A 57,671-nucleotide genomic window follows, 5' to 3' on the forward strand; every position below is an offset into this window, starting at 1 on the left:
TCCCCGGCGTCGACATCACCGTCACCCCACCCGCAAGCGCCAACGAGCACTCACCCTGCCGCAACGCCTGCACCGCCAGATGCAACGCCACCAACGACGACGAACACGCCGTATCCACCGTCACCGCGGGCCCCTCAAGCCCGAACACATACGACAACCGACCCGACACCACACTCGCGGCGTTGCCCGTGGCGAGGTGGCCCTCGGCGGTGTCGGCGGCGTTCACCAGGAGCGCGCCGTAGTCGGCGCCGTTGGTGCCGACGAAGACACCGGTGGCGCTGCCGCGCAGCGCGGACGGCGCGATACCGGCGCGCTCGAACGCCTCCCACGAGGTCTCCAGCAGAAGCCGCTGCTGCGGATCCATCGCCAGGGCCTCACGCGGCGAGATCCCGAACAGGCCGGGGTCGAAGTCCCCCGCGCCATCAAGGAACCCACCCTCCGTCGCATGACTGGTGCCTGAGCCGTCACCCGTGAACAGGGCGTCGAGGTCCCAGCCACGATCGGCCGGGAAGGCCCCCACCGCGTCACCGCCCGACGCCACCAGATCCCACAGATCCTCCGGCGAACGCACCCCACCCGGATAACGGCACGCCATGCCCACGATCACAATCGGATCGTCGGTGGTCAACGCCGTGGTGGGCGCGGTGTGTTCGGGTGTCTGGTCGGTTCCGGCGAGCGTGGTCGTGAGGTGTTCGACGAGGATGTCGGCGTTGGGGTAGTCGAAAACAAGGGTCGCGGGCAGGCGGAGCCCGGTCTCCTCGGTCAGCCGGTTCCGCAGCTCGACGGCCGTGAGCGAGTCGAAGCCGAGGTCGCGGAACGCGCGGCCCGCCTCGACCGCCTCGGGTCCGGCGAAGCCGAGCACCGCCGCGGCCTCGGTGCGGACCAGGGTGTCGAGGCGGTGGATCAGCTCGGTGCGGGGCAGGTTCCAGCGGTCGGCGTCGATGGCGGTCCCGGGACCGGCGGGACCCGTGGCCAGGGCGTCGGCCGCCTCGGGGAGGTCGCCGATCAGCGGGCGTGGCCTGGCGGCGGCGAAGGCGGGGGCGAAGACGGACCAGTCGACGTCGGCGATCGTGAGGCAGGCGCGTTCCTCGGCGACGGCCCGCTTGAGGGCCTCGATGGCGAGGGCGGGCGGGAGGGCGCGCAGGCCCCTGCGCAGGAGCTCGGCCTCGGCGCCGGTCTCGGCGGCCATTCCGGCGTCGGCCCAGGGGCCCCAGGCGAGTGAGGTGGCGGCGAGGCCGCGGGCGCGGCGTTGCTCGGCGAGGCCGTCGAGGTAGGCGTTGGCGGCGGCGTAGGCGGCGAGCTCGCCGCTGCCCCAGACGCCTGAGATGGAGGAGAAGAGGACGAACGCGTCCAACTCCCGTTCGCCGAGCAGCTCGTCGAGGTGGGCGGCGCCGGTGGCCTTGGCGGCCATGACGCGGGCGAGGAACGCCGGGTCGGTGGCGTCGAGGAACGCGGCGTCGCCGATGCCCGCGGTGTGGACGACGGCGGTGATGTCGGGGTGGGCGTCGAGGACGGCGGCGAGCGCGGCGCGGTCGGTGACGTCGCAGTCGATGGGGGTGATGCGCGGGTCGGGGTCCGCGGCGGTGCCGCGGCGGCTGAGGGCGATGACCCGTTCGGCGCCGGAGTCGAGGAGCCAGGAGGTGACGGCGGTGCCGAGGGCCCCGGCGCCGCCGGTGACGAGCACGGTGCCGCGTGGGGTCCAGCCCTCGCCGGGGCGGGTGCGGGGCGCGTGGGCGAGCCTGCGGGCGTGGATGCCGGAGGGGCGGATGGCGATCTGGTCCTCGGTTCCGCCGAGGACGGCGGCGAGGGCCGCGAGGGCGCGGTCGTCCGGGTCGGCGGGCAGGTCGATCAACCCGCCGTAGACATCGGGGAGTTCAAGGCCGATGACGCGTCCGTAGCCCCAGACGGCGGTCTGGTCGGGGGCGCGCAGCGGGTCGGAGCGGCCGATGGAGACGGCGCCCGAGGTGACCAGCCAGAGGGGGGCGCCGGGGTGGGCGCGGACGAGGTCGAGGGTGGCGGTGAGGCCGCGGGTCAGCCCCGGGTGGTCGGGGTCGTCTTCGGTGTCGAGGGCGAGGAGGGAGAGGATGCCGCTCAGGTCGTCGGGGGTGGGGAGCGGGTCGAGGCCATCGGTGACGATGGTGTGGACGCCTCGGGCGGTGAGGGCGTCGACGAAGGGTTGACAGGGCCGGTCGGCGACGACGATCCAGGTGCCCGAGGGGGCGCCCGTGGTGGTGATCGGCTTCCATTCAACGTGGTAGCGCCAGGAGTCGACGGTCGAGCGGGCGCGGGTGCGCTGGTGCCAGGTGGCGAGGGCGGGCAGCGCGGGGGTGAGGTCGTCGAGCTGCCCGTGGTCGAGGGTGTCGGCGAGCGGGGTGAGGTCGCCCCGGGTGACGGCCTGCCAGAACGCGGCGTCCTCGGTGTTGCCCGTGGCGGGGTCGGTGGGGGTGACGGTGCTGGGCGTTGGCCAGTAGCGGTCGCGTTGGAAGGGGTAGGTGGGCAGGTCGACGGTGCGGGCGCCCGTTCCGGAGAAGAGGGCCGACCAGTCGGGGTGGATGCCTCGGACCTGGAGGGTGGCGAGGGCGGCGTGGAGCGTTTCGGCCTCGGGGCGGTTCTTCCGCAGGGCGGGCGTGCCGTCGACCAGCGCGGACAGGACGCCGTCGGGGCCGATCTCGAGGAACGAGGTGGCGCCCCGGTCGCGCAGCGACGTGACGGCGTCGTGGAAGCGCACCGCGTCGCGGACATGGCGCACCCAGTACTCGGCGTCGACGGCCTCCGGCTGGCCCGCGACAGGGAGTTGGGCCGGGTGATAGGTCAACGTCCCGGCGACCGCGCGGAATTCTTCCAGCATCGGGTCCATCAGGTGCGAGTGGAACGCATGGCTCACCCGCAGCCGCTTGTACTTCCACCGCTCGGCGACGGCGAGCACGGCCTGCTCATCGCCCGAAAGGACCACGGAGTCGGGGCCGTTGACCGCCGCCAGGTCCACCCCCTCGACCAGCAGCGGCAGCACCTCGGACTCGGGCGCCTGCACCGCCACCATCGCACCGCCCTCGGGCAGCGCGCCCATCAGACGACCACGCGCCGCCACCAACGTGCACGCGTCATCCAACGACAGCACCCCGGCAACGTGCGCCGCGGCGATCTCGCCGATCGAGTGACCGGCAAGGAAGTCCGGCGTGATGCCCCAGGACTCGACGAGCCGGAACAGCGCGACCTCGACCGCGAACAGCGCGGCCTGGGCGTACTCGGTGCGGTTCAGGGCCTCGGCGTCCTCGCCGAACACCACGTCGCGCACCGGCAGTTCGAAGCGCTCGCACACCGCGTCGAACGCCTCCGCGTACACCGGGAACGCCTCGTACAACTCCCGGCCCATGCCGAGCCGTTGACTGCCCTGCCCGGTGAAGAGGAAGGCGAGCTTGCCCGTTGTGGGGGCGCCGGTGATGACGCGGGTGGTGGAGCGGCCGTCGGCGAGGGCGCGCAGGCCGTCCTCGGCGCTCTCGGTGTCGTCGGCGAGGACGACGGCGCGGTGGTCGAGTGCGGCGCGGGTGGTGGCCAACGAGTAGGCGACATCCGCCAGTTGGGCGGCGGGGTCGAGGCGGTCGAGCAGGTGGGCGGCCTGGGCGCGCAGGGCGTCGGCGGTGCGGGCGGAGAGGGTGAGGGGAAGGGTGCGGGGGGCGCCGCCGGTGGTGGGGGCGGGGGCGTTCTGCTCGGCGGGTGCGGCCTCGATGATGGTGTGGGCGTTGGTGCCGCTCATGCCGAAGGAGGAGATGGCGGCGCGGCGCGGGGCGCCGGTCTCGGGCCAGGGCCTGGGGTCGGTCAGGAGGTTGACGTTGCCGTCGGTCCAGTCGACGTGGGGGGTGGGGGCGTCGACGTGGAGGGTGCGGGGCAGGGTGCCGTGGCGCATGGCCATGACCATCTTGATGATGCCCGCGACGCCGGACGCGGACTGGGTGTGGCCCATGTTGGACTTGATCGAGCCGAGCCAGAGGGGGCGGGTGCGGGTGCGGCCGTAGGCGGCGAGGAGGGCCTGCGCCTCGATGGGGTCGCCGAGGCGCGTTCCCGTGCCATGGGCCTCGATGGCGTCGATGTCGGAGGGTGCGAGCCCGGCGTTGGCCAACGCGGCGCGGATGACGCGCTGTTGGGCCGGGCCATTGGGGGCGGTCAGGCCGCTGCTGGCGCCGTCCTGGTTGACGGCGGAGCCGCGGACGACGGCGAGGACGCGGTGGCCGTTGGCCTGGGCGTCGGAGAGGCGTTCGAGCACGAGGACGCCGACACCCTCGCCCCAGCCCGTGCCGTCGGCCGCCGCGGCGAAGGGCTTGCAGCGGCCGTCGGGGGCCAGGCCGCGCTGGCGGGAGAACTCGAGGAACGCGCCGGGGCTGGCCATGACGGTGGCGCCACCGGCCAGCGCCATCGCGCACTCGCCGTTGCGGAGTGCCTGGGTGGCGAGGTGGAGGGCGACGAGGGAGGAGGAGCAGGCGGTGTCGACGGTGGCCGCGGGGCCTTCGAGGCCGAAGGTGTAGGAGATGCGGCCCGAGATGACGCTGGCGGCGTTGCCGGTGGCGAGGTGTCCGTCGAGTTCGTCGGCGGAGGCGATGACCAGGGCGGGGTAGTCCTGGTTGTTGGTGCCGACGAAGACGCCGGTCTGGGTGCCGCGCAGGGTGGTGGGGTCGATGCCCGCGCGTTCGAACGCCTCCCACGAGGTCTCGAGCAGGAGCCGCTGCTGCGGGTCCATGGCCAGGGCCTCGCGTGGGGAGATGCCGAAGAATCCGGCGTCGAAGTCGGCGACGGAGCGGAGGAATCCGCCCTCGCGGGTGTAGGTGGTGCCGGATCTGCCGGGCTCGGGGGCGTAGAGGGTGTCGAGGTCCCAGCCGCGGTCGGTGGGGAAGTCGCCGATGGCGTCGCGGCCTTCGGCGACGAGGTTCCACAGGTCCTCGGGTGTGGCGACGCCGCCGGGGTAGCGGCAGGCCATGCCGACGACGGCGATGGGCTCGGGGTCCGCGTTCTCCAGCTCGCTGACGCGCTGGCGCGCCTGGCGCAGCTCGACGGTCATCCACTTGAGGTGGTCGAGCAGCTTCTCCTCGTTCATGACCGCCTCGCCGTTTCCGCTCGTGCCTTGGTCAGCGTCACTGTGTCTTTCCGAACTCTTCGTGGATGATGTCGAAGATCTCGTCCGCCGTGGCGTCCGCGATGCTCCGGTCCGTGCCGGTCTGTCCGGTCCACCGGTTGATGAGGGACCGCAACTGGGCGACGGTCTCGGCGCGTTCGTCCTCGGTGGCCGCCGCCATCGCCGCCGCGAGCCGGTCGATGTCCGTGCCGTCGCCCGTTCCGCTGTCCTGGGTGGTCTCCGGGGTCAGCTCGGTCGTCAGGTGGCGGGCGAGGGCCGTGGGGCTGGGGTGGTCGAAGACGAGGGTGGTCGGCAGGCGCAGCCCCGTGGCGGCGCCGAGCCGGTTGCGCAGCTCGACGGCGGTGAGGGAGTCGAAGCCCAATTCCATGAATCCGCGGGCGGGTTCGACGCGGTCGGCGGTGTCGTGGCCGAGGGCGGCGGCGGCCTGGCCGCGGACGAGGTCGAGCAGGGTCTGGACGCGGTCCGCCTCGGTGAGCGCGGCGAGGCGGGCGCGCAGGTCGTCCGCGTCGGCGGCGGGCTCGGCCGTGGCCGGGGTGGGCGGGGCGACGTCGTCGAGGAGGGGCCTGGGCCTGGCCGCGGTGTAGGCGGGGGCGAACAGGTCCCAGTCGACGTCGGCCACGGTGACGGTGGTGTCGCCGCGGTCGAGGGCGCGTCCGAGTGCGGTGACGGCCAGGTGGGGGTCGAGGGCGGGCAGGCCGCGGCGGCGCAGCTCGTGGGCTCCGGCGTCGGCCATGCCGCCTTCGGCCCAGGGTCCCCAGGCGACGGAGGTGGCGGTGAGGCCGCGGGCGCGGCGTTGCTCGGCGAGCGCGTCGAGGTAGGCGTTGGCGGCGGCGTAGGCGCCCTGGCCGCCGCTGCCCCACACGCCCGCGATGGAGGAGAAGAGGACGAACGCGTCCAACTCCCGTTCGCCCAGCGTCTCGTCGAGGTGGGCGGCGCCGAGGACCTTGGCGGCGATGATGCCGGTGACCTCGTCGAGCGGGGTGTCGCCGAGGGGGGATGCCTGGCCCGCGCCCGCCGCGTGGACGACGGCGGTCAGCTCTGGCAGCCCTTCGACGAGGGTGGCGACGGCGTCGCGGTCGGCGATGTCGCACGCGGTGACGGTGGCGCGGGGGCCGAGGTCGTCGGCCAGGGCGCGGGCGCCGGGGGCGTCGATGCCGCGGCGGGAGGTGAGGACGACGCGGTCGGCCCCGGTGTCGAGGAGCCAGCGGGCGACGCGGGAGCCGAGGGCGCCGGTGCCTCCGGTGACCAGGACGGTGCCGCGCGGGGTCCAGTGGCCGCGGGGCTCGTCGCCGGGGGCGTGGGTCAGGCGGCGGGCGAACGTGCCGCCCGCCCGGATGGCCACCTCGTCCTCGCGTCCGGCGAGGGCGGCGACGAGGCGTTCCCAGGCGCGCCGGTCGGGGGTGGCGGGGAGGTCGGCGAGGCCGCCGAAGCGGGTGGGGGCCTCGAGTCCGACGACGCGGCCGAAGCCCCAGGTGAGGGCCTGGTCGGGGCGGATGGCGCGGTCGGCGGGCCCTGTGGTGACGGCGCCCGAGGTGACGAGCCAGAGCGGGGCGTCGACTCCGGCGTCGCCGAGGGCCTGGGCGAGGGTGACGTTCTCGGCGAAGCCGACGCTGCCCGCGGGGTGGGCGGTGGCGTCGAGGGCCAGGAGGGAGAGGACGCCGGTGAGGGCGGTGATGCCCTCGGCCTCCTTGCCGAGGCGCAGGGCGAGGGCCTCGCGGTCGGTGCCGCCGGGTTCGACGGTGACGGCGTCGGCGCCGCTGCCCGTGAGGGCCTCGGCGGCCGCCTCGTCGGCGTCGCCCTCGCCGATGACGAGCCAGGTCCCGGCGAGCGCGGGGGCGGTGGTGTCGCCGAGGGGCTTCCATGTGACGTGGTAGCGCCAGGAGTCGGCGGTGGTGTGCTCGTCGCGCCTGCGGTGCCACGTGGACAGGGCGGGCAGGACGGTGGCCAGGGGCGCGTCGGGGGCGATGTCAAGGGTGGCGGCGAGGGAGGCGAGGTCGCCGCGTTCCACCGTCTCCCAGAAGCCGGTGTCCTCGGGGCGCGCTCCTGCCATGGCCGTGGGTGCGGCGGGGGTCAGCCAGAAGCGTTCGCGCTGGAAGGCGTAGGTGGGCAGGGGGGCGGTGCGGCCCGGGGTGAGGGGGCGCCAGTCAACGGGGACGCCGTTGATGTGCAGCGCCGCGAGGCCGGTGAGCAGGGTCTCGACCTCGGGCCTGTCGCGGCGCTGGAGCGGCAGGAACCCTCCGGTGGCCGACAGGGCGGCGTCGGGGCCGATCTCGGCGAAGGTGGTGACGCCTGCCTCGGTCAACTCCTCGACCGTGTCGTGGAATCGGACCGTGTCGCGGACGTGCCGGACCCAGTGGTCGGCGTCCACGGTCTCGGGCTGCCCGGCGACCGGGATGCGCGCCGGGTGGTAGGTCAACGTCTCGGCGACCGCGCGGAACGCCTCCAGCATCGGGTCCATCAGGTGGGAGTGGAACGCGTGGCTGACGGTGAGCCGCTTGTGCTTCCACAGCGGGGCGAGGGTGAGGACGGCGTCCTCGTCGCCGGAGAGGACGACGGCGTCGGGGCCGTTGACCGCCGCCAGGTCAATCCCTTCGATCAGCAGCGGCAGCACCTCGGACTCGGGGGCCTGGACCGCGACCATGGCGCCGCCGGGTGGCAGGGTCTGCATGAGGCGGCCCCGGGCGGCGACCAGGGTGCAGGCGTCCTCGAGGGACATCACCCCGGCGACATGGGCGGCGGCGATCTCACCGATGGAGTGTCCGGCGACGGAGTCCGGGTGGACGCCCAGGGATTCGAGCAGCCGGAAGAGCGCGACCTCGAAGGCGAACAGTCCCGCCTGGGCGTAGACCGTGGTGGTGAGGGCGTCGGGGTCGTCGGCGATGACCTCGGCGAGCGGCCGGTCGAGCGCGGTGTCCAGGTGGGCGCAGCAGGCGTCGAACGCCTCCGCGAACACCGGGAACACCTCGTACAACTCGCGGCCCATGCCCGGTCGTTGGCTGCCCTGCCCGGTGAAGAGGAACGCGGTGCGGCCCTCGCGGTCGGCGGTGCCGGTGAGCACGCCGGCGCGGGTGCGGCCTGTGGCGATCGCTTCGAGGCCGCGCAGGAGTTCGTCGCGGTCGGTGGCGATGACGGCGGCGCGGTGGTCGTGGGTGGCGCGCGTGGCGGCGGCGGAGTGGGCGATGTCGTTGAGGTCCCATCCGTCGGTGGCCGCGAGGTGGGCGCGCAGGCGGGCGGCCTGGGCGCGGAGGGCGGCGGCGCCGTGGCCCGAGACCAGCAGCGGAACGGCGGGGAGCGGCGTCGCCTCGGGTGAGGGTGCCAACTCCTGGGCGTCGGGGGCCTGTTCGATGACGGTGTGGGCGTTGGTGCCGCTGACGCCGAAGGCGGAGACGGCGGCGCGGCGCGGTCCTTCGGTGGTCCAGGGGCGGGCCTCGGTCAGCAGCTTGACGGCTCCGGCGGACCAGTCCACGTGGGTGGTGGGCTCGTCGGCGTGGAGGGTCATGGGCAGGGTCGCGTGGCGCATGGCCATGACCATCTTGATGATCCCGGCGACGCCCGCGGCGGCCTGGGTGTGGCCGATGTTGGACTTGATCGACCCCAGCCACAGCGGCCGTCGGTCGTCGCGGTCCTGGCCGTAGGTGGCGAGGAGGGCCTGGGCCTCGATGGGGTCGCCCAGGGTCGTCCCGGTGCCATGGGCCTCGACGGCGTCGATGTCGGCGGTGGTCAGCCCGGCGTCGGCCAACGCGGCGCGGATGACGCGCTGTTGGGCCGGGCCGTTGGGGGCGGTGAGGCCGTTGGACGCGCCGTCCTGGTTGACGGCCGAGCCGCGGACGATCGCCAGGACGCGGTGGCCGTCGCGCCGGGCGTCGGAGAGGCGTTGGATGAGGAGGATGCCCACGCCCTCGCCCCACCCCGTGCCGTCCGCGTGGTCGGAGAACGACTTGCAGCGGCCGTCCTCGGCCAGGCCGCGCTGGCGGGAGAACTCGGTGAACACGGCCGGGCTTGCCATGACGCTCACGCCGCCGACCAGGGCCAGGGAGCACTCGCCGCGGGCGAGGGACTGGGCGGCGTAGTGGAGGGCGACCAGGGAGGAGGAGCAGGCGGTGTCGACGGTGACGGCGGGGCCTTCGAGGCCGAGGGTGTAGGAGACGCGGCCCGAGGCGACGGCGGTGGCGCTGCCGGTGAGGAAGTAGCCCTCGGTGCCGTCGGGGGCGTCGGCGGGTGCGACGCCGTAGCCGGAGGGGGAGGCGCCGACGAAGACGCCGGTCTGGCTGCCGCGCAGGGTGGTGGGGTCGATCCCGGCGCTCTCCAGGGCCTCCCATGAGGCTTCGAGCAGGAGCCGCTGCTGGGGGTCCATGGCGAGGGCCTCGCGGGGGTTGATCCCGAAGAACGCGGCGTCGAACTCGGCGGCGTCGTGCAGGAATCCGCCCTCGGCGGTCACCGAGGAGCCCGCGGCGTCGGCGCCCGCGTCGTAGAGGGTGGCCAGGTCCCAGCCGCGGTCGGCGGGGAAGCCGGTGATGGCGTCGGTGCCGTCGGCGGTGAGCCGCCACAGGTCCTCGGGGGAACGGACGCCGCCGGGGAAGCGGCAGCTCATGCCGACGATGACGATCGGGTCGTCGGCTTCAGCGGTCCTGGCCGTGGGTCCGGCCGTGGCGGCCCGGGTGGTCGACTCGGGCTCGTCGCCGAGGAGTTGACTGCCGAGCAGGGTGGCGAGGGCCTGGGCCGTCGGGTGGTCGAAGACCAGGGTGGTCGGCAGGGTCAGCCCGGTGGCGGCCTGGAGCCGCTGCCGCAGCTCGACGGCGGTGAGGGAGTCGAAGCCCAGCTCGCGCAGCGGGCGGGTGGCGGTGACGGCCTGGGTGGAGCGGTGGCCGAGAACGGCGGCCGCCTCGGTGCGGACGAGATCGAGCAGCCGTCGGGCGCGCTCCGTGGGGGCCAACGGCGCGAGGGCGTGCGCCAGTTCGGGTGCGGCGCCGTCCATGGTGCCGTCGGCGGCGGAGAGTTCGCGGACCTCGGGGAGGTCGGCGATCAGCGGGCGGGGCCGCGCGGCGGCGAACGACGGGGCGAAGCGCGCCCAGTCGACGTCGGCGACGGTCAGGCAGGTGTGGTCCTCGTCCAGGGCGCGGCGCAGCGCGGCGACGGCGGTGTCGGACGCGAGGGCGGGCAGGCCGCGGCGGCGCAGCAGGTCCTCGGCCTCGTCGGTGGCCGCCATCCCGGCCTCGGCCCAGGGTCCCCAGGCGATCGAGGTGGCGGTGAGGCCGCGGGCGCGGCGGCTCTCGGCGAGGCCGTCGAGGTAGGCGTTGGCGGCGGCGTAGGCGCTCTGCCCGCCGCTGCCCCACACGCCCGCGATGGAGGAGAACAGGACGAACGCGTCCAACTCCCGTTCGCCCAGCGCCTCGTCGAGGTGGGCGGCGCCGAGGACCTTGGCGGCCATGGTCCCGGCCAGGGCCGCCGTGTCGCTCTCCGCGAGCGGCCTGGTGTCGGCGGCGCCCGCGGCGTGGACGACGGCGGTCAGGTCGGGCAGCCCCTCGACGAGCGAGGTGACGGCGGCGCGGTCGGCGACGTCGCAGCGGGCGACGGTGACCCGGGTGCCGAGCTCGGCGGAGAGGGCGTCGGCGTCGCCGCCGGAGCGGCTGGCCAGCACCAGGTGCCCGGCCCCGGCCTCGGCGAGCCAGCGGGCGACCCGCTTGCCCAGGGCTCCGGTGCCTCCGGTGACCAGAACGGTGCCGTGCGGGGTCCACGGGCGGGTGACGCGGGTGAGCGGCTGGTGCGCCAGCCTGCGCATGAACACCCCGGAGGCGCGGATGGCGAGCTGGTCCTCGCCCGTGGCACCGAGCGCGGTGGCGAGGCGGGCCGCGGCCCGCTCGTCGGGCCGCTCGGGCAGGTCGATCAACCCACCCCAGCGGTCGGGGAGTTCGAGGCCGATGACGCGGCCGAGGCCCCAGACCGCCGTGGCGTCGGGGGCGGTGACGCGGTCGGCGCGCCCGGTGGCGACGGCGCCGCTGGTGGCGATCCACACGGGGGCGGTGATCCCCGCGCCGCCCAGGGCGCGCAGGGCGGCGGCGGTGGCCAGGGTCGCGTGGCGCGGGTCGTGGTGCCGCCCGAGCGCCAGCAGCGACAGCACGCCGGTGATCGCCGGCCCTTCGGTCAGCTCGCCGATGCGGTCGGCGGTGACGGCGCGGGCGCCGGGCAGCGTCTCGAGCGCCGACGTCGCCCACGGGTGCGGGGTGGTGGGGACGACGACGAGCCAGGTGCCGTGGAGGGCGGCGGCGTTGCCGTTGAACGGCTTCCATTCGACGCGGTAGCGCCACGCCTCGTGGGCGGCCTCATGGCGTTGCCGCTCGCGCCAGGCGTTGACGGCGGTCAACGCGGTGTCGTCGAGGGCGAGTTCGCCGTTGTCGACGGCGTTCCAGAAGCGGGAGTCGTCGTCGGTGGCGGTGCCGGTGCGCTCGGGCCAGTAGCGGGTGCGCTGGAACGGGTAGGTGGGCAGCTCGACGCGCCGGGCGCCCGGGGTGAGCGAGGCCCAGTCAACGGGGGTGCCGGTGACATGGAGCCGCGCGAGGGCGGTGAGCAGCGCCTCGGGCTCGGGCCTGTCCTTCCGCAGCGCGGGGACGCCCTCGACCAGGGCGGAGAGAACGCCGTCGGGGCCGATCTCGAGGAAGGTGCCCACGCCGTCGGAGCGCAGCGACTCGACCGCGTCGTGGAAGCGGACGGCGTCGCGAACATGCCGCACCCAGTACTCGGCGTCGACGGTCTCCGGCTGGCCCGCGATGGGGAGTTGGGCCGGGTGAGAGGTCAACGTCTCGGCGACCGTGCGGAATTCGTCCAGCATCGGGTCCATCAGGTGCGAGTGGAACGCGTGGCTGACCGCGAGGCGCTTGTGCTTCCAGCGCTGGGCCAGGGCCAGCACGGCGTCCTCGTCGCCCGAAAGGACAACGGAGTCGGGGCCGTTGACCGCCGCCACCTCCACACCCTCGGCCAGCAGCGGAAGCACCTCCGCCTCCGGGGCCCGGACGGCGACCATCGCGCCGCCCTCGGGCAGCGCGCCCATCAGGCGGCCGCGCGCCGCGACCAACGTGCACGCGTCATCCAGCGACAGCACACCCGCGACATGGGCGGCGGCGATCTCGCCGATCGAGTGACCCGCGAGGAACTCCGGCCTGACGCCCCAGGATTCGACCAGCCGGAAGAGAGCGATCTCGACCGCGAACAGGGCCACCTGCGTGTACTCGGTCCGGTTGAGCAGGTCCGCGTCCTCGCCGAACACCACATCGCGCACCGGGAGTTCGAAGCGCTCGCACACCGCGTCGAACGCCTCCGCGTACACCGGGAACGCCCCGTACAACTCCCGGCCCATCCCGAGCCGTTGACTCCCCTGGCCCGAGAACAGGAACGCGAGGCGGCCGTCCGCGGCCTCCCCGGTGAGGGGCCCGCCGCGGCCCTCGGCGAGGGCGGCCAGGGCCTCCCTGGCGTCTTCGGTGTCGCGGGCGAGGACGACCGCCCGGTGGCTGAGGGCGGAGCGGGTGGTGGCGAGGGAGTGGGCGAGGTCGCCCAGGTCGGCGTCGAGGGCGTGCAGGAGCCCGGCGGCCTGGGCGGCGAGCGCCCTGGGGCTCGCCGCGGACAGCGGGAGCGGGATGACCGGCGGCGGCGCGGGCCGTTCGACCGGCGCGGGCCCGGCCGGGTACGCGGGGGCCTCGCCGAGGATGACATGGGCGTTGGTGCCGCTCATGCCGAACGACGACACGCCCGCCCGGCGCGGCCCCTCCGAGGCCCACGCGCGGGACTCGGACAGCAGCTCGACCGCGCCGTGCGACCAGTCGACGTGCGGGGTGGGCTCGTCGGCGTGCAGGGTCTTCGGGAGGACGCCATGGCGCATGGCCATGACCATCTTGATGATCCCGGCGACGCCGGCGGCGGCCTGGGTGTGGCCGATGTTGGACTTGATCGACCCCAGCCACAGCGGACGCCCTTCGGAGCGGTCGCGGCCATAGGTGGCGAGCAGCGCCTGCGCCTCGATGGGGTCGCCGAGGCGGGTCCCTGTGCCATGGGCCTCGACGGCGTCGACATCGGCGGGGGCAAGCCCGGCGCTGGCCAACGCGGCGCGGATGACGCGCTGTTGGGAGGGGCCGTTGGGGGCGGTGAGGCCGTTGGACGCGCCGTCCTGGTTGACGGCCGAGCCGTGGACCACGGCCAGGACGGGGTGGCCGTTGCGGCGGGCGTCGGAGAGGCGTTCGACGACGAGCAGGCCGACGCCCTCACCCCACCCCGTGCCGTCCGCGTCGGCGCCGAACGCCTTGCAGCGGCCGTCCTCGGCCAGGCCGCGCTGCCGGGAGAACTCGATGAACGCGGCCGGGCTGGTCATCACGGTGACGCCACCGGCGAGCGCCATCGAGCACTCGCCCTGGCGCAGCGCCTGGGCGGCCAGGTGGAGGGCGACGAGCGAGGACGAGCAGGCGGTGTCGACGGTGACGGCCGGGCCTTCGAGGGCGAACGTGTAGGCCAGGCGGCCCGAGATGACGCTCGCGGCCGTGCCGGTGCCCGCGTAGCCCTCGGTGCTCTCCTTGGCGTTCATCAGCACGGCGCCGTAGTCCTGGCCGTTGGAGCCGATGAACACGCCGGTGCCGCTGCCGCGCAGGGCGGCCGGGTCGATCCCGGCGCGTTCGAAGACCTCCCATGTGGTCTCCAGGAGGAGCCGCTGCTGCGGGTCGAGCGCCAGGGCCTCGCGCGGGGAGATCCCGAAGAAGTCGGCGTCGAAGTCGCCGACCGCGTCGAGGAACGCGCCCGCCCGGGTGGCGATCGTGCCCTCGCGGCCGCCCTCGGCGTCGAAGGTGACATTCCAGCCGCGGTCCTCGGGCAGCGGGCCGACGGCGTCGGCGCCGGAGGCGAGCAGCTCCCACAGGTCCTCGGGGCTGCTGACGCCGCCGGGGAAGCGGCAGCTCATGGCGACGATGGCGATCGGCTCGTCGGTGAACGCGCCGGGGCCCGAGGGCGTGGCGACGGCGGTCTCGCCGACCAGCTCGGCGTCGAGATAGGCGGCGAGCGCGCCGGGCGTCGGGTGGTCGAACACCAGCGTGGTCGGCAGGCGCAGGTCGGTGGCCCCGGCGAGGGCGTTGCGCAGCTCGACGGCGGTCAGCGAGTCGAAGCCGAGGTCGCTGAAGACGCGGTCGGGGGCGATGGCGTCCGAGCCGTCGTGGCCGAGGACGAGCGCGACCTGGGCGCGGACGAGGTCGAGGAGAGCGCGTTCCCGTTCCGCGGCGTTCATGGTGGCGAAGCGCCGGGCGGCGGCGTCGGCGGGTGCGATGGCCGCGGCGGCCTCGGGCACGGCGTCGAACAGCCGGACGGGGCGGGCGGCGGCGAACTCCGCGGCGAACCGTTCCCACTCGATGTCCACGACGGCGACCGCCGTGTCGTCCAGGTCAAGGGCCCGTCGCAGCGCGGTCATCGCCAGCTCGGGCGGCATCGCGCGGACGCCGCCGCGGCGCAGCTTGGCGCCCACGGCGTCGGCCATGCCGCCCTGGGCCCAGGGCCCGAACGCCACGGAGGTGGCGGGCAGTCCGGCCTCGCGGCGGAGCTGGGCGAGGGCGTCGAGGTAGGCGTTGGCTGCGGCGTAGTTGCCCTGGCCCGAGCTGCCGAAGACGCCTGCGGTGGAGGAGAACAGGACGAACGCGGCGAGGTCGCGGTCCTCGGTGAGCTGATGGAGGTTCAGCGCGGAGCGGACCTTGGCGCGGAAGACGGTCTCGAAGCGCTCGGGGGTGAGCGCCTCGACCACGCCGTCGTCGAGGACGCCCGCGGTGTGGAACACGGCGGTCAGGTCGGGCAGTTCGCCGAGCAGGGCGGCGAGCGCCTCGCGGTCGGCGACGTCGCACGCGGCGACGGTGACCCGGGCGCCCGACGCACGCAGCGCGTCGGCGAGTTCGGGCGCGCCGGGCGCGTGCTCGCCCCTGCGGCTGGTCAGCACCAGGTGCTCGGCCCCCGCGCCCGCGAGCCAGCGGGCCACATGGCCGCCGAGCGCCCCGGTGCCGCCCGTGATGAGGACGGTGCCGGTGGGGGTCCAACGCTCCCCCGGTTCCGTGGACTTGGCGCGGACCATGCGGCGGGCCCACGTTCCGCCGGGGCGGATCGCGAGCTGGTCCTCGCCGTCGGCGCGGCTGAGCGCGGCGGCCAGGCGGTCGATCTCGGGCTCGCCGATCTCGGCGGGCAGGTCGATCAAGCCGCCCCAGCGGTCCGGCTGTTCGAGGGCGGCGACGCGGCCGAGGCCCCAGACGGCGGCCTGGGCGGGGTCGGCGTTCTCCGCGCTGGCGGCCTCGCGGGTCACGCACCACAGGGGGGCGTCGCCGGTGTCGCGCAGGGCGGCGGCGGTCGCGGCCAGGCCCGCGGTGATGCCGCTGCTCGACTGGGTGGTGTCAAGGGCGAGCAGGGAGAGGACGCCGGTGAGGTCGCCGCCGGGGACGGCGGGGGCGTCGGGGTCGGTGGTCAGGTCGGCGCCGCGGGCGCGCAGGCCCTCGATGATCGCGTCGGCCAGCTCGGTGTGGTGCTCGGGGCGGAGGACGAGCCAGCGGCCCGTGAGGGCCGGGGCGGGCGTCTCGGCGAGCGGCGTCCAGTCGATGCGGTAACGCCACGCGTCGGTCGCGGACGTGTGCCGCCTGCGCTCGCGCCAGTCGTGGAGGGCGGGCAGCACGGGCTCGAGGAGGTCGGCGAGGTCGCCGCTCTCGGCGGCCTCCCAGAACGCGGCGTCGTCGCCGACCGGGGCCAACTCGGGCCAGTACCGCTGGCGTTGGAAGGCATAGGTGGGCAGGTCAACGCGTCGGGCGCCCGTTCCGGCGTAGAACGACTCCCAGTCCACCTCGATGCCGTGGACATGGAGGGTCGCGAGGGCGGTGAGCAGCGCGTCGGCGTCGGTGCGGCTCTTGCGGAGGGTGGGGATGCCGTCGGTCAGGGCGGAGAGCACGCCGTCGGGGCCGATCTCCAAGAACGTGTCCACGCCCTCGGCCCGCAGCGACTCGACCGCGTCATGGAAACGGACCGCGTCGCGGACATGCCGCACCCAGTACGCGGCGTCAACGGCCTCCGGCTGGCCAGCGATGGGCAGGTGGGCCGGGTGGTATGTCAACGACTCGGCCACCGACCGGAATTCCTCCAGCATCGGATCCATCAGGTGCGAGTGGAACGCGTGGCTCACCGTGAGCCGCTTGTGCTTCCACCGCCCGGCGACGGCGAGCACGGCGTCCTCGTCACCCGAAAGCACCACGGAGTCCGGGCCGTTGACCGCCGCCACGTCCACCCCCTCGACCAGCAGCGGCAGCACCTCGGACTCGGGCGCCTGCACCGCCACCATCGCACCGCCCTCGGGCAGCGCACCCATCAGACGACCACGCGCCGCCACCAACGTGCACGCGTCATCCAGCGACAGCACCCCGGCAACGTGCGCGGCCGCGATCTCACCGATCGAATGACCGGCCAGGAACTCCGGCCTGACGCCCCACGACTCGACCAGGCGATGGAGAGCCACCTCCACCGCGAACAACGCCACCTGCGTGAACTCCGTCCGGTTCAGCGCCTCCGCGTCATCCCCGAACACCACATCCCGCAACGGCCGTTCAAGAAGCCCGTCCAGCCGCGCACACACCGCGTCGAACGCGTCAGCGAACACCGGGAACACATCGTAGAGCTCACGCCCCATCCCGAGCCGCTGACTCCCCTGCCCCGAGAACACCAACGCCAGACGCCGCGTGGTCCTTGCCTCGCCGACGATGGCGCCGCCGTTGAGGACGGTGGTCAGGCCGTGGCGCAGGGCGGTCGCGTCGGCGGCGAGCACCACCGCGCGGTGGTCGAGGGCGGCGCGGGTGGTGGCCGCGGAGTACGCCAGGTCGAGCGGGGTGTGGCCCGACTCGGCCAGCCGTGCCGCCTGGGCGCGCAGGGCGTCGCGGCTCCGCGCGGAGATGGGGAGCGGAAGCAGCGGCAGGGTGAACTCGGCCGGTGCGCCGGTGAGTTCGGGCATCGGCTCGTCGGGCGCCTGCTCGATGATGGCGTGGGCGTTGGTGCCGCTCATGCCGAACGACGAGACGCCCGCGCGGCGCGGCCCTTCCGTGTCCCACTCCCTGGTCTCGGTCAGCAGCTCGACGGCGCCGGTCGACCAGTCGACGTGCGGGGACGGCTCGTCGACATGCAGGGTGGGGGGCAGGACGCCATGGCGGACGGCCATGACCATCTTGATGACCCCGGCGACGCCAGCGGCGGCCTGGGTGTGGCCGATGTTGGACTTCACCGAGCCCAGCCACAGCGGACGCCCTTCGGAGCGGTCCTGGCCATAGGTGGCGAGCAGCGCCTGGGCCTCGATGGGGTCGCCCAGGGTCGTTCCCGTGCCATGGGCCTCGACGGCGCCGACGTCGGCGGGCGTGAGACCGGCGCTGTCGAGTGCGGCGCGGATGACGCGCTGCTGGGAGGGGCCGTTGGGCGCGGTGAGGCCGTTGGACGCGCCGTCGGAGTTGACGGCGGAGCCGCTGAGGACGGCGAGGACGGGGTGGCCGTTGCGGCGGGCGTCGGAGAGGCGTTCGACGACGAGCAGGCCGACGCCCTCGCCCCACGCGGTGCCGTCCGCCTCGGCGGCGAACGCCTTGCAGCGGCCGTCGGCGGCCAGGCCGCCCTGCTTGCTGAACTCGACGAACGCGACGGGGCTCGACATCACCGTGACGCCGCCCGCCAGGGCGAGGGAGCACTCGCCCTGGCGCAGCGCCTGGGCGGCCCAGTGGAGGGCGACGAGCGAGGACGAGCAGGCGGTGTCGACGGTGACGGCGGGGCCTTCGAGGCCGAAGGTGTAGGCGAGGCGGCCTGAGACCACGGCGGCGGCGTTGCCGGTGCCGAGGAAGCCGCCGACGTCGTCGGTCGAGCGCTGGAGCAGCGTCACATAGTCCTGGCCGTTGGTGCCGACGAAGACGCCGGTCGCGCTGCCGCGCAGGGCGGCCGGGTCGATCCCGGTGCGTTCGAACGCCTCCCACGCCGTTTCGAGGAGGAGCCGCTGCTGGGGGTCCATGGCGACCGCCTCGCGGGGGCTGATCCCGAAGAACGCCGGGTCGAACTGGTCAGCGTCGTGCAGGAACGCGCCCTCGCGGGTGGTGACGGAGGCCAGCTCGTCCCAGCCGCGGTTCTCGGGGAAGCCGCTGGTGGTGTCGGTGCCGTCGAGCAGGAGCCGCCACAGGTCATCGGGCGAGGCGACGCCGCCGGGGAAGCGGCAGGCCATGCCGACGATGGCGATCGGGTCGTCGTCGGTGACGGGGGCGGTGGTGCCGCCGGGGGTGGCCCGGGTGTGGGCGGTGGCGGTGTCGCGGAGGAACGCGGCGAGCGCCTTGGGGGTCGGGTGGTCGAAGACAAGGGTGGCGGGGAGGGTGCGGCCCGTGGCGGCGCCGAGGCGGTTGCGGAGCTCGACGGCGGTGAGGGAGTCGAAGCCCAGGTCGTTGAACGCGCGTTCGGGATCGATGGATTCGGGGCCGCCGTGGGCCAGGACGAGGGCGACCTGGGTGCGGACGAGCTGGAGGACTTCCTGCTCGGTCAGGGCGTCCGCGCGGGCCGGTTCGGCGGTGGGCGGTGCGGCGTTCGGGTCCTGGGTGGCGGGGTCGGCGGGGGCGAGCCCGGCGACCAGGGGGTTGGGGCGGGCGGCACTGAACTCGGGCAGGGTCCTGGCCCAGTCCATGGCGGCGACGGCGACGACGGTGTCCTGGTGGTCGAGCGCCTGCTGGAGCGCGGCGATCGCGAGGTCGGGCGCCATGAGGGGGACGCCGCCGCGCCGGACGCGTTCGGCCGCGGCCTTGCCTTCGGCCATGCCGCCGTCCCAGGCGCCCCAGGCGACGGAGGTGGCGGGCAGGCCATCGTCGCGGCGCCGCACGGCGAGGGCGTCCAAGTACGCGTTGGCGGCTGCGTAGTTGCCCTGGCCCGCGTTGCCCATCATCCCGGCGAGGGAGGAGAACAGGACGAACGCGGAGAGGTCACGGTCGCGGGTCAGCTCGTCGAGGTGGAGGGCGGAGCGGACCTTGGCGCGGAAGACCGTGGCGAACCGGTCGGTGGTGAGGGAGTCGAGCACGCCGTCGTCGAGGACGCCCGCGGTGTGGAAGACGGCGTCGACGGGGTGGATCTCGAGGAGCGCGGCGAGGGCGTCGCGGTCGGCGACGTCGCAGGCGAGCACGGTGACGCGGGCGCCGAGGGCGGTCAGCTCGTCGCGCAGCTCGGCCGCGCCTGGCGCGTCGAGGCCGCGGCGGCTGGTGAGCAGCAGGTGCTCGGCGCCGCGGGCGGCGAGCCAGCGGGCGGTGTGGGCGCCGAGGGCGCCGGTGCCGCCGGTGACCAGGGTGGTGCCGGAGGGGCGCCAGTCCTGGGCGGGCGCCGCGTCGCCGATGGGGGCGCGGGAGAGCCTGCGCAGGAAGACGCCGGAGGGGCGGATGGCGGCCTGGTCCTCGCCCGAGGTGCCGGAGAGCACGCCGCCGAGGCGGGTGGCGGCGCGGCTGTCGAGGTCGGTGGGCAGGTCGATCAACCCGCCCCAGCGCCGGGGCTGTTCGAGGCCGATCACCTGGCCGAGGCCCCAGACGGCGGCCTGGTCGGCGTCGGTGGCGCGCTCGGCGCGGGTGGCGGCGACGGCGCCGCGGGTGGCGACCCACAGGGGTGCGTCGACGCCCGCCGCGCCCAGGGCGCGGACGAGGGCGGCGGTGGCGGCGACGGGGTGGGGGACGTAGGAGCCGCCGGGCAGCGGGTCGGGGTCGAGGGCGAGGAGGGAGAGAACGCCGGACAGCCGCGTGGGCAGGGTGGTGGGAACGATGGCGTCGGGGCCGTCAACCCGTGTGACCGTGGCGCCGCAGCGCGCCAACGCCTCCTCGACATCGGGGTGTTGGGCGCCGACAAGCAGCCACGTGCCGGTGAGGACGGGTGAGGTGACGCCGGTGGCGGGCTTCCAGGTGACGCGGTAGCGCCAGGAGTCCAGGGTCGACTCGGTGCGGCGCTTCCTGCGCCAGGAGGCCAGGGCGGGGAGCACGCCGCCGAGCTGCTCGTCGGTGGTGTCGAGGGTCTCGGCGAGCGCTTCGAGGTCCTCGCGGTCGACGGCCTCCCAGAAGCGGGCCTCGATGACGTCGCCGGTGAGGGGCTGGTCGTCGTCGAGGGGTGCGGCGGGCCAGTAGCGGCGGCGCTGGAAGGGGTAGGTGGGCAGGTCGACGCGGCGGGCGCCGGTGCCGTGGAAGAGGGCGGCCCAGTCGGGGGTGACGCCGCGGGTGTGGAGGGTGGCGAGCGCGCCGATCAGGGTCTCGGTCTCCGGCCTGTCCCTGCGGAGGGCGGGGATGCCGTCGGCCAGGGCGGACAGGACGCCGTCGGGGCCGATCTCCAGGGCGGTGGTGACGCCTTGGGCGGCGAGCCACTCGGTGGCGTCGTGGAAGCGGACGGCCTCGCGGACGTGGCGGACCCAGTACGCGGCGTCGGTCAGGGCGGGCTGGCCCGCGATCGGGATGCGGGCGCGGCCATAGGTGAGGGTCTCGGCGACGGCGCGGAAGGCGTCGAGCATGGGGTCCATGAGGTGGGAGTGGAACGCGTGGCTGGTCGCGAGCCGCTTGTGCTTCCAGCGCTTGGCCAGGGCCAGCACGGCGTCCTCGTCGCCCGAAAGGACCACGGAGTCGGGGCCGTTGACCGCCGCCACCTCCACACCCTCGACGAGCAGCGGCAGCACCTCGGACTCCGGCGCCTGGACCGCCACCATCGCGCCACCCTCGGGCAGCGCCCCCATCAGGCGGCCGCGCGCGGCGACCAGCGTGCACGCGTCGTCGAGCGACAACACGCCCGCGACATGGGCGGCGGCGATCTCGCCGATCGAGTGACCCGCCAGGAAGTCCGGCGTGATCCCCCACGACTCCACCAGCCGGAACAGCGCGACCTCGACCGCGAACAGCCCGGCCTGCGTGTACTCGGTGCGGTTCAGCGTGTCGGCGTCATCCCCGAACACCACGTCCCTGACCGGGAGTTCGAAGCGCTCGCACACCGCCTCGAAGGCCTCCGCGTACACCGGGAACGCCTCGTACAACTCCCGTCCCATGCCCAGGCGTTGGCTGCCCTGACCGGTGAAGAGGAACGCCAGGGAGCCGGTGGTGCGGACGGTGCCGCGCGCCACGGAGGGCGACTCGGCGCCGGTGGCGATGGCATTGAGCCCTTCGGCGATGTCCTGGCCGGGGCCCGCGACCACGACGGCCCGGTGCTCGTGGGCGGCGCGGCCCGTGGCCAGGGAGTAGGCCAGGTCGAGCGGCTCGTGGTCGAACTCCCGCAGTCGGCGGGCCTGTTCGCGCAGCGCGGCGTCGTCGCGCGCGGAGAGCACGACGGGCAGGACCGGCAGGGGGAGCGGCCCGCGCGGGGCGGGCGGCTCGGCGGCCGGGGCCTCCTCGATGATGGCGTGGGCGTTGGTGCCGCTGATGCCGAAGGACGACACCCCGGCGCGGCGCGGGCGGTCCTCGGGCCCCCAGGGGCGGGCCTCGGTCAGCAGCTCGACCGCCCCGGCGGACCAATCGACGTGCGGGGTGGGCTCGTTGACGTGGAGGGTGCGCGGCAGCAGGCCGTGCTGGAGGGAGAGCACCATCTTCAGCACGCCCGCGATGCCGGAGGCGGCGAGCGTGTGGCCGATGTTGGACTTCAACGCGCCGAGCCAGAGCGGGCGTTCGGGGTCGCGGTCGCGGCCGTAGGTGGCGAGGACGGCCTGGGCCTCGATGGGGTCGCCGAGGCGCGTTCCCGTGCCATGGGCCTCGACGGCGTCGATGTCGGAGGGGGCGAGCCCGGCGTTGGCCAACGCGGCGCGGATGACGCGCTGTTGGGCCGGGCCATTGGGGGCGGTCAGGCCGTTGGACGCGCCGTCCTGGTTGACGGCGGAGCCGCGCAGCAGGGCGAGCACGGGGTGGCCGTTGCGCCGGGCGTCGGAGAGGCGTTCGACGATGACGATGCCGACGCCCTCCGCGAATCCTGTGCCGTCGGCGTCCGCGTCGAACGCCTTGCAGCGGCCGTCCTCGGCCAGGCCGCGCTGGCGGCTGAACTCCACGAGCCCGGCCGGTCCCGACAGGATGGTGACGCCGCCCGCGAGGGCCAGGGAGCACTCGCCCTGGCGCAGGGACTGCGCGGCGAGGTGGAGGGCCAGCAGGGACGAGGAGCAGGCGGTGTCGACGGTCATGGCGGGGCCTTCGAGGCCCAGGGTGTAGGCGACGCGGCCCGACAGCACGCTCGAGGTGTTGCCGGTGAGGAGGTAGCCCTCGGCGTCGCCGGGGTTGCGTTCGAGCAGGCCGCTGTAGGTCTCGCCGGTGTTGCCGATGAACACGCCGGAGCGGCTGCCGCGCAGGGTGCTCGGGTCGATGCCCGCGCGTTCGACGGCCTCCCAGCAGACCTCGAGGAGGAGCCGCTGCTGGGGGTCGATGGCGAGCGCCTCGCGGGGGCTGATGCCGAAGAACTCGGAGTCGAACTCCGTCGCAGCGCGGAGGAATCCGCCCTCGCGCGTATAGGTGGTGCCCGCGGCGTCGGGGTCGGCGTCGTAGAGGGCGTCCAGGTCCCAGCCGCGGTCGTCGGGGAAGCCGCCGACGGCGTCGCGGCCCGAGACCAGCAGGTCCCACAGCTGTTCGGGGGCCTCGATGCCGCCGGGGAAGCGGCAGCCGAGGGAGACGATCGCGATCGGGTCGTCGTGGTCGGTAGCGACGGCGAGGGCGGCCGACGCGTCGGCGGCGGCGGGCGCGGCGTCGGCCGGGCCGCCGATCAGCTCGCGCAGGTATCCGGCGAGCGCGGTGGGCGTCGGGTAGTCGAAGACCAGGGTGGCGGGCAGGCGCAGACCGGTGGTGGAGCTGAGCCGGTTGCGGATCTCGACGGCGGTGAGGGAGTCGAAGCCCAGGTCGCGGAACGGGCGGCCCGGCTCGACGGCGTCGACCGACGCGTAGCCGAGGACGGCCGCGGCCTGGCCGCGCACGAGGTCGAGCAGGGCGCGGGCCCTTTCGGCCTCGGTGAGTCCGGCGAACCTGGCCTCGAGCGAGGTGGGTTCGGGCAGGGACCTGATCTCGGCGAGGTCGCTGAGCAGGGCGCTGCGCCGGGCGGCGGCGAAGCTCGGGTAGAACGTCTCCCAGCGGATGTCGGCGACGGCGACGAAGGTGTCGTCGGCCTCGATCGCCTGGCGGAGGGCGGAGATCGCCAGGTCGGGGTTCATGGTGGGGACGCCCTGCTGCTCGAGGCGCTCCCCCACGGCGCCGTCGGCCGGGCCGCCGCCGCCCCACGGGCCCCATGCGACGGAGGTGGCCGTGAGCCCGTCGGCGCGGCGCTGCTCGGCGAGGGCGTCCACGTAGGCGTTGGCGGCCGCGTAGTTGGCCTGGCCGCCGTTGCCGAGGGTGCCAGCGGCGGAGGAGAACAGCACGAACGCGGCCAGGTCGCGGTCCCGCGTCAGCTCGTCCAGGTGCCTTGCGGCCTCGACCTTGGGGGCGAGGACGCGGTCGAGGCGGGCGGGGTCCATGACGTCGAGCACGCCGTCGTCGAGGACGACCGCGGCGTGAATGACGGCGGTGAGGTCGGGCAGCCCGCCGAGGAGCGCGGCGAGGGCGTCGCGGTCGGCGGCGTCGCACGCCGCGATGGTGGCCTCGGCTCCCAACGCGCGGATGTCGTCGGCGAGTTCGGCGGCGCCGGGGGCGTCGGGTCCGCGGCGGCTGGTGAGGACGACGTGGGAGGCGCCGTTCTCGGCGAGCCAGCGGCCGATGCGGCTGCCGACCGCGCCGGTGCCGCCGGTCACCAGGACCGTGCCCGAGGGCGCCCAGTCGCGGGTGCGGCGGGCGGCCGCGCGGGTGAGACGCCGCGCGTACACGCCGTCGGGGCGGATGGCCACCTGGTCCTCGTTGCCGAGGCCGCCGGAGATGGCGGTGGCGAGGCGGGCGAGGGCGCGGTCGTCCAGGGCCTCGGGGAGGTCGACCAGGCCGCCCCACAGCTCGGGCTGCTCCTGGGCGGCGACCCGGCCAAGGCCCCACAGCTCGGCCTGGGTTGGGCTGGTGAGGCGTTCGCCGTCCACGCTGACGGCGCCGCGCGTGGCCACCCACAGGGGGGTGGTGAGCCCGGCGTCGCCGAGGGCCTGGACGAGCGCGACGGTGTGGGCGAGGCCATGGGTGAGGGACCGGTGGCCGTGGAGCGGGCGTTCGTCGGCCCCGGCCAGGGAGAGCACGCCGGTGAGGGCGTGGCCCTCGGCGGCCTCGGCGGCCTCGGTGAGCCGGGCGGCGAGGACGGCGCGGTCGGCGTCGGCGGGGTCGAGCTCCAGGGTGAGCGTGCCGGGCAGGGGGTTGTCGACGCCGGGGGCGGTGACGACGAGCCAGGTGCCGGTGAGCTCGGATGGCGCGGTGGCGACGGGCTTCCAGGTGATCCGGTAGCGCCAGGAGTCGGCGACCGAGGCGTTCCTGCGGGCCTCGCGCCAGCTGGTGAGGGCGCGCAACGCGTCGTCGCCCAGGGCGAGTTCCCCGTTGTCGATGGCCTGCCAGAACTCGGTGTCCAGGGCGGGCTCGACGTCGAGCCAGTAGCGCTGGCGTTGGAACGGGTAGGTCGGCAGGTCGACATGGCCACCCTCGAGGCCCCATCGCACGGGAACGCCATGGGCGTGCGCCTCGCCGAGCGACAGCAGCAGACGGCGGACGCCGCCCTCGTCACGGCGCAGCGTGCCCACGGTGACCGCGTCATCGACCGTCGCCTCGATGGCGGAGCCGAGGAGGAGGTGGGCGGAGACCTCGATGAAGACGCTGTGCCCGGCTGCGGCGAGCGCGCGGGTGGCGGCCTCGAACTCCACCGGCTCCCGCATGTTCCGATACCAGTACCCCGTGTCCAGCCCGGCCGTGTCCAGCAGCCCACCGGTCACCGTCGAGTAGAACGGGACGCTGCCCGAACGCGGCGCGACAGGCGCGAGATCGGACAACAGACGCTCCCGCAGCGGCTCCACCTGGGCGGAGTGGCCGGCCGTGTCGATGCCCTTGATGCGGCGGGCGCGCACCCCCTCGGCGGTCAGGGTCTCCACCAGCTCGTCCAACGCCACCGGATCACCGGCGACGGCACAGGCGCCGGGGCTGTTCACCGCGGCGATGGACAGCACATCACCCCAACGGACCAGCCGCTCCCGCACCACATCCGCGGGAAGCCCGACCGACGCCATCCCGCCAAGACCCACCAGCCCGAGCCACGCCTGGGAACGCAGCGCGACCACCCGCGCCCCGTCCTCCAACGACAACCCACCCGCCACCACCGCCGCCGCGATCTCCCCCTGGGAGTGGCCCACCACCGCGGCGGGCTCCACACCGTACGAACGCCACACAGCAGCAAGCGACACCATCACCGCCCACAGCACCGGCTGCACCACATCCACCCGCGACAACAACCCCGGGTCACCCAACGCGGCATCGAAGTCCCACTCGACGAACGGCCCGAGCGCGGCCCGGCACGCCTCCATCGACTCCCTGAACACCGGTGAGACACCCAGGAGTTCGGACGCCATCCCCACCCACTGCGCCCCCTGCCCCGGAAACACGAACACCGGACGTGACGCACCCGGCACCACCCGGCCCGAGACGATGCCCTCCGCGTCGATGACGCCCCCGGCGAAGGCGTCGAGCGCCTCCGCCAGCTCGGCCGCGTCCGCGCCGACGGCCACGGCGCGCTCGTCGTGCGCGGCGCGGAACGCGGTGAGGGAGTGGGCGATGTCGCCGAGGTCGGCGCCGCTGTCCACGGTGGCCCTGAGCTGCCGCGCCTGCTCGCGCAGGGCGGCCTCGGACCTGGCCGAGAGGATCAGCGGAACGACGGTGCCGGGCGGCGTGGCGGCCGTGGCGGGCGCGTTCTCCGGCTCGGGGGCCTCCTCGAGGATGAGGTGGGCGTTGGTGCCGCTGCCGCCGAAGGCGGAGACGCCCGCCCGGCGCGGCGCGTCGCCGCGCTCCCAGGGCCGCTGCTCGGTCAGCAGCGAGACGGCGCCCGCCTCCCAGTCGACGTGCGGCGTGGGGTCATCGGCGTGGAGGGTGCGGGGCATGATGCCATGGCGCATGGCCATGACCATCTTGATGACCCCCGCGACGCCCGCGGCGGCCTGGAGGTGGCCGATGTTGGACTTCAACGAGCCGAGCCACAGCGGCCGTTGGTCGTCCCGGTCCTGGCCGTAGGTGGCGATGACGGCCTGCGCCTCGATGGGGTCGCCGAGGCGGGTGCCTGTGCCGTGCGCCTCGACGGCGTCGATGTCGGCGGTGGTCAGCCCGGAGTTGGCCAACGCGGCGCGGATGACGCGCTGTTGGGCCGGGCCATTGGGGGCGGTCAGGCCGTTGGACGCGCCGTCCTGGTTGATGGCGGAGCCGCGGACGACGGCGAGGATCCGGTGCCCGTTGCGCTGGGCGTCGGAGAGGCGTTCGAGCACGAGGACGCCCACGCCCTCGCCCCAGCCCGTGCCGTCGGCGTCGGCGCCGAAGGCGCGGCAGCGGCCGTCGGCGGAGAGGGCGCCGAGCTTGCCGAACTCCACGAACTGGTGTGGCCGCGACATGATCATCGTGCCCGCGGCCAGCGCGAGGGAGCACTCGCCCTGGCGGAGGGACTGCGCCGCGAGGTGGAGCGCGACGAGCGAGGACGAGCACGCGGTGTCGACGGTGACGGCCGGGCCTTCGAGGCCGAACGTGTAGGAGACGCGGCCCGAGACGGCGCCCGACGCGCTGCCCATGGCGAGGTGGCCCTCGGTGCCCTCGCTGGGCTGGACGAGGGTGGCGTAGTCGGATCCCGACGCGCCGACGAAGACGCCGGTCTGGCTGCCGCGCAGGGTGTCGGGGGTGAGCCCGGCGCGTTCGAACGCCTCCCACACGGTCTCGAGCAGGATCCGCTGCTGCGGGTCCATGGCGGTGGCCTCGCGCGGGGAGATCCCGAAGAACGCGGGGTCGAACGCGGCGACATCGTCGACGAACGCGCCCTCCCGCACATGCGTGGTGCCGGGCCGGTCCGGGTCGGGGTCGTAGAGGCGCGCGATGTCCCAGCCGCGGTCGTCGGGGAACTCGGTGACGGCGTCGACGCCGTCGAGGACCAGCCGCCACAGGTCCTCGGGGGACGCGACGCCGCCCGGGTAGCGGCACGTCATGCCGACGATGGCCAGCGGCTCGTCGCTCGCCACGGCGGTGGCGGCCCGCGGCGCGTCGTCGGCGGTGCCGAGCAGCTCGCCGCGCAGATGGGTGGCGAGCCCGTCGGCGGTCGGGTAGTCGAACGCCAGGGTGGCGGGCAGCCGCAGCCCGGTGGCGGCGGAGAGGCGGTTGCGCAGGTCGACGGCGGTCAGCGAGTCGAAGCCGAGCTCCTTGAACGCCCGTGCGGGCGCGACGGCTTCGGCCGAGGCGTGGCCGAGGACGGCCGCGGCCTGGGCGCGGACGACGTCGAGGACGAGTCGGTGCTGCTCGTCGGCGGGGCGGCCCGCGACGCGCCGGGCCAGCTCGGACAGCGGCTCGTCGGCGGCTCCGTCCTTGGCGTTGGCGTCGGCGTCGAGGAGGGCGACGACCTCGGGGATGTCGGCGATCAGCGGGCGGTGGCGGGCGACGGTGAAGGCGGGGAGGAACGTCTCCCAGTCGACATCGGCGACGGCGAGGAATGTCTCGTCGTGGTCGATGGCGTCCTGGAGGGCGCGCATGGCCAGGTCGGGCGCCATGGCGCGCACGCCCCGGCGGCGCAGGTTCTCCTCCGCGTCGCCGACGGAGGCGATGCCGCCCCCGGCCCAGGCGCCCCACGCGACGGAGGTGGCGGCGAGGCCCTGGGCGCGGCGCCACTCGGCGAACGCGTCGAGGTAGGCGTTGGCGGCGGCGTAGGCGCCCTGGCCGCCGCTCCCCCACACGCCCGCGTTGGACGAGAACAGCACGAACGCGTCCAGCGGGCCCGGGATCAGCTCGTGGAGGTTCCGGGTCCCGGCGACCTTGGCGGCGAGGGTGGCGGCGAAGTCGTCGGGGGTGGTGTCGGCGAGCGGCACCATGGGCGCGACGCCCGCGGTGTGGACGACGGCGGTGAGGTCGGGCACCTCGCCGAGCAGGGCGGCGAGCGCTTCGCGGTCGGCGACGTCGCACGCGGCGACGGTGACTTGGGCGCCCAACGCGCGCAGCTCGTCGGCGAGTTCGGGCGCGCCTGGCGCGTGCTCGCCCCTGCGGCTGGTCAGCACCAGGTGCTCGACCCCCGCGCCCGCGAGCCAGCGGGCGGTGTGGGCGCCGAGGGCTCCTGTGCCGCCGGTGACCAGGACGGTACCGCGAGGGCGCCATGGCGTTTCGGCCTCGCGGCCGCCCAGCGGGTCGCGCATCAGGCGGCGGGCCAGCAGCCCTGAGCCGCGCACGGCGAGCTGGTCCTCGTGGTCGATCCCGGCGAGCGCGGCCAGCGCGCGCGTCCACTCGGTCTCGCCCATGTCCTCGGGAACGTCGAGCAACCCGCCCCAGCGGTCGGGGAATTCGAGGCCGATGACGCGGCCGAGGCCCCAGACCTGGGCCTGTTCGGGCTCGGTGACGCCGAGCACGGCGCCCCGAGTGACCAGCCACAGCGGGGCGTTGACGCCGTGCCGCTCCAACGCCTGCACGAGCGCCACCGTGGCCGGGGCCGAGGCGAACAGGGAGACCACGCCGTTGACCGGCTCATCGGGCAGGGCGTCGGCGGTGCCGGTGAGGACATGCGCCCCAGCGGCGGTGAGGCGTTCGGCCCAGGCGGCGCGGTCGTCGGTGTCGTCGGAGGTGGCGTCGCCGATCAACAGCCAGGTGCCGGTGAGGGGTTGGGCGGGCCGGTCGGTGAGGGGCTTCCACTCGACGCGGTAGCGCCAGGAGTCGATGGCCGAGCGCTGCTTCCTGCTGTCGCGCCAGGCGGTGATGGCCTGGTGGGCGTCGTCGTCGAGGGCCAGCTCGCCACGTTCGACGGCGGCCCAGAGCTCGCCGTCCGCCTCGTCGGAGGCCGGAAGCACCTGGGGCCAGTAGCGCTGGCGCTGGAACGGGTAGGTGGGCAGGTCGACTTGGCGACCCTTGACGTTCCAGTCGATCGGGATGCCGTGGACAAACGCCTCACCGAGGGAGAGCAGAAGCCTTTCCATCCCGCCGTCGTTGCGGCGAAGGGTGCCAAGAACGATCGCGTCGGCGTCCTCGGCCGTCTCCCGCAGCGCGATGCCGAGAACGGGGTGGGCGGAGGTCTCGATGAACGCGCCGAAGCCATCGGCCAGTAGCGCGCGGGTGGCCTGCTCGAACCGCACCGTGTTGCGCAGATTCTCGTACCAGTACGCCGCGTCCAGACCCGCAGCGTCGAACTCCCCACCGGTCAGGGCCGAGTAGAAGGGGATGTCACCCGAACGCGGACTGATCGGGGCGAGAACGGTCAGGATCTCGTCACGCAACGACTCCACATGCGCGGAGTGCGAGGAGTAGTCGACATTGATGCGGCGGGAACGCTCAACCGTCGCAAGGACCGTCTCAAGACCCTCAGGATCACCCGACACCACAACGGAGTTGGGACCATTGACCGCCGCGACCGACACGCCCTCGGGCAGGACCACCTCATCCACCGGCAGCGGAACGGAGATCATCCCGCCCCTCCCCGCCAGCGCCACAATGGACTTGGAGCGCAGGGCGACAACGCGCGCGCCGTCTTCGAGCGACAGCGCACCCGAGACGACCGCCGCCGCGATCTCACCCTGGGAATGACCGACGACGGCGGCGGGCTCGACACCATGCGAACGCCACACCGCCGCAAGCGAGACCATCACCGCCCACAACACCGGCTGCACCACATCCACCCGGGCCAGCAACGCCTCATCGCCCAGCGCCGCCTCGAACTCCCAGTCCACAAACGGACGCAACGCCTCACCACACGCCACCATCGACCCACGGAACACCGGCGAGGCATCCCACAACCCCGACGCCATCCCCACCCACTGCGAACCCTGACCCGGAAACACAAACACCGGGCGGCCATGGGCGCTGGCGGTGCCCTGCACCACTCCGGCAGAGGGGGCACCGGCCGCCAGAGCGTCCAAACCCGCGACACCGACCGCCACCGCGCGGTGCTCGAACACCGAACGCGACAGCAGCGTCGCCGCCACATCCCGCACATCCAACGCACCCACGCGCGACACCAGTTGACCGGCCGCCGCCCGCACCGCCGCCTCCGAACGCCCCGAGAGCACCAGCGGCACAGGGCCACCGGCGGGGGCGCGTTCGGCCGGGGGTTCCTCTTCCGCCGGGGCCTGCTCGACGATGAGGTGGGCGTTCGTTCCGCTGACGCCGAACGACGACACGCCCGCGCGGCGCACCCCTTCCTTCGTCCACGCGCGGGACTCGGCGAGCGGCGTGACCGCGCCTTCCGTCCAGTCCACGTGCGAGGAGGGGGCGTCGAAGTGCATCAGCCCTGGGAGCGTGCCGTTGCGCATCGCCATGATCATGGCGATGACGCCAGCCACGCCCGCGGCGGCCTGGGTGTGGCCGATGTGGGACTTCACCGAGCCCAGCCACAGCGGCCGTTCGGCGTCCCGGTCCTGACCGTAGGTGGCGAGGAGCGCCTGGGCCTCGATCGGGTCGCCGAGGCGCGTTCCGGTGCCATGGGCCTCGACCACGTCGACGTCGGACGGCGCGAGCCCGGCCGCGGTCAACGCCTGCCGGATGACGCGCTGTTGGGCGGGGCCGCTGGGAGCGGTGAGGCCGTTGGAGGCGCCGTCCTGGTTGACGGCCGAGCCACGCAGCACCGCGAGCACGGGGTGGCCGTTGCGGCGCGCGTCGGAGAGGCGTTCGAGGACGAGCATGCCCGCGCCCTCGGAGAAGCCGGTGCCGTCGGCCGCCTCGGCGAACGGCTTGCAGCGGCCGTCGGTGGCCAGGCCGCGCTGCCGGGAGAACTCGACGAACAGCTCGGGCGTGGCCATGACGGTGACGCCGCCCGCGAGCGCCAGCGTGCACTCGCCCTGGCGCAGCGCCTGCATGGCGAGGTGCAGGGCCACGAGGGAGGAGGAGCAGGCGGTGTCGATCGTCGCGGCGGGGCCCTCGAGGCCGAGGGTGTAGGAGAGGCGGCCCGACATGGCGGCGCCCGCGGTGCCGATGGCGAGGTAGCCCTCGCCGACGTCGGGGTCGGCCTTGAGCAGCTCGCCGTAGCCGCCGCCGGTGTTGCCGACGAAGACGCCGGTGCGGGTGCCGCGCAGGGCGGCGGGGTCGAGCCCGGCGCGTTCCAGCGCCTCCCACGACGTCTCGAGGAGGAGCCGCTGCTGCGGGTCCATCGCCAGGGCCTCGCGGGGCGAGATGCCGAAGAAGGCCGGGTCGAACTCGGCGGCGTCGTGCAGGAATCCGCCCTCGCGGACATAGCTGGTGCCGGGCCGGTCGGGGTCGGGGTCATAGGGCAGGTCCCAGCCCCGGTCGGTGGGGAACGGCGTGATGAGGTCGCGGTTCTCCATGAGGGCGCGCCACAGCTCGTCGGCGGACCCGATGCCGCCGGGGAAGCGGCAGCCGATCGCGACCACGGCGACGGGCTCGCGGGCGGCGGAGGTCAGCTCGGCGTTCTCCCGACGCAGCCGCTCGGTCTCCTTGAGCGACGCGCGGAGGGCCTGGACAACCTGCTCCTGAGATGTAGCCACTTATGATCCCCACACTTCGCGCGTCGTCACGATTCAGTTCCGTCCATGGCCAGATGGATGAGGTCCGCGACGTCCATCGCGTCGATGTCCACGGTGTTGTCCTCGCCGGGGGCGCCGTCCGGCGTCGTCGACTCCTCGGCGCTCACGGTGAGCGCGAGCAGCTGGGTGAGCAGCCCGGTGTCGCGGAGGCGGGCGACGGGGACGGTGGCGAGCAGGTCGCGCACGCGTGCGTCGTCGGCCGTGTCGGCGTGGGCCGTCCCGGCGTCGGGCGGTGAGAGTCGTCGGGCGAGCTCGGTGGCGACGGCCGAAGGGGTGGGCGCGTCGAACACCAGCGTCGCCGGGAGCCGCAGCCCGGTCGCGGCGCTGAGGCGGTTGCGCAGCTCGACGGCGGTGAGGGAGTCGAGGCCGAGCTCGGTGAAGGCCCGGTTCTCCTCGACGGCCCTGGGTCCGGCGTAGCCGAGGACGGCGGCCACATGGGAGCGGACCAGCTCGGCCAGCGTCTCGACGCTGGCGCCCGCCAGGGAGGCGGGCCCGGTGTCCTTGGGCGCCCGCTCGCGCCGGGGGGCGCGCACCAGGTCTGTGAGCAACGGCGGGAGGTTGCCCGCCTCGGCGAGGTCGCGGAGGGCGGCGTGGTTGAGCCGGACCGGGGCGAGCACGGCCTCGTCGCTCGCGAGGGCCGCGTCGAACAGGGCGAGCCCTTCGGCCATCGGCAGCGCCGCGATGCCGGACTGGCTGTGGCGTTCGATGTCGGTGGCGTCCAGCCTGCTGCCCATGCCGCCCTCGTCGGCCCACAGGCCCCAGGCGAGCGCGGTGCCGGGGAGGCCTCGCGCGCGGCGGCGGCGGGCGAGCGCCTCGAGGGTGGCGTTGGCGGCGGAGTAGGCGCCCTGCCCGATGCCGCTGAGCCTGCCGCCGATCGAGGAGAACATGACGAACGCCGACAGGTCGCGGCCCTCGGTGAGCTCGTGGAGGTGCAGCGCGGCGTCGGTCTTGGGCGCGAGGACGCGGCCGACGCGCTCGGGGGTGATGCTCTGGATCGTGCCGTCGTCGAGGACGGCGGCGGTGTGGATGACGGCGGTCAGGTCGTCGATGCCGTCGAGCAGCGCCAGGACCTGGTCGCGTTCCGACACGTCGCACGCCGGGACGGCGACCCGCGCGCCCCGGGCGCGCAGCTCATCGGCGAGCGCCGCGAGGGGGGCGTGGCTCGCGCCGCGCCTGCTCGCGAGGACGAGGCCGCGCACGTCGTGGGTCTCGACCAGGTGGCGGGCGAGTGCCATGCCGAGGCCGCCGCTGGCGCCGGTCACCAGGACGGTGCCGGTCAGGCGGCGCGCCTCGGCGGGCGCGGTAGGCGCGGTAGGCGCGGAGGGCGCGGCGGCGCGGGCCAGGCGCGGCGCGACGAGGGTGCCCGCGCGGGCGGCGATCTCGGGCTCGCCCGCGCGCACGGCGGCGGTGAGGGTGGGTCCTGTGAGGGCGTCGGGGGCGTCGCCGATGTCCAACAGGGTGATGGCGTCGGGGTGTTCGCGCTGTGCGGAGCGCAGCAGGCCCCACACGGCGGCCTGCGCGGGGTCGTCCTCGACGCCCGCGCCGACCACGACGAGCCGGGAGGCGGCGAACCTGGCGTCGGCGAGCCAGCCCTGCACGGTGGTGAGCGCGGCGTGAACGGCGGACCGCACGGCGCCCGGGGTGTCGCCGGGCGCGGCGGCGCCGGGCACGGGCAGGAAGACCGCGTCGGGCACGTCGTCGATGGCGGCGAGGTCGGGGTAGGAGGTCAACGGGACGCCGCTCGACCCCAGCAGCGCGCCGACCTTCCGCTCGTCGGGCCCGAGCAGGCCCCAGCGGCGGTGGGCGGCGCCGGTCGCCGTGTTCGCGGGCGGGGTGAGGGGCGTCCACCGCACCTGGTGCAGCGACTCCAGGGCGCCGAGCCCGGTGACGGCGGACACCGTGCGCCGCACCATCGAGGCGACGGTGGCGACGGGCGCGCCGGTGGCGTCGGCCACCAGGAACGCCAGGCCTTCGTCGCCCGCCGGGGAGATCCGCACCCGCAGGGCGCCGGTCCCCGGGGTGTGCAGGCGGGCGCCCGACCAGATGAACGGCATGCGCAGCGGGCCCGCGTCGGGGGCGTCGCCGAGGGAGAGCAGGTGGAGCGAGGTGCCGAGCTCGGCGGGGTGGAGCGCGTAACGGTCGGCGTCCTTGGCCGCGTCGATCTCGGCGTAGAGGTGGTCGCCGTCGCGCCAGGCCGCGGCGAGCCCGTGGAACGCCGGGCCGTAGTCGATCCCCTGATCGGCCATGCGGTCGAACAGGGCGTCGATGTCGACCGGTTCGGCGCCCGGCGGGGGCCAGGCCGTCAGCCCGGCGGCGGGCGCGGGGTCGGCGGCGGGGGCGAGCGTTCCGCCGCACCTGCGGGTCCACTCGGCGGCATCCTCGGCGCGGGAGTAGAGAGCGACGGTGCGCCGCCCGGCGTCGTCGGGGGCGCCGACGGTGACCTGGAGCTGGAGGCCGCCCTCGGCGGGCAGGGCGATCGGGCTCTCCAGTGTCAACTCCTCGACCAGGTCGCAGCCGACCCGCGCGCCCGCGTGGAGGGCGAGGTCGAGGAGGGCCGTGGCGGGCAGAAGCGGAACGCCGCCGACCACGTGGTCGAGCAGCCACGGCTGAGCGTCGGGCGACAGGCGGCCGGTGAGCACGAGCCCGCCGCCGTCGGCGAGGGTGACGGCGGCGCCGAGCAGCGGATGCCCGGTCGCGTCGAGGCCCGCCGCGCCGAGGTCGCCCGCCTGGGCGGGCTGGGTCTCGGGCCAGTAGCGCTGACGCTGGAACGGGTAGGTGGGCAGGTCGACCTGGCGACCGTGCGGGATGTGCCAGTCGACCGGAATGCCGTGGACAAACGCCTCACCGAGCGAGAGCAGAAGCCTTTCCATCCCGCCGTCGCTGCGGCGCAGCGTGCCCAGGACGATCGCGTCGGCGTCCTCGGCCGTCTCACGCAGCGCGATGCCGAGCACCGGATGCGCGGACGTCTCGATGAACACGCCGAAGCCATCGGCCAGTAGCGCGCGGGTGGCCTGCTCGAACCGCACCGTGTTGCGCAGATTCTCGTACCAGTACGCCGCGTCCAGACCCGCAGCCTCGAACTCCCCACCCGTCAGAGCCGAATAGAACGGAATGTCTCCCGAACGCGGGGCGATCGGAGCCAGGACCTCAAGGATCTCGTCACGCAGCGACTCCACATGCGCGGAGTGCGACGAGTAGTCGACATTGATGCGGCGGGAACGCTCAACCGTCGCGAGGACCGTCTCAAGACCCTCAGGATCACCCGACACCACAACGGAGTTGGGACCGTTCACCGCAGCGATGGAGACACCCTCAGGCAGGACCACCTCGTCCACCGGCAGCGGAACGGAGATCATCCCGCCCCTCCCCGCCAACGCCACGATCGACCTCGACCGCAGAGCCACCACGCGCGCGCCATCCTCCAACGACAGCGCACCCGAGACGACGGCGGCGGCGATCTCACCCTGCGAATGACCCACCACGGCGGCAGGCTCCACACCATGCGAACGCCACACCGCCGCAAGCGAGACCATCACCGCCCACAACACCGGCTGCACCACATCAACCCGACCAAGCAACGCCTCATCGCCCAGCGCGGCCTCGAAGTCCCAGTCCACAAACGGACGCAACGCCTCACCACACGCCACCATCGACCCACGGAACACCGGCGAGGCATCCCACAACCCCGACGCCATCCCCACCCACTGCGAACCCTGACCGGGGAACACAAACACCGTGCCGCCCAAGGGGCGGGCGACGCCCTCGACGACGCCCATGGCGGGCTCGCCACGGGTGACCGCGTCGAGGTCGCCGTTCAGGACGACGGCGCGGTGCTCAAGGAGCGGACGGGACAGCAGCGTTGCGGCGATGTCGTGCGCGTCCAGCCGTTCGGCCAGGGGTGCCAGCCGCCCGGCGGCCTCGCGCAGCGCGGCCTCGGAGCGGGCCGTCAGCACCCAGGGCACCGGGCCTGGGGCATCGGCGACGACGGGCTCGGGTGCCGCCGGTGTCTCCTCGGGCTGCTCCAGGATGATGTGCGCGTTGGTGCCACTGATGCCGAAGGCCGAAACGCCCGCCCGACGCGGCCCGTTGGGCTCCCACGCCCGGGCCTCGGTCAGCAGCTCGACCGCGCCCGACGACCAGTCGACGTGGGACGACGGCGCGTCCACATGGAGGGTGCGGGGCATGATGCCGTGGCGCATCGCCATGACGGTCTTGATGACCCCGGCGACCCCGGCGGCGGCTTGGGTGTGGCCGATGTTGGACTTCAACGACCCGAGCCACAGCGGCCGTTCGGCGTCCCGGTCCTGACCGTAGGTGGCGAGGAGCGCCTGGGCCTCGATCGGGTCGCCCAGGGTCGTTCCCGTGCCATGCGCCTCGACCACGTCCACATCGGACGGCGAGAGCCCCGCCGAGGCCAACGCCTGCCGGATGACCCGCTGTTGAGAGGGACCATTGGGCGCGGTCAGGCCGTTGGACGCGCCATCCTGGTTGACGGCCGAGCCACGCAGCACCGCGAGGACCGGGTGGCCGTTGCGGCGGGCGTCGGAGAGGCGTTCGACCAGCAGGACGCCGATGCCCTCGGCCCAGCCCGTTCCGTCGGCCGCCTCGGCGAACGGCTTGCACCGCCCGTCCGTCGCGAGGCCGCGCTGGCGCGAGAACTCCACGAACACGCCCGGCGTCGGCATGACCGTCGCGCCGCCGACCACGCTGAGGTCGCACTCGCCGCGCCGGAGCGCCTGGGCGGCCCAGTGGAACGCGACCAGCGCGGACGAGCAGCCGGTGTCCACCGTGACGGCCGGGCCCTCGAAGCTGTAGGTGTAGGAGAGGCGGCCCGACGCGATGCTCGTGGTGGTGCCGGTCAGCAGGTGCCCGCTGAAGTCCTCGGGCGCCTCGTGCAGCCGGGGCCCGTAGTCCTGCCACATGGTGCCGACGAACACGCCGGTGCGGCTGCCGCGCAGGGTCGCGGGGTCGATCCCGGCGCGCTCGAACGCCTCCCACGACGTCTCGAGGAGGAGCCGCTGCTGCGGGTCCATCGCCAGGGCCTCGCGGGGCGAGATCCCGAAGAACTCCGGGTCGAACGCGGCGACATCGTCGAGGAATCCGCCCTCGCGCACATACGTCTTGCCCGCCTGCCCCGGCTCGGGGTCGTACAGGGCCTCGATGTCCCAGCCCCGGTCCTCGGGGAAGGGCGTGATGGCCTCGTCCTCGCCGACGACCAGGTTCCACAGGTCATCGGGCGAGCTGATGCCGCCGGGGAAGCGGCAGCCCATCGCCACGATCGCGATCGGCTCGTCGACGGCGACGGGGGCCACGACGACCTCGGCGTCGGCCTTCACGCCGAGGGCTTGGGCGCGCACGTGCTCCGCGAGGGCGGTGGGGGTCGGGTGGTCGAACACCGCGTTGGGCAGCAGCCGCACGCCGGTGGCGCCGGTGAGCCGCTTGACCAGCTCGACCGTCATGAGGGAGTCGAAGCCGAAGCTCTTGAACGCCTTGTCCGTCGCCACCCCGTCGATGCCCTGGTGGCCGAGGACGGCGGCGGCGTGGACGCGGACCAACTCGAGGACGAGCGCGCGCTGTTCGGGCTCGGGCAGCCCCGTGAGCCGGGCGGCGAGGCCGTCGGGGGCGTCGCCCTTCGCGGCGTCGCCGCCGGTCCCCGTCAGCGGGGACAGCAGCTTGCTGGGGCGAACCGCCGTGAAGGCGGGGGCGAAACGGTCCCAGTCGATGTCGGCGACCGTCACCGCGACCTCGTCGGCGGCGAGGGCCTGGTCGAGCGCGGCGATCGCGAGCGCGGGGTCCATCGGGGCGAGCCCGAGGCGTTCCCAGTGCACGGTGTCGCCGTACTGCGTGGCCATGCCCGCGCCGCGCCACGCGCCCCAGGCGAGCGAGGTGGCGGGCAGGCCCTGGGCTCGGCGGTGGGCGGCGAGCGCGTCGAGGACGGCGTTGGCCGCGCCGTAGGCGCCCTGGCCGCCGCTCCCCCACACGCCGGCGCCCGAGGAGAAGAGGACAAAGGCGCGGAGGTCGCGGCCACGGGTCGCCTCGTGGAGGTGGCGGGCGGCGTCCGCCTTGGGGGCCAGCACCTCGTCGATGCGAGCGGGCGTCAACGCGCCGATGGGGCCGTGGTCTTCGATCCCGGCGGCGTGGATGACGACGCCGAGGTCGGGGATGCCGTTCACCAGCTCGGCGATGGCGGCCGGGTCGGTCATGTCACATGTCGCGAACGTCAGGCGGCCTTCGAGATCGGCCCGCAACTCGGCGGCGCCCGGGGCGTTCTCGCCCCTGCGGCTGGCCAACACGACGCGCTGGGCGCCGCGTTCGACCAGCCAGCGGGTGACATGGGCGCCCAGGGCGCCCGTGCCGCCGGTGACCAGGCAGGTGCCGGTCGGCTCCCAGGTCCCGGCGGGGGCCGCGCCCGCGCGGACGAGGCGGCGGCCGAACGCGCCCGATCGGCGGATCGACACCTGGTCCTCGTCGCCCTGGAGGACGGCGATCAGGCGGGTGAGGGACCGCTCGTCGGCGGGGCCCTCGATGTCGACCAGGCCGCCCCAGCGGTCGGGGTGTTCGACGGCGGCGCCAAGTCCAAGACCCCAGACGGCCGCTCGGGACGGGTCGGCCTCCCAGGCGCCATGGGTGAGGCACCACAGCGTCGCGTCCGAGTCGTCGGCCAGCAGGGCGACGACATCCACGGGGGCGGGGTCGACGGCCAGGATCGCCGTGACGCGGTCCTCGGGTTCGGTGACGACGCGGGCGCCATGCGCGCGGAGTGCGGCGGCGTAGGGCTCGGCGTCGCCGATCAACAGCCAGGTGCCGGTGAGGGGTTGGGCGGGCCGGTCGGTGAGGGGCTTCCACTCGACGCGGTAGCGCCAGGAGTCGATGGCCGAGCGCTGCTTCCTGCCGTCACGCCAGGCGGTGATGGCCCGTTGGGCGGTCTTGTCGAGGGCCAGCTCGCCGCGTTCGACGGCGGCCCAGAACTCGCCGTCCACCACGTCGCGGGCGGCGGGCGCCTCGGGCCAGTAGCGCTGGCGCTGGAACGGGTAGGTGGGCAGGTCGACATGGCGACCGTGCGCGATGTGCCAGTCGACCGGAATGCCGTGGACAAACGCCTCGCCGAGCGAGAGCAGAAGCCTTTCCATCCCGCCGTCGCTGCGGCGCAGCGTGCCCAGGACGATCGCGTCGGCGTCGGCGGAGGTCTCGCGTAGGGCCACTCCGAGAACGGGGTGGGCGGAGGTCTCGATGAACGCGCCGAAGCCGTCGGCCAGTAGGGCGCGGGTGGCCTGTTCGAACCGCACCGTGTTGCGCAGATTCTCGTACCAGTACGCCGCGTCCAGACCCGCAGCGTCGAACTCCCCACCCGTCAGAGCCGAATAGAACGGAATGTCTCCCGAACGCGGGGCGATCGGAGCCAGGACCTCAAGGATCTCGTCACGCAGCGACTCCACATGCGCGGAGTGCGACGAGTAGTCGACATTGATGCGGCGGGACCGCTCAACCGTGGCAAGGACCGTCTCAAGACCCTCAGGATCGCCCGACACCACAACGGAGTTGGGACCGTTCACCGCAGCGATGGAGACACCCTCGGGCAGGACCACCTCATCCACCGGCAGCGGAACGGAGATCATCCCGCCCCTCCCCGCCAACGCGACGATCGACCTCGACCGCAGAGCGACCACGCGCGCGCCGTCCTCCAACGACAGCGCACCCGAGACGACCGCCGCCGCGATCTCACCCTGCGAGTGACCGACGACGGCGGCGGGCTCCACACCATGCGAACGCCACACCGCCGCAAGCGACACCATCACCGCCCACAACACCGGCTGCACCACATCAACCCGGGCCAGCAACGCCTCATCGCTCAGCGCGGCCTCGAAGTCCCAATCGACAAAGGGACGCAACGCCTCACCACACGCCACCATCGACCCACGGAACACCGGCGAGGCATCCCACAACCCCGACGCCATCCCCACCCACTGCGAACCCTGACCAGGGAACACAAACACCGTGCCACCGGCCGCGCGGGCAACTCCCTCGACGACGCCCGCCGTTGGGGCGCCCGATGCCAGCGCCTCAAGGCCCTCCGCTCCCGACACCACCACCGCGCGGTGCTCGAACGCCGAACGCGACAGCAACGTCGCCGCCACATCCCGCGCGTCCAACGCACCGATGCGCGACACCAGTTGACCGGCCATGGCCCGCAGCGCCGCCTCCGAGCGGCCCGAGAGGACCCAGGGCACCGGGCCCGAGGCGGGCGGGCGTCCGCCCTGGGGCTCATCCGACGGCGCCTGCTCGACGATCACATGGGCGTTCGTGCCGCTCACGCCGAACGAGGACACACCCGCCCGGCGCGACCCGTTGGACTCCCACGCGCGGGTCTCGGCGAGCAGCGTGACCGCGCCGGACGACCAGTCCACGTGGGACGACGGCGCGTCCACATGCAACGAGCGGGGCAGCACGCCGTTGCGCATCGCCATGACCATCTTGATCACGCCCGCGACCCCGGCGGCCGCCTGGGTGTGACCGATGTTCGACTTCAACGACCCGAGCCACAGCGGCCGTTCGGCGTCCCGGTCTCGGCCATAGGTGGCAAGCAGCGCCTGGGCCTCGATCGGGTCGCCGAGCGTCGTTCCCGTGCCATGCGCCTCGACGGCGTCCACATCGGCGGTCGTCAGGCCCGCGTCGGCGAGGGCGGCATGGATGACGCGCTGTTGGGAGGGGCCGTTGGGCGCGGTCAGTCCGTTGGACGCGCCGTCCTGGTTGACGGCCGAGCCACGCAGCACCGCGAGGACAGGGTGGCCGTTGCGGCGCGCGTCGGAGAGCCGCTCGATCAGCAGCAGTCCGGCGCCCTCGGCCCAGGCCGTTCCGTCGGCGGCCTCGGCGAACGGCTTGCACCGCCCGTCCGCCGCAAGACCGCGTTGACGGGAGAACTCGACCAGGATGCCAGGGGTGGACATCAGGGTGACACCGCCCGCGAGGGCGAGTGAGCACTCGCCACGGCGCAGCGCCCGCATGGCGACATGCAGGGCGACGAGCGACGACGAGCACGCGGTGTCGACGGTGAGGGCGGGACCCTCGAAGCCATAGGTGTAGGAGAGGCGGCCCGAGGCGACGCTCGCGGTGGTGCCGGTCAGCAGGTAGCCGCCGAAGTCGTCGGGCGCCTCGTGCAGTCGGGGGCCGTAGTCCCCGGCCATCGCGCCGACGAAGACGCCGGTCGTGCTGCCGCGCAGGGTCGAGGGGGCGATCCCGGCGCGCTCGAACGCCTCCCACGACGTTTCCAGGAGCAGCCGCTGCTGCGGGTCCATCGCCAGGGCCTCACGCGGTGAGATCCCGAAGAAGGCCGGGTCGAACGCGGCGGCGTCGTGGAGGAATCCGCCCTCGCGCACATAGGTCTTGCCCGGTCGGCCCGGCTCGGGGTGGTAGAGGCTCTCGACGTTCCATCCCCGGTCCACGGGGAGGGGCGTGATGGCGTCCTCCTCGTCGATGACCAGCTTCCACAGGTCATCGGGCGAGCGGACCTCGCCGGGGTAGCGGCAGCCCATCGCCACGATCGCGATCGGCTCGTCATCGCTCATGGCCACGGGCGCGGCGGTGGGCGTCGCGTCGCCGCCCGGGGTGGCGGAGAGCAGCTCGGCCACCGCCAGGGGGGTGGGGTGGTCGAAGATCAGGGTGTTGGGGAGGCGGAGGCCCGTGGCGTTGTTCAGCAGCGCGCACAGGTCGATGCCCAGGAGCGATGTGAAGCCGAGGTCGCGGAATGTCGCGTCGGCGGGGATCTGGGAAGGGTGCGCGGTGCCGATGACCAACGCGGCCTGTGCGCGGACCAGTTCGAGCGCTTCCTCGTGGGTCAGCGAGGTGGGGGCGACGGACTCGGGCGTGGGGGCGAGGGCGGAGTGGGGGGTGTCCTCGTCGAACCAGTGGCGCTCGCGCTGGAAGGCATAGGTGGGCAGATCGACATGGCGGGCGCCCGTTCCGGCGTAGAACGAGGCCCAGTCAACGGTGACGCCCCGGGTGAACGCCGTGGCCAGCGTCGCCAGCAGGGACTCTGCCTCGGGGCGGTCCTTGCGGAGCAGGGGTATGCCGTCGGCCATGGCGGACAGCACGCCGTCGGGGCCGACCTCCAGGAAGGTGCCCACGCCCTGGGCGCGCAGCGACTCGACCGCGTCATGGAAGCGGACCGCGTCGCGAACGTGCCGCACCCAGTACTCGGCGTCGACGCTCTCCGGCTGGCCCGCGATGGGCAGTTGGGCGGGGTGGTAGGTCAACGCCTGGGCCACCGACCGGAACTCATCCAGCATCGGGTCCATCAGGTGCGAGTGGAACGCATGGCTGACGCGTAGGCGCTTGTGCTTCCAGCGCCGGGCCAGCTCGACCACGGCCGACTCATCACCCGAAAGCACCATGGAATCCGGACCGTTGACCGCCGCCAGGTCGACCCCCTCGACCAACAGCGGCAGCACCTCCGCCTCGGGGGCCTGCACCGCGATCATCGCGCCGCCCTCGGGCAGCGCCCCCATCAGACGACCACGCGCGGCGACCAACGTGCACGCGTCGTCAAGGGAGAGCACACCCGCGACATGCGCGGCGGCGATCTCGCCGATCGAGTGACCGGCCAGGAAGTCCGGTCTGACACCCCAGTATTCGACCAGCCGGAAGAGAGCGACCTCGACCGCGAACAGCCCGGCCTGGGTGTACTCGGTCCGGTTGAGCAGGTCCGCGTCCTCGCCGAACACCACATCCTTTACGGGGAGTTCGAAGCGCGCGCACACCGCGTCGAACGCCTCCGCGTACACCGGGAACGCCCCGTACAACTCCCGGCCCATGCCGAGCCGTTGACTCCCCTGCCCCGAGAAAAGGAACGCCAGCTTCTCGTCCCTGGCCGCCGTGCCGCGCATCACACCGGGGGTCGAGCCGCCATGGGCGAGGGTGTCGAGGCCGGTGCGCAGCGTCGCGCGGTCACCGGCCAGGACGGCGGCGCGGCGGTCGAACGCGGTCCTCGCGGTGGCGGTGGTGAACGCGCAGTCGAGCGGCGTCAGTCGCGGGTGGGCGTCGAGGTGGGCGAGAAGGCGAGCGGCCTGCTCGCGCAGCGCGGCGTCGTTGCGCGCGGCGAGGGTCACGGGCAGCGCGGCGGGCGGGCTGACCGGCTCGGTGGGCGGGGCGGGGTCGGGGGCCTGCTCGAGGACGACGTGGCAGTTGGTGCCGCCGACGCCGAAGGAGCTGACGCCCGCGACGAGGGGGGCGTCGGGGCGGGGCCAGGGGCCGGTCTCGGTGACGACACGCAGGTTGAGGGCGTCGAGGGGGACGCCGGGGCGGCGGTGGTTGAGGGTGGCGGGGAGTGTCCTGTGGTGGAGGGCGAGAACGGCCTTCAGCAGCCCGGTGATTCCGGCGGCGCCCTCGGTGTGGCCGACGTTGGTCTTGGCTGAGCCGACGGCGAGGGGGGTGGTGCGGTGGGTGCCGAGGGCGGCGCCGAGCGCGGCGGCCTCGACGGGGTCGCCGGTCCTGGTGCCGGTGCCGTGGAGTTCGACGTACTGGACGCGTTCCGGGGTGGTGCCCGCGCGGGTGTGGGCGAGGCGGATGACCTCGGCCTGGGTGTCCTGGCGCGGGGTGGCGATGGTCTCGCCGCCGCCGTCGTTGTTGACGGCGCTGCCGCGGATGACGCAGATGACGCGGTCGCCGTCGGCGCGGGCGTCGTCGAGGCGCTTGAGGACGACGACGCCGCCGCCCTCGCCGCGGACGTAGCCGTTGGCGCGTTCGTCGAACGTGTAGCACAGGCCGTCGGGCGAGAGCCCGCCGAAGCGGGCGGGGGCGGCGGTGCTGTGGGGGGCGATGACGAGGTTGACGCCGCCCGCGAGGGCCAGCGTCGACTCGCCGTTGCGGAGGCTCTCGACGGCGGTGTGCACGGCGACGAGGGACGAGGACTGTCCCGTGTCGACGGTCATGCTGGGGCCGTTGAGCCCGAGGGTGTGGGAGACGCGGTTGGCGATGACGCCGCGCTGGAGGCCCGTGAGGCTGTGGGCGGTCAGGGCGTCGGTGCCGTGGCGGTGGACGAGGGTCGCGTAGTCGTCCCACATCGCGCCGACGAAGACGCCCGCGCGGCTGCCGTCGAGGGTGGCGGGGAGGATGCGGGCGTGTTCCAGGGCCTCCCAGACCAGCTCGAGCGTGAGCCGCTGCTGCGGGTCGGTCATGGCGGCCTCGCGGGCGGTCATGCCGAAGAAGGCGGGGTCGAAGCGGTCCACGTGGTCGAGGAAGCCGCCGCGGTCGGTGGGGGCCTTCGGGTCCCAACGGTCGGCGGGGGCCGGGCCGATGGCGCTGACGCCGTCGCGGAGGAGGGACCAGTAGGCGTCGATGTCGGGCGCGCCGGGAAGGCGGCAGGACATGCCCACGACCGCGATCGCGCACTCGGCCGCAGACCAGGACACGTCCGACGTGTTGTGCGCCAAGGGGACCTCCGCTGGAATGGTGTTCCCGCGACCGCGGAACTCGTCGCGGCATGCGACCGCTTGGCACAGTACGAAGCGTGGCGGAGCGCCGGTAACCCCTAGCTGTCCCCCTACGGCCCCTAGCACGGCACCGCTGTCACCTGCGGATAAGGGGAGGACGCGGGTGGGAGGGGGCGGGCGGTGCGGTGGGCGGGACGGGGTCCATCGCCGATGTGATATCCCTTCCCCACGAACCCCTGGCAAACCCCCACGCGATGCGAGGCATCGCGAAGCACCCGGAGCTGAAGATGGCCCAATCCGTGACCCGTGACAGCCGCGCGGAGTCCAGCGGCGACGCCGACGCGGAGCTGGTCCTCCGCCCGCCGAGCCACCCCGTCGACCGCAGGTCGGTCGGGTGGTGGCTGACGCAGGCGCTGGTGACCGTTCTTCCTCCGGTGCTGATCCTGTTGCTGCTCGCGCTGCTGATCGAGCCCGCCCGTACGTGGCTGCTGCTGCCCGCGGCGATCATCGGGGCGCCGGGGCTCGCGTACATCGTGGCGATGCCGCCGTGGCGTTATCGCGTGCACCGCTGGGAGACCACCGAGGACGCGGTGTTCACGCGGGCCGGGTGGGTGCGGCAGCAGTGGCGGGTGGCGCCGATGGCGCGGATACAGACGGTGGACACGATCCGCGGGCCCTTGCAGCAGCTGTTCGGGCTTTCCACGGTGGTGGTCACGACGGCGTCGGCGGCGGGGCCGCTGCGGATCGACGGGCTCGACCACGAGCGGGCGCGGGACCTGGTGGAGGAGCTGGCCGACAAGGCCCAGGTGGAGACCGGGGACGCGGCATGAGGGGCGCGCTCGACGCGGAGGAGGCGAGGGCGGCGGAGGTGGCCGGGCCCGCGGAGGCGGAGTGGCGGCGGCTCGACGCCCGGATCATCTGGGTGGTGACGCTGTGGGGTTCGGGCCTCGCGCTGGTCACGCTGGCGATCATGTGGTGGCGTAACGCGCCCTGGTGGCTGATCGCGCCGGTGCCCGTGCCGTTGGTGTGCGGGATCGGCTACGAGGCGCTGCGCTGGTTCAAGACGCGGTACCGGCTGACGTCGACCCATGTGGAGCTGAAGACGGGCCTGTTGACGCGCACGCACCGGTCGATCCCGCGGAACCGGGTGCGCAGCGTCGATGTGACGGCCAACCCCCTGCACCGGGTGCTGCGTCTCGCGCTGGTGCGGGTGGGCACGGGGCACCGGGTGAGCTCGACGAAGGCGGCGGTGCTGTCGTTGAACGCGCTGTCGGCGGCGGACGCGGAGGAGCTGCGGGCCGGTCTGGTGCGGCGGGCGGGGACGGGTGAGCAGCGGGCGATCGCGCGCCTTGACTGGCGGTGGCTGCGGTTCGGGCCGCTGTCGTTCGCGACGCCGCTGCTGGGGCTGAGCGCGGTGGGCGCGACCTACGAGACGCTCGACATCCTGGGGTTCGACCCGGACAACGTGCTGATCCCCGACCTGATCGACTGGCTCGGCGAGGCGAACCTCCTGCCGGTGATCGTGCTCGGGGTGCTCGGGCTGCTGCTCGCCGGGGCGCTCGGGGCGCTCGGCTGGTATGTCGAGACATGGTGGGACTTCCGGCTGATCAGGGAGCCGCATGGCGCGCTGCGGGCCTCGCGTGGCCTGTTCGTGACGCGGTCGGCGACGCTGGAGGAGGAGCGGCTGCACGGCGTCGAGGTCGCGGAGCCGCTGATGCTGCGCCTGGGCGGCGGCGCGTACACGTACGCGGTGGCGACGGGCGCGGGCAGCACGGACGACGAGGCGAGCACGTTCAACACGAGCGCGCTGCTGCCGCCCGCGCCGATCGAGGAGTCGCACCGGGTGGCCGCGGCCGTGCTGCGGGAGGAGCGGGATCCGACGGCGTCGGTGCGGCTCGTTCCGCACCCGCGGCACGCGCTGGCGCGGCGGGTGCGATGGGCGTTCTTCTGCGGGCTCGGGCTCGGGGGCGTGCTGGTGGGGCTCGGGGTGTGGCTGACGCCGGTGCTTGCGCACATCGGGTGGGTCTCGGCGCTTGTGGTGTGGGTCGCTGGTGTGCTGTTCGCGCGCGACGGCTACCGGAGTCTGGGCCATGGCATCACGGGGCGCTATGTGGTGACGCGTCATGGCAGCCTCAAGCGGCGCACGATCGCGCTGCGGCGGAGCGGGGTGATCGGCTGGACGGTCACCCAGTGGGCGTGGCACCGGCGTTCGACGCTGTGCCGGGTGACGGCGACGACGCCGGGTGGCCGGGGCGCCTACCACGTGAAGGACGTGCTGATGGGCGAGGGGCTCGGCTTCGCCGATGAGGCGGTGCCCGGTGTGCTCACGCCGTTCCTGGTGCGGCGCGGGGGTACCCGGGGTGCGGATGACCAGGGGCTTTCCTAGGGGAGCTAGGGGTTGTGCGGGCGCGCGGGGCTCTGACAGGTTCGATGGGTACGGCTATGACCGAAAGGACGTCCCGACCATGAGCGACACCGGCGACCGCTGGGTGCGGCGCTATCACCCGGCGCCGGACGCGCGGACCCGGCTGGTCTGCCTGCCGCACGCCGGCGGTTCCGCCAGCTACTTCTTCCCCGTCTCCAGGTCGCTGTCCCCGGCGATCGACGTGCTGGCCCTCCAGTACCCGGGGCGTCAGGAGCGGGCCAAGGAGCCGTGCCTCGACACCGTCGAGGAGCTGGCGGACCGGGTGGTGGAGGCGGTGACGCCGTTCGTGGACCGGCCGGTGGCGCTGTTCGGGCACAGCATGGGCGCGTCGATCGGGTTCGAGGTCGCGCGGCGGCTCGAGGCGGCGGGCACGACGCCGGTCGTGCTCTTCGCGTCGGGGCGGCGCGCGCCGTCGCGTTTCCGCACGGAGAGGGTGCATCAGCGGGACGACGACGGGATCGTCGCCGAGATGAAGAAGCTGAGCGGCACCGACGCGTCCCTGCTGGGGGACGAGGAGGTGCTGCGGATGATCCTTCCGGCGATCAGGAACGACTACAAGGCCGCGGAGACCTACCGGCCCGACCCGAGCCTGAAGCTGGCCACACCGGTATACGCGTTGACCGGGGACTCGGACCCGCAGTGCACGCTCGAGGAGGCCAAGGCGTGGGCCGAGCACACCACGGGGGCGTTCGACATCGAGGTGTTCCCCGGCGGGCACTTCTACCTCAACGCGTGTGTGCCGCAGATCCTCGGTCTCATCAAGGAGTACCTGGCCAAGCGGGTCGCGGCCTGACCGGTCGGGCGTGAACTCGATGTGAACTCGGGTGTGAACGTCGGCGGCCGGGTGCCTGGGGCACCCGGCCGCTTCGCGTGTGCGCGGGGCCGCCGGGCCGCTCAGTAGACGCGCAGGCCCTTGCCCGCCTTGCGGCCGAGGTGACCGAGGTCGACCAGCTGCTCCAGGAGCGTGGCGGGGGCGAGGCCCGGCTCGTCGAACTCCTCGTGCAGCCTGCGCTGGATGGCCAGCGACACGTCGAGCCCGATGGTGTCGAGCAGCGCGAACGGGCCCATGGGGTAGCCGAATCCGCGCTCGACGGCCGCGTCGACCTCGATGAGGCTCACGTCGCTGTGCTCGAGGTTCCGCATGGCGCTGTTGAGGTAGGGCAGCAGCAGGAAGTTGACGATGTATCCGGCGCGGTCGCCGCAGACCACGGGGGTCTTGCGCAGGCGCAGGCACAGGGCGTGCGCGGTGGCGAGGGTGTCGGGGCCCGTGGCGTCGGTGTGGCCGAGCTCGACGAGCCTCATGACGGGCGCCGGGTTGAAGAAGTGCAGGCCGACGACGCGGTCGGGGCGGCCCGTCGCGGCGGCGCACTCGGCGACGGAGAGGCTGGAGGTGACGGTGGCCAGGATCGCGTCGGGGCGCACGAGTGCGTCGAGGCGCCCGAACAGCTCGCGCTTGAGCGCCATGTCCTCGGCGACGCCCTCGATGACCAGGTCGCAGTCGGCGAGGTCGGCGAGCGAGCCGGTGGGCTCGATCAGCGCGAGGGCGGCATCCTGGGCCTCGGCGGTGAGCTTCCCGCGGCGCACGCCGCGGGCGAGGGAGGCGCGGACGCCGTCGACGGCGAGGGCGGCGCGCTCGGGGGTGCGGGCGGCGATGACGGTGGGTATGCCGGCGCGGGCGGTGAGCTCGGCGACGCCCTTGGCCATCAGCCCCGAGCCGACGATGCCGACGCGGGTGATCTCGCGGGCGGTGCCCCCGGGCAGCTCGGCGTCGGCGGTGGTGACGGGCTCGCCGCGCTCGTCGTAGTCGTAGAAGCCGTGGCCGGTCTTGCGGCCGAGCCTGCCGCCGGCGACCAGCTCGGTGAGGGCGGGGGCCGGGCGGAAGGAGTCGTCGCCGGTGCGCGCGGCGAGGCCGTCGAGAACGGCGGCGGCGCGGTCGAGGCTGATCAGGTCGAGCATGCGCAGCGGGCCGACGGGGAGGGCGCAGCCGAGGCGCATGGCCGTGTCGATCTGCTCGCGGCTGGCGTAGCGCTGGCCGTAGAGGGCGGCGGCGCGGTTGAGGTAGCCGAAGATCAGCTCGTTGGCGACGTCGCGGGGGCCCGCGCCGACGGCGACGGGGGCGCGGTCGGCGCGGGAGAGCAGCGCCTTCACCTTGGCGACGGTGGTGTCCGCGGTGGCGGCGGTGCCGACGACGTCGACGGTCTCGCCGATCGGCGGCGGGGCGAAGCAGCGCAGGGCGACCGTGCGGGTGGGTCGGCCCGAGGCGATGGCCAGGTGTTGGAGGGGCAGGGATGTGGTGCTGGTGGCGATGACGGTGTGTGGGGGGCACACGTCGTTGATGCGGCGCAGCACCGCGTTCTTGATGTCGAGGCGGTCGGGGACGGACTCGATGACGAGGTCCGCGCGCGCGAGGGCGGACAGGTCGGAGGTGACGGTGACGGTGTGGGCCGCGTCGCCGAGGCGGGTGCCGACCCGGTCGAGCACGGCCTGGTCGGTGTCGACCCCGATGACGTCGACACCGGCGTCGCCCAGGGCGCGCAGGACGTTCTCGCCCATGGCTCCGAGCCCGACGACGCCGACGACTCTGACGGCGGGATCGTCGAGCACGGAGCCGGGGTGTTGACCTCTCTCCGGCGATGCGTTCATGGTGGCGTTCTCCCCGTTGGGTTCTTCGCGGTGACTGCTGTCGGCTCAGATGTTCTTGAACCGGTTGATGGCGCTCTCGTGTCTGGCCCGCAGCTCGGGGGCGCGCACGCCGAGCCCCTGCTCGGGGGCGAGTCCGAGGACGCCGACCTTGCCGCTGTGCCGGTTGCGGTGGACGTCGCGCGCCGCCTGCCCGGTCTGCTCCAGGGGGTAGACGGTGGACAGACAGGGGTGGATCATGCCCTTGCGGATGAGGCGGTTGGCCTCCCACGCCTCGCGGTAGTTGGCGAAGTGGCTGCCGATGATGCGCTTGAGCGACATCCACAGATAGCGGTTGTCGTAGACGTGCTCGTAGCCGGTGGTAGACGCGCAGGTGACGATGGTGCCGCCGCGGCGGGTGACATAGACGCTGGCGCCGAACGTCTCGCGGCCCGGGTGCTCCAGCACGACGTCGACGTCCTCGCCGCCGGTGAGCTCGCGGATGTGGGCGCCGAAGCGCTTCCACTCCTTCGGGTCCGGCGTGTCGGGGTCGCGCCAGAAGCGGTAGTCCTCCTCGGCGCGGTTGATGACCAACTCGGCGCCCAGGGACCTGACTTGCTCGGCGCGGCGGGCGTTGGACACGACGCATACGGGGGTGGCGCCGCCGTTGATGACCAGCTGGGTGGCGTACGAGCCGAGGCCGCCTGCCGCGCCCCACACCAGGACGTTGTCGCCCTGCTTCATGCCGGCGCCGTTCTTGGACACCAGCTGGCGGTAGGCGGTGGAGTTGACGAGCCCGGACGAGGCGGACTCCTCCCACGTCAGGTGCTCGGGCTTGGGCATGAGCTGATTGGCCTTCACCAGGGCCAGCTCGGCGAGCCCGCCGTAGTTGGTCTCGAAGCCCCAGATGCGCTGGGCCGGGTCGAGCATCGTGTCGTCGTGCCCGTCGGGGGCCTCGAGCTCGACGGACAGGCAGTGGGCGACGACGCGGTCGCCGGGCTTCCACTGGTTGACGCCGGGTCCGGTGCGCAGGACGACGCCGGACATGTCGGAGCCGAGGACGTGCACCGGCTGGTCGTGGTGGCGCGCCAGCTCGCTGATGCGGCCGTAGCGCTTGAGGAAGACAAAGGTGGGCAGCGGCTCGAAGATGGCGCTCCACACCGTGTTGTAGTTCACGGCGCTGGCCATCACGGCGACCAGCGCCTCGCCCATGCCGGGCTCGGGCGTGGCGACGTCCTGGACGTGGATGGACTTGTCGGGGTCCTTGTCCGAAGTGGCCATTCCGTCGAACATCTCCACCTCTTCCGCACGCACCACCGCGCCGCGGTAGGAGGCGGGCAGCGGCAGATTGGCGAAGTCGGCGGAAGTGGTCTCCTCTGAGAGGACCGCGCTCGTTATCTCGTTCAAGCCGGAGTTCCCATTCATCATGTGGGCCTAGGCACCGGTCGATTCATGCGATCCCGCCGAAGCCTATACCGTCGCGTCGGTGCGAGCTGCACCCCCTACGCCCCCCTACACCCTTGCTGCGCTTGGCAGATGGCCTGGTTAGGGGTTCCCGCGGCGTTGTGCCCGCTCGTATCGTCCGGGGACGAGCGGGTCTTCCCGGCCTTCTCCCGTCCATGTCTCGTTGGCCGCGGCATTCCGCGTGCGACCCCCACGTCTCACTCATAGCGGCACCGTCCAGGGAGATTCCGGACGAGGGTGCGCGCTTGGTGCCGACCGCTTCTCTCTCGGCCGTGCAGCCCGCCGAAATCGCCGATCAGTAAAGGAAATGGCGTGGGAACCAGAGGAACAGCGGTGCTGGCCGAGGGGCTTCAGAAGATTTACAAGGATACGAAGGCGCTTGACGGCTTCGATCTCGCCGTCCCCGAGGGCACCGTGTGCGGTCTTCTCGGGCCGAACGGCGCGGGCAAGACCACGGCGGTGCGCATCCTGACCACGCTGCTGCGCGCGGACGGCGGGCGGGCCACGGTGGCCGGGTACGAGGTGGGCCGCGAGTCGGCGCAGGTGCGGGCGCGGATCGGGCTGACCGGTCAGTACTCGGCGGTGGACGACATCCTCACCGGGCGGGACAACCTGGTGATGTTCGGGCGGCTGTACCACCTGGGCAAGCGGAGGGCGCGGGAGCGCGCGGACGAGCTGCTCGACAGCTTCGCGCTGACCGAGGCGGCGGACCGTCAGGTCAAGACGTACTCGGGCGGCATGCGCCGCAGGCTCGACCTGGCGGCGAGCATCATCGTGGCGCCGCAGGTGCTGTTCCTCGACGAGCCGAGCACGGGCCTCGACCCGCGGAACCGGAACAAGGTGTGGGACGACGTGCGGCAGCTGGTGGCGCGGGGCACCACGGTGCTGCTGACCACCCAGTACCTCGACGAGGCCGACCAGTTGGCGTCGCAGATCGCCGTGATCGAGGCGGGCAGGGTCATCGCCGACGGCACGCCCGACCAGTTGAAGACGCTGATCGGCGGCGACCAGATCGGCGTGGTGGTGCAGGAGGCGCGGGACATCCCCGACACGGTGCGGGTGCTGGCGAGCGTGACCGGGGCCGAGCCGAAGGTGGAGCCCGACCTGAACAGGGTCAGCGCGCCCGCGGTGGAGCGGGTGGCGATCCTCACGAGCGCGGTGCGGGCGTTGGACGAGGCGGGCATCGCGGTGGAGGACATCGCGCTGCGGCGGCCCTCGTTGGACGAGGTGTTCCTGCGTCTTACCGGCAACGCGTCCCCGGCGCCCTCGGCCGCCGCCTCCGACGAGCTGGAGAAGGAGGCCGTGTCGTCATGACCGCGCCCACCCCCGTGATCCCCCAGTCCGGTCTCGAACGCGTCCGCTGGGCGGTGTCGGACACCTGGACGATCACCCTGCGGTATCTGATGCACCTGTCGCGCTCGCCGGAGCGCGTGGTGGGCACGATGCTGTTCCCCGTGGTGTCGATCCTGCTGTTCGGCTTCGTGTTCGGCAGCGCCATCTCGGTGCCGGGCGACGGGAGTTACCGCGAGTATCTGCTGCCGGGCATGTTCGCGCAGGCGATGGTGTTCGGCATCGCGGGCCAGGCGGTGGCGGTGGCCACCGACGTGGCGCGCGGCGTCAACGACCGGTTCCGCTCGATGCCGATGTCGGACTCGGCGGTGGTGGTCGGGCAGACGTGCGCCGAGGTGCTCAACGCCATGCTGGACATCACGCTGATGTTCCTGTGCGGCCTTGCGGTGGGCTGGCGCTTCCACGGCAGCTTCTCGGACACGGCGCTCGCCCTTGGCCTGTTGCTGCTGCTCCGGCTGGCCGCCACCTGGATCGGCCTGTATGTGGGGCTGATCCTGCGCGGCCCGGAGAGCGGCGGCGTGCTGATGCCGTTGATGTTCCCGGTCACCATGATCGCCAACACGTTCGTCCCCACCGAGGCCATGCCCAACTGGCTCGGCACGGTGGCCGAGTGGAACCCCTTGTCGGCGACGACGGCCGCGGCGCGTGAGCTGTTCGGCAATCCGGGGGCCGCGTCGACCGATGTCGCGTGGCCGCTCCAGAACGCCGTGTTGATGGCGACGGTGTGGCCGTTGGTCATTATGGCGATCTTCATGCCGCTCGCGGTGCGCCGCTATCGGCGGCTGTCGCGCTGAGCCTCCCTTCCGACCGCATCGGCCGGATCGCCCGCTCGGGGGCGATCCGGCCGATGCCGCGTGTGAGGGGTGTCCGTCGAGGGCGGGGCCGGAGTCGCGGGCGGGGTCAGACGGTGACGGCCACGCGGTCGGCGTACTCGGCGATCAGCTCTGCGGCCCGTGGCGCGCCGCCCGCCTCGCGCAGCGACCGCCCCACGCTCAGGGCGCGTTCGGTGAAGCCCGGCTCGTCGAGGACGCGCGCCAGGCGGTCGCCGATGGCCGCCGCGTCGGCGAGCCCGGTGTCGGGGACGGCGAGCCCGGCGCCGCTGTCGGCGACCCGGACGGCGAGGTCGTGGCAGTCGAGCCACAGCGGCAGCACCACCATGGGCTTGCCGAAGCTCAGTCCCTCGCTGACGCTGTTGCCGCCGCCGTGGCAGACGAACGCGCGCACATGCGGGTGCGCGAGCACGTCGAACTGCGAGGACACCCATGACTCGATCCGCAGGTTGTCGGGCAACAGACGCTCGGGCGGGAGGAGTTCGCGCTGGGCCTCGCTGAGCTTCCACAGCACGGCGCGGTCGGGTCCGAGGCGGCGGGCCACCTCGACAAGGGCGGTGATCTGCGCGGCGGATGGGCGGGCGATGGTGCCGAAGTTCATGAAGACGACCGACTCGCGCTCGTCCAGCCAGCGGCGCAGCCCGTCGTCGCCCGGCGCCTCGGGCAGCGGCGGCACGACGGCGCCGAGCATGCGCACCTTGTCCGGCACGGGGAAGGGGTACTCGAGGCCGAAGACCGAGTAGGCGAAGATCGCGGTGGCGGCGTCGATCCTGGCGCCGACGTCGCCTGTGGGGTTGACGATGCCGAGCTTCTTGCGGCTCTCGACGAACGCCATGGCCTGCTTGGCGACGCCCCGCTGGAACGGCAGGGTCAGGAACCGCGCGCGGAACAGCCGGTTGCGGATCCGCTGGCCGCGCGTCATGTCCCGTGGCAGCCCGGAGAACGGCGTCGGGTAGCTCTTGGGGAGCCGGGGCAGGAAGAGGCCGCTGAGCGGATAGGGCACGCTGAGCACGAACGGGATGCCGCGCGTCATGGCGACCTCGATGCCGTAGACGGTGGCCGCGTCCACGACCATGAGCGACGGCCTGACGCGCGCGACCTCGGCGTCAAGGGCCCGGTACTTCTCGGTGAACGACTCGACGTCGAGCGTCTCGCGGATGAACGCCACATAGCCGCGCCAGCGGGACGGCGAGGTGGTCGCCGCGTAGGCCGCGTCGTCCCACAGGCTCGGGGTCACGCGGCGGATGGGCGCGCCAAGGTCCACGAAGCGGATCGGTGACTCGCCGCCGAGCGCCTCCACGTCGGGCCGTACGGTGGCGTCCGACGCGAACCACAGGTCCGAACGGCCGCGCGCGGCCAACTCCTTCGCGATGGTCAACAGGGGGTTCAGCTGACCGCGTGAGGAAATGGAGCAGAACAGGACGGCGCCCGGGGTGTGGTCACTCATGCGAATACCGTCCGGGGGGGTTCACGTTCGCGACAACCCCTAGGGGTGGCGCCGTTGCCCCTACCCGGCGGAGCCGTGCCACCTGTGCGCGGGACTAGGGGGTTGGAGCGGGCTCCGTGCCGCCCTAGGCTCGGCGGCGATCCGCCGGACGAGCCCGCACCGGTCTCCATCGTTCCGGGGCCCCGTTGCGCATGGCACCCACCCCAGGCGGCCCCTGAAGCCAGCCCACGAAGGAGACTCCATGCGAGTCCTGTTCGCCACCGTGTCGGAAGACGCGCACTTCTTCAACCTCGTGCCGATGGCCTGGGCGGCGCGGGCCGCAGGGCACGACGTGATCGTGGCCAGCCATCCCGCCGGGGCGGAGAGCATCGTCCGCGCGGGGCTGCCCGCGGTCGCGGTCGGCAGCGACCACAACCTGTACGAGATCCTGGCCCAGTACGCCGGCTCGGCCGAGGAGCAGGAGGGCAAGGCGGTCGACCCGTACACGCTGCCCGACGAGTACAGGTCGTGGGAGTTCTTCCAGGGCTACTACGGGGCGATGGTGCACATCGCCTACGGCCTGCTGAACGACCCGATGGTGGACGGCCTCGTGGAGTTCGCCGAGGAGTGGCGGCCCGACCTGGTGATCTGGGACCACACCACCTACGCGGGCCCGGTGGCGGCCAAGGTGGTGGGCGCGGCGCACGGGCGGCTGCTGTGGGGTCCCGACGTGTGGTCGCCGATGCGCGACCGGTTCCTGAAGCTCAAGGCGGAGCAGCCCGAGGGCGCGGACTTCGACCCGATGCGGGCGTGGCTGGAGCCGATCCTCGAGCGCCATGGCGCGGAGTTCGGCGAGGAGCTGATCTCGGGCCAGTTCACGCTGCATCACCAGCCGCCGAGCCTGCGCGCCGGGGACTCGACGACGGTGGACTACGGCGTTCAGTTCGTGCCCTACAACGGCCGTGCGGAGCTGCCGCGTTGGCTGCGCGAGGAGAAGCCGACCCGGCCCCGGGTGTGTCTGACCCTGGGCCGCAGCCTGGACAGGGCGGGCAACGACGGCGGACTCGTCGACAAGCTGATCGCGGCCGTGGACGGCCTGGACATCGAGGTCATCGCGACGCTTGGCCGCGAGCAGCGCGAGTCGCTGACGAGCGTGCCGGAGAATGTGCGCCTCGTGGACTACACGGCGCTGCACCAGCTGCTTCCGACGTGTGAGGCGATCATCAGCCACGGCGGTGGGACGACCCTGGTGACGGCGATGCGCTACGGCGTGCCGCAGCTGATCGTTCCCCAGGTCGGCATGGGCGAGTGCCTGTACGCGGCGCAGACGCTGGAGGCGGCGGGCGCGGCGCTGCACGAGGCGGCGCACGCCGCGACGAGCGAGAGCCTGCGCGAGAAGGTGTCGCGCCTGGTGGGCGAGGAGTCGTTCCGGCGGGCCGCCGAGCGGCTGAGGGACGAGATCGTGGCCACCCCGTCGCCCGCCGAGGTCGTGCCGGTGCTCGAGAAGCTGGCCGCCGAGTACCGCGCCGTCTGACCCTACCCTCCCCCCTGGTCGCCCCGACGGCGTGACGGCCGACGCCCCCGCTTCCGCGGGGGCGTCGGCCCTTTGTCGTGTGCGTTGTCGTGTGCGGGGTGTCAGGTGGTGGGCAGCTTGGTCAGCCAGGCGTTGATGGCCTCGGCCGTGGTGGGGGCGTGCTCCTCCAGCATGGTGAAGTGGTTCCCGGGGACGTCCACGGCCTCGTGCGGCTGGCTCCACCACGCCTGCCACTCCTGGGCGGCGGGGGCGGGTCCCGTGCCGTCGGACATGTACTCGGTGGCGCGGATCAGCAGGATCGGGGTGTCGATCTGGGCGGGGGTCCAGAAGCCGCCGAAGAGGCGCAGGTACCAGCCCATCGAGGTGAGCCCGAGGCCGTCCATGTGGCCGAAGCTCTCCTCGCGGTCGTTGCCCTCCTTGATCATGCCCGGCCTGACCGTGTCGGTGACGTCGGACGCGGTGGGCGGGTAGGTGTCGAGCATGATCACGCCGGCGGGCCTGACCCCGGCGCGCTCCAGGTGGGCGGCCGTCAGATGGGCGAGCCAGCCGCCCGCCGACGCGCCCGCGAGGACGAACGAGCCGCTGTCGGGGTAGTCGGCCATGACCGCCTCGGCCTGGGCGCGGGCGAGCGCGTCGAGGTCGTCGGCGAGGGGCTCGCCCTCGGCGTAGCCGGGCGCCGTCAGCACCGAGACGTCGCGCTCGGCCACGGCGCGCAGGGCGGCGGAGAGCTTGAAGTACTGGTGGGGCCCGGCCAGGGCGCTGATGGAGGTCAGGCACACGAGGGCCGGTCCTTCGAGGCCGCGGGCGAACGGCGTCAGCGCGAGCGGCTTCGGCAGCTCGTCGGGGGTGGCGAACGTCGGCCTGACGCGGGACGCGGCCATCAGCAGGTCGGCGGCCTCGTCGAACCTGCCGGTGGTGTTGGCCCTGCGGTACATGGCGGCCAGCGAGTCGAGCGACGTGTCGGCGGCGGGCGGGATCTCGGCCACGGCGCGCAGCAGCGTCTGCGCCTCCTCGAACTTGCCGAGCTCGCACCCGCGCCGGTACATCGCGGCGATGGAGTCGGCCGGGTCATCGCGCACGGCCCGCGGCTCGGCCGGGGCGGCCGCCCCGCCGAGCTCGTCCGACAGGTACCGCACCAGGGCGGTGGGGGTGGCGTGTTCGAAGATGAGCTTGGTGGGGAGCCGCAGCCCGGTCGCGGTGGCGAGCCTGTTGCGGAACTCGACGGCGGCGAGCGAGTCGACGCCGTGTTCGAGGAAGCCGCGGTCGCGGTCGATGGCGTCGCCGCCGCGGTGGCCGAGGATGGACGCGAGGAGCGAGCGCACCAGGGTCATCAGCGTCTCGTTCCGCTCGGCGGCGCCGAGTCCGGCGAGCCGGTCGGCCAGCCCCGTGACCGGCTCGGCGGCGGCCCTGCGGGCGGGCGCCCTCACCAGGCCGCGCAGCAGCGGCTGGATGAACCCGGACGCCGCCTGGGCGCGCAGCGCGGGCAGTTCGAGGCGGAGCGGCACCAGCACGGGGGCGTCGCAGCGGCGGGCGGTGGCGAAGAGGGCCAGGCCCTCGTCGGTCGAGAGGGGCGCGATGCCGGAGCGGTTGATGCGGCCGAGGTCGGTGTCGGCGACCTGCTCGGCCATGTCGCCGCGCTCGTCCCACAGGCCCCAGGCCAGCGAGGTGGCGGGCAGCCCTTGGGCGCGGCGGTGGTGGGCGAGGGCGTCGAGGAACGCGTTGGCGGCGGCGTAGTTGCCCTGGCCCGGGCCGCCGAGCGTTCCGGCGGCCGAGGAGAACAGGACGAACGCCTTCAGGTCGCGCTCGCGGGTCAGCTCGTGCAGGTTCCAGGCGGCGTCGACCTTGGGCCGCAGCACGCG

General features: G+C 73.8%; 12 protein-coding genes and 1 pseudogene (1 of these 13 running past the window's edge). 6 read left to right on the plus strand and 7 right to left on the minus strand.

Features of this window, described 5'->3' with window-relative positions; all coding sequences use genetic code 11:
- The 3 genes from D7318_RS26990 to D7318_RS27010 form a co-directional block, all read right to left on the minus strand.
- On the minus strand, positions 1-5,086 hold a 5,086-nt coding region (locus tag D7318_RS26990; RefSeq protein ID WP_120699839.1), incomplete at its 3' end, for a type I polyketide synthase.
- Positions 5,087-5,123: 37 nt separating this feature from the next.
- A complete protein-coding gene (locus D7318_RS26995; protein ID WP_220729825.1) occupies positions 5,124-31,700 on the minus strand; it encodes a type I polyketide synthase in 26,577 nt (8,858 codons plus the stop codon).
- 26 nt (positions 31,701-31,726) lie between these two features.
- A complete protein-coding gene (locus D7318_RS27010; RefSeq protein WP_120699841.1) occupies positions 31,727-44,164 on the minus strand; it encodes a type I polyketide synthase in 12,438 nt (4,145 codons plus the stop codon).
- Between the two features lie 287 nt (positions 44,165-44,451).
- Here D7318_RS27010 and D7318_RS27015 point away from each other — a divergent pair, with 287 nt between their 5' ends.
- The 3 genes from D7318_RS27015 (at position 44,452) to D7318_RS27025 (ending at position 47,382) form a co-directional block, all read left to right on the plus strand.
- On the plus strand, positions 44,452-44,994 hold the full coding sequence (locus tag D7318_RS27015; protein ID WP_120699850.1) for a PH domain-containing protein: 543 nt from the start codon (positions 44,452-44,454) through the stop codon (positions 44,992-44,994).
- On the plus strand, positions 44,991-46,550 hold the full coding sequence (locus D7318_RS27020) for a PH domain-containing protein (RefSeq protein ID WP_120699842.1): 1,560 nt from the start codon (positions 44,991-44,993) through the stop codon (positions 46,548-46,550). Before D7318_RS27015 ends, D7318_RS27020 begins: the two co-directional genes overlap by 4 nt.
- A gap of 79 nt (positions 46,551-46,629) precedes the next feature.
- Positions 46,630-47,382, plus strand: a complete 753-nt coding sequence (locus D7318_RS27025; RefSeq protein WP_120699843.1) for a thioesterase II family protein — start codon at positions 46,630-46,632, stop codon at positions 47,380-47,382.
- A gap of 101 nt (positions 47,383-47,483) precedes the next feature.
- Here D7318_RS27025 and D7318_RS27030 read toward each other — a convergent pair whose 3' ends face one another.
- Positions 47,484-49,232, minus strand: coding sequence for a 3-hydroxyacyl-CoA dehydrogenase family protein (locus tag D7318_RS27030; protein ID WP_120699844.1), 1,749 nt, complete (start codon positions 49,230-49,232; stop codon positions 47,484-47,486).
- A 45-nt stretch (positions 49,233-49,277) separates the two neighbouring features.
- Entirely contained in the window at positions 49,278-50,615 is a 1,338-nt protein-coding gene (ccrA, locus tag D7318_RS27035; RefSeq protein WP_120699851.1) for a crotonyl-CoA carboxylase/reductase, read from the minus strand.
- Positions 50,616-50,984: 369 nt separating this feature from the next.
- Here ccrA and D7318_RS27040 point away from each other — a divergent pair, with 369 nt between their 5' ends.
- Together D7318_RS27040 and D7318_RS27045 are read left to right on the plus strand one after the other, a co-directional pair.
- Positions 50,985-51,986 (plus strand): ATP-binding cassette domain-containing protein, encoded by a 1,002-nt coding sequence (locus D7318_RS27040; protein WP_120699845.1) that lies wholly within the window; start codon positions 50,985-50,987, stop codon positions 51,984-51,986.
- The gene (locus tag D7318_RS27045) at positions 51,983-52,816 is read left to right on the plus strand and encodes an ABC transporter permease (RefSeq protein ID WP_120699846.1); all 834 of its coding nucleotides are present in this window, start codon (positions 51,983-51,985) and stop codon (positions 52,814-52,816) included. Before D7318_RS27040 ends, D7318_RS27045 begins: the two co-directional genes overlap by 4 nt.
- Before the next feature lie 106 nt (positions 52,817-52,922).
- On the opposite strand, the gene D7318_RS27050 is transcribed toward D7318_RS27045, so the two are convergent.
- Positions 52,923-54,299, minus strand: coding sequence for a glycosyltransferase (locus D7318_RS27050; protein WP_120699847.1), 1,377 nt, complete (start codon positions 54,297-54,299; stop codon positions 52,923-52,925).
- Between the two features lie 241 nt (positions 54,300-54,540).
- Between D7318_RS27050 and D7318_RS27055 the strand changes: the two genes are divergently transcribed.
- Positions 54,541-55,812: an activator-dependent family glycosyltransferase gene (locus tag D7318_RS27055; RefSeq protein ID WP_120699848.1), complete on the plus strand. Its 1,272-nt coding sequence runs from the start codon at positions 54,541-54,543 to the stop codon at positions 55,810-55,812.
- Positions 55,813-55,946: 134 nt separating this feature from the next.
- Here the strand turns inward: D7318_RS27055 and D7318_RS27060 are convergent.
- Positions 55,947-57,671 (minus strand): annotated as a pseudogene (locus tag D7318_RS27060) (type I polyketide synthase) (its annotated part continues 13,938 nt past the right edge of the window); the annotation flags it as partial.

The organism is Streptomyces radicis (genome assembly GCF_003626575.1).
Taxonomy (GTDB): domain Bacteria; phylum Actinomycetota; class Actinomycetes; order Streptomycetales; family Streptomycetaceae; genus Streptomyces; species Streptomyces radicis.

Coding starts and splice junctions, on each gene's coding strand:
- D7318_RS27015 (WP_120699850.1), top strand. CDS start 44,452: ATGGCCCAATCCGTGACCCGTGACAGCCGCGCGGAGTCCAGCGGCGAC.
- D7318_RS27020 (WP_120699842.1), top strand. CDS start 44,991: ATGAGGGGCGCGCTCGACGCGGAGGAGGCGAGGGCGGCGGAGGTGGCC.
- D7318_RS27025 (WP_120699843.1), top strand. CDS start 46,630: ATGAGCGACACCGGCGACCGCTGGGTGCGGCGCTATCACCCGGCGCCG.
- D7318_RS27030 (WP_120699844.1), bottom strand. CDS start 49,232: ATGAACGCATCGCCGGAGAGAGGTCAACACCCCGGCTCCGTGCTCGAC.
- D7318_RS27045 (WP_120699846.1), top strand. CDS start 51,983: ATGACCGCGCCCACCCCCGTGATCCCCCAGTCCGGTCTCGAACGCGTC.
- D7318_RS27050 (WP_120699847.1), bottom strand. CDS start 54,299: ATGAGTGACCACACCCCGGGCGCCGTCCTGTTCTGCTCCATTTCCTCA.
- D7318_RS27055 (WP_120699848.1), top strand. CDS start 54,541: ATGCGAGTCCTGTTCGCCACCGTGTCGGAAGACGCGCACTTCTTCAAC.